The sequence below is a fragment of the Streptomyces sp. NPDC060028 genome, assembly GCF_042736725.1.
Taxonomy (GTDB): Bacteria; Actinomycetota; Actinomycetes; order Streptomycetales; family Streptomycetaceae; genus Streptomyces.
In genome coordinates, this window is record NZ_JBHWVJ010000042.1 from 1 (window position 1) to 55,190 (window position 55,190).

At 73.1% G+C, this 55,190-nt stretch carries 53 protein-coding genes (1 of these 53 running past the window's edge); 21 read left to right on the forward strand and 32 right to left on the reverse strand.

All coding sequences use genetic code 11. The features are described 5' to 3' along the window. Positions 1-120: 120 nt before the first annotated feature. Positions 121-1,446 carry a choice-of-anchor A family protein gene (locus ACFWBF_RS21405; protein ID WP_385604072.1) on the reverse strand — a complete coding sequence of 442 codons (1,326 nt, stop codon included), beginning with the start codon at positions 1,444-1,446 and terminating at the stop codon, positions 121-123. 276 nt (positions 1,447-1,722) lie between these two features. After that, positions 1,723-2,943 (reverse strand): MFS transporter, encoded by a 1,221-nt coding sequence (locus tag ACFWBF_RS21410; protein WP_385604075.1) that lies wholly within the window; start codon positions 2,941-2,943, stop codon positions 1,723-1,725. Between the two features lie 338 nt (positions 2,944-3,281). Here ACFWBF_RS21410 and ACFWBF_RS21415 point away from each other — a divergent pair, with 338 nt between their 5' ends. Continuing rightward, the gene (locus ACFWBF_RS21415) at positions 3,282-3,701 is read left to right on the forward strand and encodes a hypothetical protein (RefSeq protein ID WP_385604077.1); all 420 of its coding nucleotides are present in this window, start codon (positions 3,282-3,284) and stop codon (positions 3,699-3,701) included. A 73-nt stretch (positions 3,702-3,774) separates the two neighbouring features. Next, complete coding sequence (locus ACFWBF_RS21420; RefSeq protein WP_385604080.1) at positions 3,775-4,608, forward strand: MerR family transcriptional regulator; 834 nt, start codon at positions 3,775-3,777, stop codon at positions 4,606-4,608. 104 nt (positions 4,609-4,712) lie between these two features. Here ACFWBF_RS21420 and ACFWBF_RS21425 read toward each other — a convergent pair whose 3' ends face one another. Beyond that, positions 4,713-5,087, reverse strand: a complete 375-nt coding sequence (locus ACFWBF_RS21425) for a DUF4190 domain-containing protein (protein ID WP_385604083.1) — start codon at positions 5,085-5,087, stop codon at positions 4,713-4,715. A gap of 138 nt (positions 5,088-5,225) precedes the next feature. Here ACFWBF_RS21425 and ACFWBF_RS21430 point away from each other — a divergent pair, with 138 nt between their 5' ends. From ACFWBF_RS21430 to ACFWBF_RS21440, 3 genes are read left to right on the forward strand one after another with little or no spacing between them, the layout of a single operon-like run. Then, positions 5,226-6,494: a sensor histidine kinase gene (locus ACFWBF_RS21430; RefSeq protein WP_385604086.1), complete on the forward strand. Its 1,269-nt coding sequence runs from the start codon at positions 5,226-5,228 to the stop codon at positions 6,492-6,494. Further along, on the forward strand, positions 6,491-7,204 hold the full coding sequence (locus tag ACFWBF_RS21435; protein WP_385604089.1) for a response regulator: 714 nt from the start codon (positions 6,491-6,493) through the stop codon (positions 7,202-7,204). Before ACFWBF_RS21430 ends, ACFWBF_RS21435 begins: the two co-directional genes overlap by 4 nt. Positions 7,205-7,233: 29 nt before the next feature. Further along, the gene (locus tag ACFWBF_RS21440) at positions 7,234-7,779 is read left to right on the forward strand and encodes an adenylate kinase (protein ID WP_385604092.1); all 546 of its coding nucleotides are present in this window, start codon (positions 7,234-7,236) and stop codon (positions 7,777-7,779) included. Here the strand turns inward: ACFWBF_RS21440 and ACFWBF_RS21445 are convergent. Beyond that, complete coding sequence (locus ACFWBF_RS21445) at positions 7,746-8,048, reverse strand: hypothetical protein (RefSeq protein WP_385604094.1); 303 nt, start codon at positions 8,046-8,048, stop codon at positions 7,746-7,748. The two genes, ACFWBF_RS21440 and ACFWBF_RS21445, sit on opposite strands and share 34 nt — an antisense overlap. Positions 8,049-8,150: 102 nt before the next feature. Between ACFWBF_RS21445 and ACFWBF_RS21450 the strand changes: the two genes are divergently transcribed. Then, a complete protein-coding gene (locus ACFWBF_RS21450; protein ID WP_385604097.1) occupies positions 8,151-8,609 on the forward strand; it encodes a hypothetical protein in 459 nt (152 codons plus the stop codon). Positions 8,610-8,688: 79 nt separating this feature from the next. Further along, positions 8,689-9,060 (forward strand): S26 family signal peptidase, encoded by a 372-nt coding sequence (locus ACFWBF_RS21455; RefSeq protein WP_385604100.1) that lies wholly within the window; start codon positions 8,689-8,691, stop codon positions 9,058-9,060. Here ACFWBF_RS21455 and ACFWBF_RS21460 read toward each other — a convergent pair. Next, a complete protein-coding gene (locus ACFWBF_RS21460) occupies positions 9,057-10,055 on the reverse strand; it encodes a helix-turn-helix transcriptional regulator (RefSeq protein ID WP_385604103.1) in 999 nt (332 codons plus the stop codon). The two genes, ACFWBF_RS21455 and ACFWBF_RS21460, sit on opposite strands and share 4 nt — an antisense overlap. 124 nt (positions 10,056-10,179) lie before the next feature. On the opposite strand from ACFWBF_RS21460, the gene ACFWBF_RS21465 reads away from it, so the two are divergent. Beyond that, positions 10,180-10,602: a DUF3224 domain-containing protein gene (locus ACFWBF_RS21465; RefSeq protein ID WP_385604105.1), complete on the forward strand. Its 423-nt coding sequence runs from the start codon at positions 10,180-10,182 to the stop codon at positions 10,600-10,602. Positions 10,603-10,682: 80 nt separating this feature from the next. On the opposite strand, the gene ACFWBF_RS21470 is transcribed toward ACFWBF_RS21465, so the two are convergent. Next, the gene (locus tag ACFWBF_RS21470; RefSeq protein ID WP_385604108.1) at positions 10,683-13,421 is read right to left on the reverse strand and encodes a DNRLRE domain-containing protein; all 2,739 of its coding nucleotides are present in this window, start codon (positions 13,419-13,421) and stop codon (positions 10,683-10,685) included. 254 nt (positions 13,422-13,675) lie between these two features. Here ACFWBF_RS21470 and ACFWBF_RS21475 point away from each other — a divergent pair, with 254 nt between their 5' ends. The 5 genes from ACFWBF_RS21475 (at position 13,676) to ACFWBF_RS21495 (ending at position 15,992) form a co-directional block, all read left to right on the forward strand. Continuing rightward, on the forward strand, positions 13,676-14,101 hold the full coding sequence (locus ACFWBF_RS21475; RefSeq protein ID WP_385604111.1) for a hypothetical protein: 426 nt from the start codon (positions 13,676-13,678) through the stop codon (positions 14,099-14,101). After that, on the forward strand, positions 14,098-14,304 hold the full coding sequence (locus ACFWBF_RS21480) for a hypothetical protein (RefSeq protein WP_385604113.1): 207 nt from the start codon (positions 14,098-14,100) through the stop codon (positions 14,302-14,304). Before ACFWBF_RS21475 ends, ACFWBF_RS21480 begins: the two co-directional genes overlap by 4 nt. A gap of 182 nt (positions 14,305-14,486) precedes the next feature. Further along, positions 14,487-14,789: a hypothetical protein gene (locus ACFWBF_RS21485; protein ID WP_385604116.1), complete on the forward strand. Its 303-nt coding sequence runs from the start codon at positions 14,487-14,489 to the stop codon at positions 14,787-14,789. Between the two features lie 82 nt (positions 14,790-14,871). After that, positions 14,872-15,330: a Crp/Fnr family transcriptional regulator gene (locus ACFWBF_RS21490; protein ID WP_385604119.1), complete on the forward strand. Its 459-nt coding sequence runs from the start codon at positions 14,872-14,874 to the stop codon at positions 15,328-15,330. Positions 15,331-15,548: 218 nt separating this feature from the next. Beyond that, on the forward strand, positions 15,549-15,992 hold the full coding sequence (locus ACFWBF_RS21495; RefSeq protein WP_385604121.1) for a subtilase-type protease inhibitor: 444 nt from the start codon (positions 15,549-15,551) through the stop codon (positions 15,990-15,992). 81 nt (positions 15,993-16,073) lie between these two features. On the opposite strand, the gene ACFWBF_RS21500 is transcribed toward ACFWBF_RS21495, so the two are convergent. Beyond that, positions 16,074-16,955 (reverse strand): GNAT family N-acetyltransferase, encoded by an 882-nt coding sequence (locus ACFWBF_RS21500; RefSeq protein ID WP_385604124.1) that lies wholly within the window; start codon positions 16,953-16,955, stop codon positions 16,074-16,076. Between the two features lie 80 nt (positions 16,956-17,035). Beyond that, complete coding sequence (locus ACFWBF_RS21505) at positions 17,036-17,518, reverse strand: hypothetical protein (RefSeq protein ID WP_385604127.1); 483 nt, start codon at positions 17,516-17,518, stop codon at positions 17,036-17,038. Between the two features lie 153 nt (positions 17,519-17,671). Here ACFWBF_RS21505 and ACFWBF_RS21510 point away from each other — a divergent pair, with 153 nt between their 5' ends. Next, the gene (locus ACFWBF_RS21510; protein ID WP_385604130.1) at positions 17,672-18,406 is read left to right on the forward strand and encodes an NAD-dependent deacetylase; all 735 of its coding nucleotides are present in this window, start codon (positions 17,672-17,674) and stop codon (positions 18,404-18,406) included. A 157-nt stretch (positions 18,407-18,563) separates the two neighbouring features. On the opposite strand, the gene ACFWBF_RS21515 is transcribed toward ACFWBF_RS21510, so the two are convergent. The 9 genes from ACFWBF_RS21515 to ACFWBF_RS21555 all read right to left on the reverse strand — a co-directional run bounded on the left by ACFWBF_RS21515 (position 18,564) and on the right by ACFWBF_RS21555 (position 27,074). After that, a complete protein-coding gene (locus ACFWBF_RS21515; RefSeq protein WP_385604132.1) occupies positions 18,564-19,046 on the reverse strand; it encodes a VOC family protein in 483 nt (160 codons plus the stop codon). Positions 19,047-19,171: 125 nt separating this feature from the next. Continuing rightward, on the reverse strand, positions 19,172-22,732 hold the full coding sequence (locus ACFWBF_RS21520; protein ID WP_385604134.1) for a CDP-glycerol glycerophosphotransferase family protein: 3,561 nt from the start codon (positions 22,730-22,732) through the stop codon (positions 19,172-19,174). Between the two features lie 208 nt (positions 22,733-22,940). Then, positions 22,941-23,315, reverse strand: a complete 375-nt coding sequence (locus ACFWBF_RS21525) for a hypothetical protein (protein WP_385604137.1) — start codon at positions 23,313-23,315, stop codon at positions 22,941-22,943. A gap of 109 nt (positions 23,316-23,424) precedes the next feature. Beyond that, positions 23,425-23,844, reverse strand: coding sequence for a roadblock/LC7 domain-containing protein (locus ACFWBF_RS21530; RefSeq protein WP_385604140.1), 420 nt, complete (start codon positions 23,842-23,844; stop codon positions 23,425-23,427). 71 nt (positions 23,845-23,915) lie between these two features. Next, the gene (locus ACFWBF_RS21535) at positions 23,916-24,830 is read right to left on the reverse strand and encodes a transcriptional regulator (RefSeq protein ID WP_385604143.1); all 915 of its coding nucleotides are present in this window, start codon (positions 24,828-24,830) and stop codon (positions 23,916-23,918) included. Beyond that, positions 24,827-25,243: a hypothetical protein gene (locus tag ACFWBF_RS21540; RefSeq protein WP_385223527.1), complete on the reverse strand. Its 417-nt coding sequence runs from the start codon at positions 25,241-25,243 to the stop codon at positions 24,827-24,829. Before ACFWBF_RS21540 ends, ACFWBF_RS21535 begins: the two co-directional genes overlap by 4 nt. Positions 25,244-25,404: 161 nt before the next feature. Further along, positions 25,405-25,659, reverse strand: coding sequence for a helix-turn-helix domain-containing protein (locus ACFWBF_RS21545; protein ID WP_385604146.1), 255 nt, complete (start codon positions 25,657-25,659; stop codon positions 25,405-25,407). A gap of 182 nt (positions 25,660-25,841) precedes the next feature. After that, positions 25,842-26,456 (reverse strand): DUF6461 domain-containing protein, encoded by a 615-nt coding sequence (locus ACFWBF_RS21550; RefSeq protein WP_385604237.1) that lies wholly within the window; start codon positions 26,454-26,456, stop codon positions 25,842-25,844. A 54-nt stretch (positions 26,457-26,510) separates the two neighbouring features. Then, entirely contained in the window at positions 26,511-27,074 is a 564-nt protein-coding gene (locus ACFWBF_RS21555; protein WP_385604149.1) for a TetR/AcrR family transcriptional regulator, read from the reverse strand. Positions 27,075-27,204: 130 nt separating this feature from the next. Here ACFWBF_RS21555 and ACFWBF_RS21560 point away from each other — a divergent pair, with 130 nt between their 5' ends. Further along, complete coding sequence (locus ACFWBF_RS21560) at positions 27,205-28,473, forward strand: PucR family transcriptional regulator (RefSeq protein WP_385604151.1); 1,269 nt, start codon at positions 27,205-27,207, stop codon at positions 28,471-28,473. Here ACFWBF_RS21560 and ACFWBF_RS21565 read toward each other — a convergent pair. From ACFWBF_RS21565 to ACFWBF_RS21580, 4 genes are all read right to left on the reverse strand, one after another. Next, a complete protein-coding gene (locus tag ACFWBF_RS21565) occupies positions 28,364-30,331 on the reverse strand; it encodes an APC family permease (RefSeq protein WP_385604153.1) in 1,968 nt (655 codons plus the stop codon). The genes ACFWBF_RS21560 and ACFWBF_RS21565 overlap by 110 nt on opposite strands. 37 nt (positions 30,332-30,368) lie before the next feature. Further along, positions 30,369-31,877, reverse strand: a complete 1,509-nt coding sequence (locus ACFWBF_RS21570; RefSeq protein ID WP_385604156.1) for a helix-turn-helix domain-containing protein — start codon at positions 31,875-31,877, stop codon at positions 30,369-30,371. A gap of 196 nt (positions 31,878-32,073) precedes the next feature. After that, a complete protein-coding gene (locus tag ACFWBF_RS21575) occupies positions 32,074-32,529 on the reverse strand; it encodes a (2Fe-2S)-binding protein (protein WP_385604159.1) in 456 nt (151 codons plus the stop codon). 15 nt (positions 32,530-32,544) lie between these two features. Further along, on the reverse strand, positions 32,545-34,611 hold the full coding sequence (locus ACFWBF_RS21580; RefSeq protein WP_385604162.1) for a molybdopterin cofactor-binding domain-containing protein: 2,067 nt from the start codon (positions 34,609-34,611) through the stop codon (positions 32,545-32,547). A 644-nt stretch (positions 34,612-35,255) separates the two neighbouring features. On the opposite strand from ACFWBF_RS21580, the gene ACFWBF_RS21585 reads away from it, so the two are divergent. After that, positions 35,256-36,680: a PP2C family protein-serine/threonine phosphatase gene (locus ACFWBF_RS21585; protein WP_385604165.1), complete on the forward strand. Its 1,425-nt coding sequence runs from the start codon at positions 35,256-35,258 to the stop codon at positions 36,678-36,680. A gap of 119 nt (positions 36,681-36,799) precedes the next feature. Here ACFWBF_RS21585 and ACFWBF_RS21590 read toward each other — a convergent pair whose 3' ends face one another. Further along, on the reverse strand, positions 36,800-38,284 hold the full coding sequence (locus ACFWBF_RS21590; RefSeq protein WP_385604168.1) for a hypothetical protein: 1,485 nt from the start codon (positions 38,282-38,284) through the stop codon (positions 36,800-36,802). A gap of 230 nt (positions 38,285-38,514) precedes the next feature. Here ACFWBF_RS21590 and ACFWBF_RS21595 point away from each other — a divergent pair, with 230 nt between their 5' ends. Both ACFWBF_RS21595 and kstD read left to right on the forward strand, forming a co-directional pair. Beyond that, complete coding sequence (locus ACFWBF_RS21595) at positions 38,515-39,639, forward strand: aminoglycoside phosphotransferase family protein (RefSeq protein ID WP_385604170.1); 1,125 nt, start codon at positions 38,515-38,517, stop codon at positions 39,637-39,639. 195 nt (positions 39,640-39,834) lie between these two features. Next, positions 39,835-41,649: a 3-oxosteroid 1-dehydrogenase gene (gene kstD, locus ACFWBF_RS21600; protein WP_385604173.1), complete on the forward strand. Its 1,815-nt coding sequence runs from the start codon at positions 39,835-39,837 to the stop codon at positions 41,647-41,649. 17 nt (positions 41,650-41,666) lie between these two features. Here the strand turns inward: kstD and ACFWBF_RS21605 are convergent, their stop codons facing one another. From ACFWBF_RS21605 to ACFWBF_RS21650, 10 genes are all read right to left on the reverse strand, one after another. Further along, a complete protein-coding gene (locus tag ACFWBF_RS21605; RefSeq protein ID WP_385604176.1) occupies positions 41,667-42,167 on the reverse strand; it encodes a hypothetical protein in 501 nt (166 codons plus the stop codon). 70 nt (positions 42,168-42,237) lie between these two features. Then, complete coding sequence (locus tag ACFWBF_RS21610) at positions 42,238-42,552, reverse strand: hypothetical protein (protein WP_385604179.1); 315 nt, start codon at positions 42,550-42,552, stop codon at positions 42,238-42,240. Continuing rightward, entirely contained in the window at positions 42,530-42,823 is a 294-nt protein-coding gene (locus ACFWBF_RS21615) for a maleylpyruvate isomerase N-terminal domain-containing protein (protein WP_385604182.1), read from the reverse strand. Before ACFWBF_RS21615 ends, ACFWBF_RS21610 begins: the two co-directional genes overlap by 23 nt. 261 nt (positions 42,824-43,084) lie before the next feature. Further along, entirely contained in the window at positions 43,085-45,877 is a 2,793-nt protein-coding gene (locus ACFWBF_RS21620) for an ATP-binding protein (RefSeq protein ID WP_385604184.1), read from the reverse strand. Positions 45,878-46,102: 225 nt separating this feature from the next. Beyond that, complete coding sequence (locus tag ACFWBF_RS21625) at positions 46,103-46,576, reverse strand: hypothetical protein (RefSeq protein WP_385604186.1); 474 nt, start codon at positions 46,574-46,576, stop codon at positions 46,103-46,105. A 147-nt stretch (positions 46,577-46,723) separates the two neighbouring features. Next, complete coding sequence (locus ACFWBF_RS21630) at positions 46,724-46,951, reverse strand: DUF397 domain-containing protein (RefSeq protein WP_385604239.1); 228 nt, start codon at positions 46,949-46,951, stop codon at positions 46,724-46,726. Between the two features lie 153 nt (positions 46,952-47,104). Next, complete coding sequence (locus ACFWBF_RS21635) at positions 47,105-48,280, reverse strand: thiolase domain-containing protein (protein WP_385604189.1); 1,176 nt, start codon at positions 48,278-48,280, stop codon at positions 47,105-47,107. After that, positions 48,277-49,344 (reverse strand): thiolase domain-containing protein, encoded by a 1,068-nt coding sequence (locus tag ACFWBF_RS21640; RefSeq protein WP_385604192.1) that lies wholly within the window; start codon positions 49,342-49,344, stop codon positions 48,277-48,279. Before ACFWBF_RS21640 ends, ACFWBF_RS21635 begins: the two co-directional genes overlap by 4 nt. Next, on the reverse strand, positions 49,344-50,303 hold the full coding sequence (locus tag ACFWBF_RS21645; RefSeq protein ID WP_385604195.1) for a Zn-ribbon domain-containing OB-fold protein: 960 nt from the start codon (positions 50,301-50,303) through the stop codon (positions 49,344-49,346). The genes ACFWBF_RS21640 and ACFWBF_RS21645 overlap by 1 nt, the downstream gene beginning before the upstream one ends. Before the next feature lie 146 nt (positions 50,304-50,449). After that, positions 50,450-51,250 (reverse strand): crotonase/enoyl-CoA hydratase family protein, encoded by an 801-nt coding sequence (locus ACFWBF_RS21650; RefSeq protein ID WP_385604198.1) that lies wholly within the window; start codon positions 51,248-51,250, stop codon positions 50,450-50,452. Between the two features lie 187 nt (positions 51,251-51,437). On the opposite strand from ACFWBF_RS21650, the gene ACFWBF_RS21655 reads away from it, so the two are divergent. From ACFWBF_RS21655 to ACFWBF_RS21665, 3 genes are all read left to right on the forward strand, one after another. After that, positions 51,438-53,069 carry an acyl-CoA synthetase gene (locus ACFWBF_RS21655; protein WP_385604201.1) on the forward strand — a complete coding sequence of 544 codons (1,632 nt, stop codon included), beginning with the start codon at positions 51,438-51,440 and terminating at the stop codon, positions 53,067-53,069. A gap of 118 nt (positions 53,070-53,187) precedes the next feature. Next, complete coding sequence (gene paaK / locus ACFWBF_RS21660; RefSeq protein WP_385604204.1) at positions 53,188-54,486, forward strand: phenylacetate--CoA ligase PaaK; 1,299 nt, start codon at positions 53,188-53,190, stop codon at positions 54,484-54,486. A gap of 71 nt (positions 54,487-54,557) precedes the next feature. Next, on the forward strand, positions 54,558-55,190 hold the 5' portion of the coding sequence (locus tag ACFWBF_RS21665; RefSeq protein ID WP_385604207.1) for a YhjD/YihY/BrkB family envelope integrity protein. 222 nt of this gene lie beyond the right edge of the window; the window shows 633 of its 855 coding nt (coding positions 1-633); the start codon lies at positions 54,558-54,560; the stop codon falls past the right edge of the window.

The window sequence follows — 55,190 nt, forward strand, 5'->3', positions numbered from 1 at the left end:
GACGGTCCGGCTCCCGTCGGGGGGGGGGGCTGTGGGTGTTTCTTTTTCTCTGTCCTGGGTTCCCTCCTGGGGGGGGGGGGGGCGGCCGGGGGGGTGCGGCGCCGGCCCCCGTCCGACCGGTCAGGCCCTGCGCCGCCGGGCGACCAGGACCATGCCCGTACCGGCGGCCAGCACCACGGCGGCGCCGATGGCGAGCGGCAGGGCCACCCCGCCGGTCAGGGCCAGATCACCGCCCAGGCCACCGCTGCCGCGGCCGGTGACCGCGGGCGGGGCGCTGCCGGACGGGCTCGGGGCCGCGGAGCCGCCCCTGGTGCCCGGCTTCGACGGGGCGGGCGTACCCGGTGCGCCGTGCGGTCCGGAAGCCGAGGCGGTCGGGGTGGCGCCCGCCGGGGCGGAAGCGCCGGGCGAGGGGGTGGCTCCGGTGGGGACCGGGTCGGCCGGGAGGCAGCCGGTGAAGGGGTAGTGGTGTGTTTCGGCGCCCCCCTTGCCGGTCAGCGACTTGGCGATGACGGAGCCGTTGACCGGGCCGCCGTCGCCCAGGTCGAGTGCGGCGTTGGGCGCGAGGATGGTGCCCGGCCAGGCGTTGCCGCTCTTCTTCGTGACCTTCGTGGCGTCGGGGAAGTTCCACAGCAGTTTCGCGCGGATGTCACCGTCGGCCGCGCTGCTCAGGTTGTCGTCGAGCATCTCGCGCCTGCCCGCCTCGTCCCAGAGGAAGAAGCCGGTGGTTTCCGCCTTGTTCTGGTCGTAGGCGGCGCCCTTGGCGTTGACCACGGTCACCGCGCCGACGGGGACCTTGATCCGGATCTCCTTGGCCTTCTCCAGTTCGGCGGCGGGCAGGACGAAGCCGTTGAACTGCGCGTCGGTGCCCGTGAGCTGGAGGGTGGAGCCGTCCAGGTTCCATTGCGCGGAGGGCGACTGGGCCGCGGCGAGGGCCGTGGAGGCCCCTCGCAGGGCGCGGAACTCGGCGGTGAAGTCGATGGGCGAGGGACCCTTGGCCACCTTGCCGTTGTGGGCTTCGGCGAGGCCGGTGAGGGTGCCCGCGTAGATGCCGTTTCCGTTGATTACCCGTACGTCACCGGTGACATTGCCCGCCACGACCAGGGCGTTGGCGCCGGGGAGCGCATCGACCTGCCCGGAGCTCAGCTCCTGTCCGACGCTGAACCCACCCCGGAAGTCGGCGTTCCCTCCGACGGCCACCGCACCCTCGGCGTCGGGGGTGTGCTGGTCGTCCCCCTCGATGAACTCGCCGTACCGGCCCGCGACACCGAGCGCGCCCGCGCACACGGCGGGCTGCGGCTCCGCCGGCGTGGCGGAGGCCGGGGGCGCGGCGGCGATCGTGACGGCGCCGAGGATGCCGGCTGCGAGGGAGCCGCCGATCGCGGCCGCGGCGGCGTACGAAGAGCGGACGGATATGGACATGTTGGGCATCTCCGGAGTGCAGCTCATGCGGTGCAGTGGTGCTCGATCGGCGCACTCTTTCCCCCCTGGATGGCCCGAGTCAAGCCGGATGTCCGATCCGCCCCATCCGTCCGACCAGCAGGTATTCCGCTTCGTCCGGCACAGCGTCACACCCGGGCCGGGTCTCGCGCCGGGCGGATCCGCTGACCGTTCGCACAACGGACAGCCAACACCGGGCAGACGTACGGGCGGACGTACGGGCGACTGCACGAGCGGACGTACGAGCGGCCGTACGAGCCCGGCGCCACGGGCCCGGGGTGCCGCTCAGCGGTCGACGGCGGCCCCCGCCCGCGAGGTGACCACGACCGTGACGGCCGCCAGGCACATCAGGCAGGCGCCGGTGAGCGGGGCGGCCGGAGCCGAGAGCCCGTCGACCGCGAGGCCCCCGGCCAACGCGCCCGCGGCGATGGCCAGGTTGAACATGGCGACCATCAGCGAGGAGGCGGCCTCGGCGGCGTCCGGCGCGGCCTCGGTCATCCAGGTCTGCAGACTCACCGAGACCCCGCCGTAGACGAGCCCCCACACCAGCAGCAGGACCGTTCCGGCGACCACCCCCGGCAGGACGGCGATCAGGCCGAGCACCAGGGTCAGGCAGGTGCTGACCGCGAGCAGCGTGCGGCGCGCACCGCGCGTCCCCGCCAGGAAGTTACCGGCGACCCCGGCGACGCCGTACCCGAGCAGCAGGGTGCTGACGAACCCGGCGTCGATCCCCGACACGTCCTGGAGGATGGGCCGTACGAAGGTGTACGCGGCGAACTGGCCGGTCACCACGAGGAAGGTGACGGCCACCCCGGCCCGGACCCCGCGGTTCTCGCGCAGCAGCGCCGGCAGCCGGCGCAACGCGATGTGCCGGGTCGGCGGCAGCGGGGGCAGCAGCAGGAGCAGGGCGGCCAGCGTGGCGAGGCCGAGCCCCCCGACGGCCGCGAAGGCGGTGCGCCAGCTGCCGAGTTCGCCGAGCAGGGTTCCGGCGGGGACGCCCAGCACCGAGGCGGTGGGAACGCCCCCGAAGACGAGCGCGGTGGCCCGGCCGACGTGACGCTCGGGGACCAGCCGTACGGCGAGCCCGCCGGCGATCGCCCAGAAGCCGCCGACGCCGACCCCGACGAGCAGTCGGGCGGCCAGGAGCATCGCGAAGGAGGGGGCCAGGGCCGCGACGAGGTTGGCGCCGGCCATCAGGGCGATCAGCGCGCACAGCACGGTCCGCCGGTCGAGCCGGCCGGCGCCCACGGTGACGACCGGCGCGCAGACTCCCGCGACCAGCCCCGGCACGGTGACCATCAGGCCGGCGACCCCGTCGGACACCCCGAGATCGGCACCGACCGGGGTGAGCAGTCCGACGGGCAGCAGCTCCGAGGTGATCAGACAGAAGATGCCGAGCGCGACGGCACAGACGGCACCCCACCCCTTCCAAGTCGGGACGGGAGCCCGGGCCGGGGCGGGAGCCGGGGTGGTCGTGTCGGGTGCGGGCGCGGCGTCTGCGGTCATCGTTCGGTGCTCCGTACGGGTGGGACGGGCCGGCGGCCAGGGAGGTCAGGGCGTCCACGGGGGACCCGCGCGGCGCCGAACGGCAGCGCGGAGCGCCAAAGGTCGCGCCTCCTCCGGCAGCCGTACGGCCGTTCCCATCCCGCACCCTGTCCGGAAATCGCCGTCCGGTCCACCCCTGCGCCGCGGCACGTCTCCTCCGGCCCGCTGCGATCGCGCACCCCGCCCGATCGATTCGGCGGCCGCAGCCCAAGGGCCCGGCGCCCCTCGGGCCGCGCCGGCCTCACCCGGACGCGTGAGCCCGGGGCCCGGCCGGCCCGCCCGTACGGCATGGTGGACGGATGCAGTTACGCCGGGCCGTGCCCCTCTCCCTCGTCGCGCTCCTCGCCAGCGCGGGCTGCGTTTCCGTCGGCCCGCAGGCTCCCGCCGTCCCCGCACGCCGCCCCGTACCGCAGGCCGGTGCCACCGAGGTGCCCGCCCTGCGGGACGGATCGGCGCCGCTGCCCCTCGGCAAGCTCCCCGCGACGCCGGCCGACGCGGAGCCGGACCCGGACGCGCCCGCCACCCGGGCACCCCGGCCGCCCGCCGCCCGCCACGCGAAGCCGGCCGCGCCCCGGCGTGTGCACCCGCCCAAGACGCCGTCGGCCCGCCCCGGCCGGCAGCCGGCCCCGCCGCCGCGCGGGGACGAACTGTGCGCGGCGGCGGAGGGCGCCGTACCGCCGTCGATCGTGGACCTGTGCATCCGCCAGTTCGGCCGCTGACCTGTGGGAAGTCCCGTTCAGGGTGACGGGGCTTGACTCTCCCCCTGTGTCAGGGCCTGCACTGGAAGGCGTCATGTTCACCATCGGAGACTTCGCCAAACACGGCCGGGTGTCGGTCCGCATGCTGCGTCACTACGACGCCCTCGGACTGCTGCGCCCGGCGCGTGTCGACCCCGCCAGCGGCTACCGCTACTACGAGGCCGGGCAGCTCGCCCGCCTCAACCGTGTCATCGCGCTCAAGGAACTCGGCTTCAGCCTGGACCAGGTGGGGTCGATCCTCGACGAGCGGGTGGGCGCGGAAGAGCTGCGCGGCATGCTGCGGCTGCGGCGGGCGGAACTGGAGTCGGCCATGGCCGCCGCGGCGGCCCGGCTGACCCAGGTCGAGACGAGGCTCCGGATCATCGAGAGCGAGGGCACCATGCCTGCCGAAGACATCGTCGTGAAGAGCCTTCCGCCGGTCCGGCTCGCCGAGCTGACCGGCATCGCCGGGAGTTACGAGCCGCAGGACATCGGGCCGGTCATCGGGCCGCTGTACGACGAGCTGTGCCGCCGTATCGAGGCCGCCGGGGTGACCCCGACCGGACCGGGCATCGCCTACTACGAGGACGCGGCGGGAGCTGAGCCCGGGTCGATCCTCGTGCACGCCGGGCTGCCGGTCGCGGCCGCCGTACGGGCCGAGGCGCTCGGCGGCGAGGTACGGATCGTCGAGCTGCCCGGCGTCGAACGGGCCGCGACCGTCGTGCACCGGGGCTCGATGGACTCCGTACTGCCGACCGCGCAGGCCCTCGGGCAGTGGATCGACGGGAACGGGGAGCGCTCGGCCGGGTACGCCCGGGAGTTGACCCTGGCCTGCCCGGAGGACCGGGACCAGTGGGTGACGGAACTCCAGGAGCCGCTCGCCCCCTGAGGGGTCCCTGCTCCTGCTCCTCCGGTGTCAGCCCGAGGAGCAGGTCTTCGTCGGTTGCGCACGATGACGGTCCTCCTTGCCGACCGCCGACCGCCGACCGCCCGTCAGTTTCCGCTGAACTGCTGGTGAACGCACTGCTGGTATTGCCGGAGGCTGTCGGGCTGGTAGCACTCCTGCGTTTTGTCGGCGTACCGGACCATGAGGACGGCGGCCAGGATCGACACCACGATCGCGATGGCCGACGTCACCACGCCGGCGATCGCCTTGCCCCGGCCGACGCCGGTCCGCTTCGTCGTCGTCAGGGCGACGATGCCCAGGACCAGCCCGACGCCGCCGAGCAGGCCGCCGATGAAGACGATCGAGGTCAGCAGGCTGCTGACGCCCAGCACCATGGCGGCCCCGGCCAGGCCGTTCTTGCCGACCGGAGTCGGACTCGGCGCCGTGTGATGCGCCGACGTCCCCATCTCTTGCATGCTCATCAGCCGTCCTCTCGTCCACCGGTAAGGGCACGATCATGGTCCGCGGAGTCCCGGGTGCGCATCGCGGGAAGGCGGGAGAAGGTGCTCCCCCGATCGGGGGAGGCCTCCGATGAGCTGCTCGGTCATACTGGCCGGATCATGATCAGGGGAATCCGGCCGCTGCTCCGCGGCTCCACGTATTCGGGCATGTTGTTCGCCTCTTGCGGCGCGCTGGCGAGCCTGCCGCTGCTGCCTTTCGCTCTGCTGCCGGTGGTGGCGTGGCCGGCCGCCCCCTATGGAGTGCAGATCGTCCTGACCCTGCTGGTCTGGGCGGCGCTGATCGGGGTGGCCGGGCTGGCCCGCACCACGCGGCGGGGGCTGGTCCCGGTCGCCCGTCGACTGCTGGGGGTGGCGCTGCCGGATCCGGTGGCCGTACGCCGGCCCGCGAGCTCGCCCGCCGGCCCGTCGGGCGCTGACCGTTGGCGGACTCCGCTCTGGCTGCTGCTGCACGTGGCACTGGGGTGGACGGGGGCACTGGTCGGCGGTGTGCTGGTTCTCGCGGGCCTGACCCTGCCGGGCAGTTGGCTCGGCGCCGAGGCGGGGCTGAGCCTGTTCGGCTGGTCGGTGCGAGCCGAGGGTGGCTGGCAGAACTGGGTGGTGGCGCTCGGCTGCCTGCTGCTGGCGGCGATGGTGTGCGTAGCGGTGACGAGCGCCCTGCGGTGGCTGGCGCCGAGGCTGCTGGGGCCGTCATCCGCCGAGCGGCTCGCGCTGGCGGCCGAGCGGGAGCTGCGGCTGGCCGAACGCAACCGGCTGGCCCACGAGTTGCACGACTCGATCGGGCACACCCTGACCGCGACCACGATCCAGGCGGCGGTGGCGGGCGAAGTCCTCTCCGTCGACCCGGTGGCGGCGCGGGCCGCCCTGCGCAGCATCGAGGAGTCGGCCCGGGCCGCGCTGGAGGACCTGGACTACGTGCTGGGCGTGCTGCGCGAGGAGAAGGCGCAGACGGCTGCGACCCGGACCCTGGCCGACCTGCCTGAGCTGCTGGACCGGTTGCGGCACGCGGGCGCGGAGGTGCAACCGGAGCTGTCGGGCGAGCTGGCACAGGTCCAGGGGACGCTCTCCCGGGCGGCGTACCGGATCTTGCAGGAGGGGCTGACGAACGCGCTGCGGCACGGGGCGGGCGGTCCGATCGAGGTCCGTGCGGCGGTCGCGCCGGACGCACTGGAGCTCAGTGTGGTCAACCGGACCGGGACGGGCACGGGGATGGCGGCGGGCGCGGGCCCGGGCGCCTTCCCGACGTCCGGGCACGGCCTGCCCGGCCTGGCCGAGCGCGTGCGGCTGCTGCACGGCGAGATCGAGGCCGGCCCGGACGGGCCGCAGCACTGGCGGTTGGCGGTCCGGCTGCCGGTACGGGTGTCGGCATGACCGGCTCCGACACGAGCGGAGCCGGCGCCACCGGCGCCCCCGACGCCCCCGACGCCCCCGTCAGACTCCTGATCGCGGACGACGACGAGGTGACCCGCAGCGGTCTGCGCACGTTGCTCGCGGCGCGGCCGGGGATCGCGGTGGTCGGGGAGGCCGCCGACGGCTTCGAGGCGGTCGAGCAGGTGCGGCTGCTACGGCCGGACGTGGTCCTGATGGACGTGCGGATGCCGCGTTGCAACGGGATCGAGGCCACCCGGCAGCTCCTTTCCGAGTCGGCCGACCCGCCGAAGGTCGTGGTCATCACCACCTTCGAGAACGACGGTTACGTCACCGCCGCGCTCAGCGCCGGGGCCAGCGGGTTCGTGCTCAAGCGGCTTCCGGTCCAGCAGATCGCCGAGGCGGTGCGGGTGGTGGCGGCGGGCGAGGCGGTCCTCTTCCCGGCGGCACTGCGCCGGATGGTCGCCGCCCGCCCGCTGGGCTCCGCCGAGGCGTTGCCGAAGGCGGCGCTGACGGGGCGGGAGGAAGAGGTGCTGCGGTTGATGGCCACCGGCCTGCCCAACCCGGAGATCGCCGAGATGCTCACGGTGAGCCCGGAGACGGTGAAGACGCACGTCGGGCACGTGCTGACCAAACTCGGCGCGCAGAACCGGACCCACGCGGTGGTGATCGCGTACGAGTCCGGTCTGGTGGTGCCGGGATTCGCCGGCTGACGGCCGCCCGCCGGCCTTAGGATCCGCTGGTGCAGCGCGTACTGGTGGTCGGGATCAGCGGAGCCGGGAAGTCCACCCTGGCCCGGGCCTTGGGGCGGCGGTTGCGGCTGCCGTACCACGAGATGGACGCGCTGCACTTCACCGGCCCGGGGTGGGCCGTCAGCCCGACCTACGCCGAGGATGCGGCGCGGATCGCCGGGACCGACCGGTGGATCTTCGATTCCTTCGGCGCCCCGGCCGTCCGCGACCTGCTGTGGGAGCGAGCCGACACGGTGGTCTGGCTGGACCACCCGCGGCGCGTCGTCATGCGGCGGGTGCTGCTGCGCTCGCTGCGCCGGAGCCTGACCCGGGAACGGCTGTTCGGCGGGAACCGGGAGTCCTGGCGGGAGTGGCTGCGCCCCGACCACCCCGCGTGGTGGGCCTGGAGCCGGTACGGGTCCCGGCGCGCGGAGATCGGACGGCGCGCGGCGGACGCCCGCTTCGCACCGCTGACGGTGATCCGGCTGCGCTCCCCCGGGGCCGCCGAGGCGTGGCTGCGGGCTCAGGATGCGGAGGGCCGGCGTCCGCGGACGTGAGCACACCGACGGGCCGTACCGCGGCGGGCCGTGCGCAGCCGGCGCATGGTGTCGTGGCCGCGGCGGCGCCACTCGGCCCGGGGCAGCCCGGCGCGCTGGCCGCCGCCGGTGATCAGGGCGTTGACGGGGGCGTACGGGTCGGCGGCCATCGCCTTGGCGAGCAGGACGCCGACCACGAGCGGGACCAGGGCCACGGCCAGCGCCGAGCCGGCGGTCGTCACGTGCTGCATGCGCGGGCGGTGTGCGGTGCGCGCGGCGTCGGAAGTCATGCCCTCATTCGATCAGCGGGGGCGCGGCGGGGAATCGGGGCGGATACTCAGGCCGTTGCGCATGGAGTACTCAGACGCGGACGGGCAAGGGGGCGGTGGCAGGTGGCGACAGCAGCCGGGCAGGGCTTCGAACCGGCGACCGGCGACGGCCTCGAGCCGCCGGAGGCCGGGCGGGCGGCGCAGCTGCGCACGGCGTACGAGGGGCTGCTGCAGATCCGCCGCCTGGTCAACGCCGGGGCGGACACCGGGGTTCCCGCTCCGTGGGAGCTGCTGCGGATGCCGCGTGCGGTGGCCCTCGTACTGGAGGCGGCGGGCCTGCCACCGTCGGCGGTGGACGCGGAGGGCCGCCGTACGCGAACGGGCTACCGGGTGGCGGCGAGCGCGTCGGGGGGCGGCCGGGTCGAGGTCACCTGGCTCGGTCCGCCCGGCGGGGGCGCGGCCGGGGAGGAGCAGGAGCGCCTGACGGCCTGCGCGGCGGCGCTCGAACCGCTGGGCTGGGTCTGCCTCCTGTACCGCGGCCCCCGCCGCCGCCGCTTCCTGGAGGTCGAACCCCCGCCCTGACCACCCCACCGACCGCGCGCCGAGCTCCCCCGCGGAAAACCGGTACCCGTGGCCCGTAGCCGCCCGGCACACTCGCCCGATGGGCATGCTCGACGCACAGGCAGAACGGCTGGGCCGGGGCGAGACGGTGGAATTCCGGCCGACCGGCACCTCGATGGCACCACTCGTCAACAGCCGCCAACGGGTCCGGGTCGCCCCGGCCGACCCGGCGCTCCTCGAACCGGGGGACATCGTCCTGGCCAGGGTCGCCGGAACGGTGTACCTGCACTTGGTCTCCGCGGTGGACCGCCCGCGCCGACGGGTGCAGATCAGCAACAACCGGGGCCACGTCAACGGCTGGACCGGCCACGACCGCGTCTTCGGGATCTGCGTGGCCGTGGACGACACCCCCCGCCCGGGCGCGGCCGGCAAGCTCCGCGCCGCCAAGGCGGACTCCCCCGGCCCCGGCTAGACCGGGCCGGGCCGGACCGCCCGGGTGCGGTACCGCTCGGCCAGGACCTCGACCGCCTCCGCGAGGGCGCCGCGCAGTTCCGGCGGGCCGAGGACCTCCGCCTCCGTGCCCAGGCGGAGCAGGTCCGAGACCGCCACGGCCTGGGACTCGACGGGGAGTTCCACCCGTACCCAGCCCTGCGCGTCCGGCGCGCCGGCGCCCGCGAGGGCCCGGACGCCCGACGCCCCGAACTGCATCGGCAGCAGGCGCAGGGCGCGCGGGGAGAGGCGTACGACGGCGGTCTGCCGGTGGAGCGCCGCCTCCAGCCGCCGGGCGGACTCCTCCCAGTACGCGGCGAGCGCGAAACCGTCGGGCCGTTCGAAGCCCTCCGCGAGGGTGTCCACGCCCAGGAACCGCCCCACCCGGTACGTACGGACCGGCTGCTCGGCGGCGGCCGGCCGTGCCACGAGGTACCAGATGCCGCCCTTGAGGACGAGGCCGAGCGGGCACAGCTCCCGGTGCACCTCGCCGTCCCAGCGGCGGTAGTGGGCGCGGAGCATGCGCTGGTCCCACACGGCCCGGGCTATCCGCGCGAGGTGCGGGACGGGGTCGGCCTCCCGGAACCACGCGGTGGCGTCCAGGTGGAAGCGGTCCTGGAGCCGCCGGGCGCGGCCGGCGAGTTCCGCGGGCAGCGCGGCCTGGAGCTTGAGCTGGGCGGCCGCCAGGTCGGCGCCGAGGCCGAGGTCCTCGGCGGGACCGGGGGCGCCGGCGAGGAAGAGCGAGCCGGCCTGCGCGTCGGTGAGGCCGGTGAGCCGGGTGCGGTAGCCGTCCATCAGCCGGTACCCGCCGGCCGGTCCGCGGTCCGCGTGGACGGGCACGCCTGAGACGCCGAGGGCTTCGATGTCCCGGTAGACGGTGCGGACGGACACCTCCAGCTCGGCGGCGAGCTCGGGGGCGGTCATCCGGCCGCGGTTCTGCAGCAGCAGGAGCAGGGAGAGGAGCCGGTCGGCGCGCATGGCGACATTGTCGGGGACGTCCGCCGATACCTGACAACAGGTGTCAGGTATCCCGGACAGGGTGTTCCCAGGCGGGGCGGACGACCACCTTGCCCGACCTTGCCGCGAACCAGGAGGCCCCACCATGTCCAACCCGACGCACCCCACCACCCCGGCGAACGGCCGCTTCACGTACAGCAACTGGGAGGAGCACCCGGTCAGCCCGGCCGAGTCCTTCCCGCGCCTGGCCCGCGCCACGGTCACGAACGCCTTCACCGGGGTCGTCACGGCCCCTGCGACGACCTGCGACTACACGATCACCTACACCGCGGAGAGTGTCGGCGGCTTCGCGGGGATGGAGCTGCTGTCCGGCAGCATCGACGGCCACAAGGGCACCTTCGCCCTGGAGGAGCGCGGCACTTTCGACGCCACCGGCACCGACTGCCGCTTCGAGGTGGTGCCCGGTTCCGGTACCGGAGACCTGACGGGACTCTCAGGATCCGGTTCTTTCCGGACCCGCCACGGTGAATCCTCCGTCGCGTACACGTTCACGTACGACCTGAGCTGAGCTGGGCTGACCTGTGCCGAGCCGGGCGGGCAGGGGCGCGGACCATTGCGGCCCGCGCCCCCGTGTCGCCGGGTCCGGCCCTACGGTGCGCCGAAGGTCAGCGTCAGTTGCGGCGTGCCCTCGTTGGCCTGGGCCTCCGAGGACCACAGCCACAGGGCGTCCGTACCGGTGCTGCTCAGGGCCAGGCCGTAGCTGCCGCCGAGCGCCGCCGCGACCGTGCCCGTGGTCAGCCCGGCGGTGTGTACCGCCGAGCCGTCGGGGATCGCGGCGAAGCTGCCGAGTGCCGGGCCGCCGAGTCCCGGGCGGTTGTTGTACGTCGTACCGGCCTCGGTCCACGGCCCGGTGACCGGGACCACCGAGACCGTGTCCGTCGTACCGGCGCCGCTCATCGTGCTGGTCTTCACGCTGAGCGTGGCCGCCTTGAGCACCGTGCCCGCGGGTGCGGCGGGCAGGTTGAAGCGCAGGTAGCTCGCGTACAGCGAGGTGCCGCGCACCGCCAGCGAGCCGGAGGTGCCGTAGTTGGTGTCGGGGGCGCCCGCGTTGGCGTACGTGTCCTCCGCGGCGGTCACCTGGACGACCGAGTCGGCCGGGGCGGAGGCCAGGGTGTGGTGGTTCTGGACCTGGGCCGCGCTCAGGACGGTCGGGTAGACGGCGGTCTCGTCGAGCTGGCCCGCCCAGTACTCGCTGGTCGGGCGGTCCGGCCAGCCGCCGAGGCTGTCTCCGCCGGCGTGCCAGTAGCCGGCGAAGTTCTCGTGGGTGGTGACGCCGAGGGTGCCCTTCTGGGCGCCGTCCACGTACAGGGTCATGCCGCCGGGGCCCTGGGTGGCGACGACGTGGTGCCACTTGTTGTCGTTGTAGCGGTCGGAGCCGCCGGTGGTGATGGTGCGGGTGGCCCCGGTGTAGACGCCGTAGACCAGTCGGCCGTCGTTGGTCATGTAGATGTGCTTGTCGTACTGATTGCTGCCGCGTGACTGGTTGTTGCCGAAGCCGAAGAGCTTTCCGCCCCGGGTGGTGTTCGTCTTGAACCAGGTCTCGATGCTGTAGGCGCTGCCCACGTTCTGCCGCTCGTCCCCGTAGACCTGGGTGTCCGTGCCGTTGAAGCCGATCGCCGTGCTCGCACCGGTGACCGCGGCGGGCGTCTGGCGCAGGGCGGGGGCGCCCAGGTGCACGCCGCTCTGGTTGCCGCCGGCCGAGGAGTCCGCGGCGAAGGGCAGCGCCGACTCGTCGTAGCGCCAGAAGAGCTGGGCGCCGTCAGCGCGCACCGCGTTCGGGTACGCGTCCACCGAGGTCGGTACCGTCACGCTCGCCGTGCCCGACAGGGCGCTGGCGTTGCCGGCCGCGTCCGTCGCCGTCACCCGGTACGTGTACGACTGGCCCGGCGAGACGGTGGTGTCGGTCCACGAGGCCTGCGGACGCCGGAAGAACAGCGAGTTCGCGGTGACGGTGGCGATCGGCGTGGCCGAGCCGTTGCGGTAGATCTTGTACGTCAGGGCGCTGTCGTCCAGGTCGAGGCCGGTGCGCCAGCGCACCTGCACCTCGCCCGGCTTGAAGCTGACGGCGCTCGCGACGGGGACGGAGGGCGCGCCCGTGTCGCCGGTGGACGCGAACCGCGTCAGGCTCTGCTGCGCCGCCCCGTTGACGGTGGTGAACTCGCCTCCGACCCACAGGTACTGCACCCCGCCCTTGGAACCGACCGTCATCACGCGCGGGCCGATGCCCTCGCCGATTCCGTCGTTGGTGTCGGGGGCCCAGCCGAGCTTGTTGGTGCCCGACGTCGGCTCGGCGAGCAGGTGGTGGCGCTGGCCGTCCGGGTACTCGCCGACGCTGGAGCAGTCGTGCGCGTGCGAGGCGCTGTAGAGCACGTTCTGGTACGGGAGTACGGCCTGCGTCGCGCCGAGGCAGGTGTCGCGCCACCGCTGGTTGAAGTCACTGAGGTTGAGCGCGATGCGGCCGTCGAAGACGCCGCCGCCCGTGCCCTCGTTGGCGGTGTAGAAGCCGGTCGCGTCGGTCGCGATGTCCTTGACCACCGAGTTGGTCTCGATGAATCCCGGGTAGGCCTTGGTGAGTGCGCCGCTCGTCGCGTTCACGACGGCCAGGGCGTGGGTGCCCGTGCCGTTGACGGTGAAGAAGTCGCCGCCGAGCACGACGTTGGCGCCGTCCGGGGTGACCTCGATGGCGCGGCCCGGCTCGTCGGCGTTGGCCACGAAGGGCTTGAGCGCCCCGTCGGTGGCGTCGACGGCGGCGAACCTCTCGCGCTGCCGGCCAGCGACACTGAGGAAGTCGCCGGCCGCGTAGACGGTGTCGTCGGTGACGGCGAGGGCCCGGACCGTGGCCGCGAAGGCGGGGCGAAAGCCCTGCTTCACGGTGCAGGTGGCCACGTCGATCGCGACGAGGCTGGAGACCGGGGTGCCGTTGACGGCGCCGAAGTAGCCTCCCGCGTACAGGGTCTTCTCGTCCGGCGAGAGGGTGAGCGCCCGGACCGTGGCGGTGCCGCCGCCGACGGTGAAGGACAGCTCGCAGGAGGTCGGGGCGCCGGTCGCGGCATCGAGCGCCACGAAGTTCACCGCCGGCCGCTCGCTGCCGCCGGCGCCCTCGGGAGGACGTACCGCGGAGAAGGTGCCGCCCGCGAACACCTGGCCGCCGGCCTCGGCGAGTGCCCAGACGACGCCGTTGGGCTGCCAGGTCGACAGTGGGTCGGCGGTGAAGGCCACGGGCGGGGTGACGGCCGCCGCCTGCGGGACGAGGCCGAGGCCGATGACGGTGCCGGTTCCGGCCAAGGACAGGGCGAGAGCGGCCGCCAGCCCTCTGGATCTACGCATGAACCCCCCAGTTCGATGTGCGCTGTGCGGTGTGGCCGAAAATCGGCGTACAGCCGTCCACGGCCCGTGTACTGGCGCACCCTAGGACGGATCGCCGTGCCGTTCATCGCACTTGACGTATCGGATGCCAAATTGGACCGGCCGGGGGCGACGGACGGCGGCGTTGTCAGTGGGGGTGGCTAGTGTCGTTACGTGGCTGATCCACACGGCTGATCAACACGGCTGATCCACACGAGGGACTCTCAGGGGGAGACATGAAGTACGCACGCGCGGCTGCGATGGCGGCCGCGTCCGTGGCCATGACCGCGGCGCTGGCGGGGGGCTGGGGCGTCGCACAGGCGGCGGACGACACGGCGCTGGTGCCGCATCCCGGGCCGGACGGGGTGGTCTGGGTGCCCGAACAGACCGGTTCGGGCGGCGTGGTCAGCTCGGGGCTGAACAGCCGGCTGGACACGCGGATCACCGTGGCCTGCCAGGGTGGCGGGAGCATCGAGGTGACCTTCGAGGCCCACAACCTCCCGGAGTACACCCCGGTCACCTTCGCACTCGGCTGCCCGACCGACACCCCGGCGGAGCGCACCGTCGAGCTCGGCGCCGGCCTGTCCGGCTCCTTCGGGGTCCAGGTGTCCGCCACGGACCCGGGCATACGCTGGGGCCTGGCCGTGGCGCAGCCCGAATGACCGCGCCGCTGTCCCTGACCTTCACCGCGTGGCGCGAGGGTCCGCCCAAGCGGTACGTGACGCTGGCGGAGCTGCTCGTGCGGATGGGCGACTTCGGGATGGACCTGACCTGGCGGGTCCGGCTCTACGACGAGGGGATCCACCCGGAGCTGGAGCGCGCCGCGGCAGGGGACCGCATCGGGACGCTCACGCGGGACGAATAACCCCGCCCCACGCCCCCGGCGGGCGGCGCCGCCGCGCTCTGGTTACCGACGGGTCGGCTAGGGCGGAACGCGGCGCGGTCGCCGGGTTACCGGGGGTCACCCTGCGGAAACCGCCCCGGGCGGGGGCCCGCCCCTCTACCGTGCGTGGGGGGGGCGGGCACGGCACTGGAGGGCGGGGCGCCATGAACGAGGATGAAGACCTGCGGCTGGCGCGGATCACGCCGGAGATTTCGCGCCGCACCCTGGTCATGCTGCGCGGTCTCGCCGGCCTGGAGCCGCCGGAGCGGGTGCCCGTGGACGCGATGGCCGTCGCCGACGGGATCCTCGCCGAGCACGGCACCGACGGGCTGCGCGTGCTGGCGATGACCCTGGCGGCTTGGGCGACGGCGCAGATCGAGAACGTGGCCGAGCTGAGCCGGCGCAGCCACGAGGCCGTCTTGGACGCCATGGAACTGGCCTGCCTGGAGGCCGGCGCCGAAGAGTGAAATCGGCGCGGCCCGCCACGCACGGGTTCACCCCGGCGTCGGCGACACTGGGGATAGCGGGGGGTCCTGAGCGGAGGCCGTCGTGAGCACACCTTCCCCCATCCGGATCGCAGCCGCCTTGTCCACCGATCACCGTGGACGCCTCATGTCCCACGCCCGCGAGGTCAATTTCCCCGAGGGCGCACGGATCTTCGACGAAGGCGCCCGGGCCGAGTCCTTCTGGATCGTCCGCTCCGGCACGGTGACGCTGGAGATCCCCATGGCCGGCCGCCGGCCGGCCGCCATCGAGAGCCTGGGCCCCGGCGAGCTGGTCGGGTGGTCCTGGCTGTTCCCGCCGTACGTGTGGCAGTTGGCGGCCGAGGCGATGACCCCGGTCCGCGCGTACCAGTTCGACGGCCCGACCGTACGGATGCTCATGGATGCCGACCCCGTCTTCGGGTCGGCCATCGGCAACTGGGTCGGACGCGTCCTCGCACTGCGCCTCCAGCAGACCCGCACCCGCCTCGTCGATCTGTACGCCCCTCGGGCGGCGACCGGCTGACGGGGGCCGCCTGACGGGGGCCGGACCCTTCCCAACCGGGGGTCTTCGGCCGTTTCGGCGAGGTGCTCCCCCACTGGTCAGCGCCCTCGCACCGCTGCGGTCTGCGGTCATTCGCTCACGATCGGTGACGTGAAATCGGGGTACGAACGGGCGTTCCGGTTCCGAATGGGCAAGACTCGCGTCCGTTATCCGAAACAACCACACAAGGAGTGTTCGAAATGCGGTCCATCGCAAGGGGTCTGGGACTCACGTCCGCCGCCATGGGGCTCACCGCCCTCACCGCGCTCGCGGGATCCGGGGTGGCCGGCGCCGCGCCCTCCGGCACGGACTCCCTCTACGCGCCTTCCGCGCTCATACTGAGCGTCACCGACGGGGCGGACGCCGACACGGGCACGGTGATGCGCGCGGTCACCCTGGTCTGCGCGCCCCGCCCGGGCGGTACGCACCCGTCCCCGGCCACCGCGTGCGCCGAATTACGGGCGAACGGGCCCGAGTTGGACGCGCTGGCGCAGCCGCGCTCCGACGCGGCGTGTACCAAGGAGTGGGACCCGGTCACCGTGGTGGCCGACGGGGTGTGGCAGGGCCGCCGACTGAGCTACACGTACACCTTCGCCAACCCGTGCGGCATGCGGAACAGCACCGGCACGCTGTTCGGGATCTGAACGGCTGCCTGAGCCGCCGAACGGGCCGGGCGGCGCCGTGCGACCGCCGTCCGGCCCTCGGGGCCTCCGGGTCCCCGCGGGTCAGCCCAGTTCGAGACTGGTGACCCCGTACAGGCCGGCCAGGTCCAGCTCCGGAGCCGGGCCGGTGTACATCCGGGCTGCCTCGAAGGTCGGGGTCAGCCCCAGGTCGGCGCACAGGGCAGTGGCCCGCGGATTGACGTCGGGCACGTCCACGGCGACCAGCCCGCCCGGCGCGAGCCGCGCGAGCCGCCGCAGCAGGACGGCCGCGATCCGCGGGGTCGCGGCGTAGAGCGGGCCGATCCGGGAGGCCGCGCTGCACGGCCGGATCACGCCCAGCCCCTCGATCCGCCCGTCCCGTACGGCGGCCAGGGCGGTCCGCCCCGGCAGGCCGACCCATGCGGCCAGGAAGGCGTCGCGCGACTCGGGGAAGAACCTCCGGTCGTAGGCGGCGAGTTGCCCGAAGGGCAGCGAGGCGGCGTCCACGACCTCGACGCCGTCGCCCGCCTCGGCGCCGGTGGCGGTACCGGCGCCCGCCACACCGTCCACGCCCTGCGGAACACCCTCGTGGCGGACGTTGTTCCAGGCCGAACGGAAGCCGGACTTGCGGTAGTTTCCCTGTTGCTCGACCACCCCGTCCAGCCCCACGAGCCGGCCGTCGAGCCGCTCCATCCCCGCGTTCCACAGCCGGATCCCGTAGCCCCGGCCCCGGACGGCGGGGCGGGCGATGTAGAACCCGATGAACCCGAAACCGGCGCCGTACCGCACCGCGGAGATGCAGGCCACCGGTTCGCCGTCGAGCCGGCCGACGAGGAAGCCTGCCGGGTCGGCCACCGTGAAGGCGAACCGGTCGCAATCCCCGGGGTTCCAGCCCTCCTCGTCGGCCCAGGCGCGGATCAGTCCCATGTCGGCGGCGCTCGCGCCGGTGATCTCGAATCCCGTCATGTCCGGTGTTGTAGCAGATGCGGCAGAGCCCGCGCAGCGGCGCCTGATCAGCCGTCAGCGGGCCCGCGCCCAGCGGGCTTTCAGGGCGCGCAGATCACGTCGTCGAGCTCGATGGGTTTCGAGTCGAGGCGCACGTACGCCGTGAAGGTCCGCGTGTCGTCCGAGCCCCAGTGGGTGGTGACGGTGGCCGAGCCGATGCCCGCGTACTCCTGGACGGTGACCGGGCCGATGTCGATGCGCTGCGGCTCGTTCTGGGCGCAGAGCAGGACGTCGTACTCCGGGGTGCGGACCTGCTTCTCCTGGAGCTGCGCCGAGACGTGGCGGCCGCGCTTGTGCCCGGAGGGGCCGTGCTGACCGTAGAAGGCGGTCAGGAACCGGCTGATCTGCGGGGCGGTGTGATGAGCGGGAGCGGGATGGGCGGGAGCGGGGTGGGCGACGGCGTGGACGGGCGTCGCGAGCAGCAGTGCGAACAGGGTCGGCACCAGGACGCCAAGGCCGTACGGCATGAGCTTCATGTCCGGTTTGTAGCCGCCCGTCCGGCCCGCCATGGGAGCTCGGCGCATAGATCACTCCTGTGGGCGTCGGGATTCACCGCAGAAACGACCCATCCGCCGCGAATGGACGATCCGGGCCCTTCGCCGTCCTGCGGACGCGGACGCGGCCGCGGCCGCGTAATGCGGTCGCGGACGCGCGCACCCCTTCCTTAGGGTCGCCGTATGGGAAAGCCGCTTGTCGCAGTGTTCAGTGGGGCCGGGATGTCCACCGATTCCGGGATTCCGGACTACCGGGGGCCGCAGGGGCTGTGGCGGCGCGAGCCGGACGCCGAGAAGCTCGTGACGTACGAGTACTACATGGCCGATCCGCAGATCCGCCGGCGCTCCTGGCTGATGCGGGCCGAGATCGGCGCGCTCGGGGCGCAGCCGAACGCCGCGCACCGGGCCGTGGCCGAGCTGGAGGCCGCCGGGGTCCCGGTGCGGGTGATCACGCAGAACGTGGACGGGCTGCACCAGCTCGCCGGGATGCCCCCTCGCAAGGTGTTCGAGCTGCACGGCACCGCCCGGGCCGTGGTCTGCACGCGCTGCCACGCCCGGTCGGAGATGGACGCGGCGCTGGCCCGGGTGGCCGCCGGGGAGCCGGATCCCGCCTGCCTGGCGTGCGGCGGGATCCTCAAGGCGGCGACCGTGATGTTCGGCGAGCGGCTCGACCCGCAGGTGCTGGCGCAGGCCGTGGCCGTCGCGAAGGGCTGCGAGGTGTTCATCGCCGTCGGGTCGACGCTCCAGGTGCAGCCCGCGGCCTCGCTGGCCGGGATGGCCTCGGAGGCGGGGGCCCGCCTGATCATCGTGAACGCCGAGGAGACCCCGTACGACTCCCTCGCGGACGAGCTGGTCCGTGAGCCGATCGGTACGGCGCTCCCGGCCCTGCTGGCCCGGATCGCGCGGGCAGCCGCCTAGTGCTGTGGCCGGAAAGGTTTGCCGGGTCGCGGTGTCCGGTGCGGTGCATCGCAAGGCGGAGGACCGCGTCTCGTACTGGACGTACTTGCGCGGTCCGACAACACGGCGAGGTACCGTGCCGGGCGCCGCGACGCGGTGAACCTTTCCGGTCACAGCACTAGGATCCGTCGGCCGCCCGTCGCATCGCCGCCACGTCCAGCTTCTTCATCGTGTACATGGCCTCGGTCGCGCGGGCGGCCCGCTGCGGGTCGGGGTCCGAGACCAGGTCGAGGGCTTCGGTGGGCACGACCTGCCAGGACAGCCCGAACTTGTCCTTGAGCCAGCCGCAGTTGGATTCCTGGCCGCCGTTCTTGGTGAGCGCCTCCCAGTAGTGGTCCGCCTCCGCCTGGTCGGCGCAGTGGATCTGGAAGGAGACGGCTTCGGTGAAGGGGAACTGCGGGCCGCCGTTGAGGCCGATGAACTTCTGTCCGTTGATCTCGAACTCGACGACCATCACCTCGCCGGCCTGGCCGGGGTTCGCCTCGCCGTAGCGGCCGGTCCGGCCGAGCTTGCCGTCCTTGAAGACGGACAGGTAGAAGTCGGCGGCGGCTTCCGCGTTGCCGTCGAACCACAGGCACGTGGTGAAGGGCTGGCTGGTCATGGTTGCCTCCAGGGTCTGGGGGTGTGCGTGGAAACCGTCTCGCACATACAGACCGGCCCCGGCACCGAAATTCATCGGTGGGCCCGGGACCGGTTCGTGTCCATCCTGGAATGCACCCGTTGGGGCTACATCTCGAGCATCCGGTCGACGACCTGCTCGGCCGCGCGGCCGTCGGCGAGGTCGCAGAACTCCTCGCGGAACGCCGCCCGCGCCTGCGCGTACTGCGCCCCGACCTCGTCCGCGTTCCGTACGGCCTCGATCAGGCTCGCCGAGTCCGCGAGCAGCGGGCCGGGCGCCTTCTCCTCCAGGTCGAAGTTGAAGCCGCGCAGAGTGTCGCGGTAGTGCTCCAGGTCGTACGTGAAGAGCAGGATCGGCCGGTCGGTGAGGGCGAAGTCGAAGATCGCGGAGGAGTAGTCCGAGATCAGGACGTCGGCGACCAGCAGCAGGTCGGCGGCGTCGGGCCAGCGGGAGACGTCGATGACGAAACCGTCGCGGACGCCGTCGCGGACCTGCTCGCTGACGTGGTGGTGGCCGCGGACCAGCAGGACGTGGTCCTCGCCCAGCTCGCGGCGGGCCTCCTCCAGGTCGATCCGCAGGTCGAGCTTGTAGCCGCCGGACCAGCCCTCGCAGTTCTCGCGCCACGTGGGCATGTAGAGGACGACCTTCTTGCCCTCGGGCAGACCGAGCCTGCGCCGGACCTCCGCGATCCGCTGCGCGTCGGGCCGTACGAGCGCGTCGGTGCGCGGGCTGCCGACCTCGATGACCTCACCGTCGTAGCCGAGGGCGCGCTTGAGGAGCGGCGTGGCGTACGAGCTCGGCGAGGCGAGCAGGGACCACTGGGCGCTGTCGTGCGCCAGCCCCTCCAGGATCTCCGGGCTCGTGTAGTAGTCGTGCACGAAGTCGTGCCCGATCTGCTTGATCGGCGTGCCGTGCCAGGTCTGTACGACGGTCTGTCCGGCGCGGCGCCGGAAGCGCATCGGGACGTTGTCGTTGGTCACGAAGTAGCGGGCGCGGGCCAGCACCTCCCAGGACTCCACGCTGCCGTACTGCACGGCGCGGGCGGTCGCCGGGACCTCGGCGCGGCCGTCGCGAACCAGCCAGACGTGCTCCAGCTTCTCGCCGCGGCGCAGCAGTTCCTCGTGGATGGCGCGGGGCGAGTCGCCGGCGCCGGTCCCCTGGAAGGTGTCGTATACGACCATGTCCTTGACCGGCAGGGCGCGCTGCGCCGGGTAGGTCTCGAACCGGGCCTCGCGCTGGGCGAAGTTGGAGCGGTCGTGCATGCTGAGCAGCGGGTCGGCGACCAGCACCATGCGGTCGTAGAAGCGGGTCTCGACCCGCATCCGGCGGCCCCGCGTGGTGAGGGCGTGGGGTCCCGAGCAGAGCAGGCCGGGGGCCATCTGCACGGGGGCGCCGCGGTCGACGCCGAGCAGGCCGGCGGTGGTGCCGCCCTGGGCGACGGGGCGCAGGGTGGGCCACCAGCGGCCCTCGGGGAGGGTGGTGAGGCCCGCGTACGCCTCGGGGAGCACGGGCGCGAAGGTGGACGTGAAGCCGTCGCCGTCGCGGGTGACGGGGTAGCTGAACTCCACCCCGTGCGCGTTGTGCAGGACGAGCTCGTACGGCTCGTCGGTGGGCGCGAGGAACCGGCCCCGCAGGGTGAGGGTGCCGTCCGCGGCGGTGACCTCGTCGACCAGCGGCGGCGAGGGCTGCACGGACAGGGTGAGGTGTCCGGTGTTGCCGCGCTTGGCGAAGAGGGAACGGCCCGTGTCTTCGCCGGGCAGGGGCAGGACCAGGCCGTTGAAGCCGCCGCGCTCGTCGTGGGCGAGGCGGTGTTCGGTGCCGTCGGCGCCGAGCACGGACAGGCTCCACGGCTCCGGGATCCATTCGCCGGGCTCGCACGCGGCATCGGGTACGGCGGCCAGCTCGGCCAGCGGCACGCGGGCGGTGAACGGGATCCGGCCCGCGACGGCCTTGGCGGTCTCCAGCGGGAAGGTGAGGACCTTGCCGGTGCTGACGTGGACGGCCTGCAGGGTCTCGGCGCCGCTGATCTCGGCGGCGAGTTCGCCGGACACCTCGACGGAGTCGTCACCGGCCGGCCGGACGTCCAGGGCGCGGGCGCGGACGATCTCCACCTGGATGGTGAGGGAGCCGGCGACGGTCGGGGTGATCCGGACGTTCGGGGCCACCCAGTGCGAGGGCGGGTTCTGGGCGGTGTCGTGCTCGCCGCCCCTGAGGCGGGCGCGGTGCAGGCCTCCGGCGCCGGTGACGGCGACGGACGTGGTCCATATGCCCTCGCGCCACGTGCCGCCCGACTGGAAGATCGAGGGATCGACGGCGGCGGTGAAACCGGCCCAGCGGGCGTGCCGCAGGGCGAGGTGCGGGGACATCACGCTGGCCGTCGCGGAGGCGACCGTACGGGCGCTGACGACGGAACGGCGGCGCTTGCCCCCCTCGCGGAAGACGAGCATCTTGCGCGAGCCGAGGCGGCTCTCCGCGCCGAGGTGGCCGGGGAGGGCGTAGCCGCGCAGGAGCAGCTTGCCGTCGACCCAGGCCGCCTGCTCCAGGCGGCTGACGATCCGGCGCTCGCGCGGGCCGAGGGTGAGGATCTTCGCGGGGACCGGCGGGCGGCCCTGCAGGAAGGGGTAGTCGGCCTGCGGGCGGGCGAGTCCCTTGACCGGCACGCTGTAGTGGTAGTCGCGCTGGTGCTCCTGGAGGGCGATGAAGTCCTCGACGCGGCCTTCGCCGGCCAGGTACGCCTTGAGGCGGTCGGCGACGGTCAGGTCGTTCCAGGGGCCGGTGCCGATCTCCCGGACGAGCCGGCCGACCTCCTTGACGAAGGCGGCGCGGAAGTCCGGGCCGCCCTCACCGACGTACTTGTAGATGAGCGGGAGTTCCTCGCTCAGCACGTTGTAGTCGTACTCGCGCAGGTAGCGGGCGTACTTGGCGCCCTGCTTGGCCTTGAGGGACTCGCGGACCAGGCGTACGGAGGTCACGCGGTCGATGAGGGAGACCGGGTCGGTGGAGCGCTGGGTGATGGAGCGCTCGCCGGTCTCGCGGACGCGCCAGTGGTAGACGCAGTCGCTGATGATGTCGACGCTGGAGGCGAAGTAGTGCGAGGGGATGCTGACCGGTGCGTCCTCGTAGAGGATGCCTTCCGGGTACTGGAAGCCGTGCTCGTCCCAGAAGGTGCGCCGGTAGACCTTGTTCCACGCGGTGCGGTCGGTGACCAGCGCCGGGAACTTCGAGATGTGGGTCTTCAGCTGGGTCTTGGCGAAGGCCGCCCGGTGGCCCCAGGACTGCTGCATGCCGACGGAGCGGAAGCGCTTCACGTTGCCCGCGGCGAAGTCCGATCCCGTCTCGTCGAGGGCGTCGATGAGCTTCTGGTAGGCGTAGTCCGGCATCGTGTCGTCGCTGTCGACGAAGGCCAGGTACTCGCTGTCCTTGTGGGCGTGACGGGCGCCCACGTTGCGGGCGGCTCCGAGGCCCGCGTTCTCCTGCATCACGACCCGGAAGCGCTTGTCCCGCGCGGCGAAGGCCTTGCCTATGACGGCACTGGCGTCCGTGGACCCGTCGTCCACGAGAATGACCTCGAAGTCGTCGAAGGTCTGAGCTGCGATGGATTCCAGGCACTCGTCGAGGTAGAGCTCGACGTTGTAGACGGGGACGACGATGCTCAGGCGCGGGGGCATGGGTGGCGGATTCTCCAGCGTTTTATGCTTTATCGATGATCACTTGTTCACAGCATCTTACTCTGTAACAGAATCATAAACTCGCCTTATTTCGGACATATAGGCGGTTCTCGCCGGTGCGGACGGCAAAGAATTCAGCCGCCCGCCACCTCGACGATGCGGTCCGACGCTATGGACCCCGGTCCCCGGCCGGGGACCGGCCTTCGGATCAGATCTCCAGGTCGGCCTCGATCTTGGCCAGTTGGTGCCGCGCCATCGCCAGATTGGCCCTCTTCTTGTCGAGCGCGAGGTAGAGGAAGAAGCCCGCGGCCCCGCGGCCCTTCAGCAGCCGGATCAGGTGGTACTGATTGCCGAGGGTGATCAGGATGTCCTCGATGTCGTCGTTGAGGCCGAGCATCTCCATCGTGCGGACCTTGGCGCGCACCACGTCCGTGTTGCCCGCGGCGGCGACCGTGAGGTCGAGCTCCTTGCCGCCGCCGACGGTCCCGAGGGCCATGCCGCTGCCGTAGTCGACCAGGGCGGCGCCGATCGCGCCGTCGATGGTGGTGGTGGCTTCCTTGAGCGCGGTCTCCACGTTGGCCATGAGTGACTCCTTCTTTCCTGGTGTTGCTGTCCTGTTTATGGTGTTCGCAGTGGTTTGGGGTTTACGTGCGGACGATCGGTGCCGATGCGGTGAGCGGTCGGGTACGGGCTCAGCCCTGCGGGGCCGCGGAGGTACGCCGCCCGAGGGTGAGGTCTATGAGCTCGGATATCCGCAGGCTGGAGCGCCGGGCCTCCAGGTGCAGGCGGCCGACGTTGACGCGGGGCTCCGCGATCAGCGTGAGGACGGCCGCTTCGCCCGCCGCGTAGGTGGCGACGTAGCCGAGCTCGCCGCGCACCAGCAGTTCGCGGAAACCGCCCTGCCCGGTGCTGTCGCTGAGCCGCTGCGCCACTCCGAGGGCGGCCGCGGTGAGGGCGGCGACCGACTCGGCCTCGGCGGCGGCGCTGTCCTGCGCGAGCACCAGCCCGTCGGCGCTCGCGGCGAGGGCGCCCGTCAGCTGGGGGACGCGGGCCCGCAGCCGCCGGAGCTCGGCGAGTATCTCGGCCTCCGCTTCGGCGGGCACCGTACTCATGTCGGCCTTTCTCCTTTCGGGCTGCCTCCGCTCGGAGCGGTCGGCGCGCAGGGCCGGTCGCAGCGGGAGCCTCACAGGCTTGCCTCCAGTGCGTCGCGTAACCGGCGGAGCAGCGCCACGTCCGGGGATTGGGTCTGGGTCATCCAGTCGGGCAGTGGTGTTTCGGCGGGCGCCGCGGCCGGCTCGTGCGGGGTCTCGACGAGCCCCGCCGCCGCGAGGCGCCGTACGTCGAGCAGGGTGTGGAAGGCCGGCCGGCCCAGCACCCACGCGAGGTCCGCCGGTGTCCGTACGCCGTCCGCCCGCCCGAGCAGGATCCGCTGTCGGGCGGTCACCGTCTGGCCGGGGGCGGCGGCCCGGGGCACCACCGGGGCGGTGTCCAGCAGCGGGTACGGCCAGACGGCGTCGAGCAGTTCCCGGCGGCGCCTGGTCTCGCGCTCGACGGCGGCCGCCGGCACCGAGCGGACGGAGCCGATCCAGTGGGTGGCACCGCGGCGGAACCGGGAGGGGCCGCTGCCCGGGGAGAGTGCGAAGAAGGCGGCGTCGAAGATCGCGGCGAGATGGCAGATCTCCAGCTCGCCGCCGGCCATGCCGCCGCTGTCGACGAGGAAGCGGGCGACCTGGCGCCGGGCGCCGGCCTGATCGACGGCCTCCCGCCAGCGCTCGGGGGCGAGGCCGCCGCCGGTGGTCAGCAGGACGTCGAGGCCCGGGGTGGCCGGGCTCTCCGCGTGTACGACGCGCCCGTCCTCCAGGAAGAGGGTGCCGCGGTCGCGGAGCAGGGCTCCGGTGGCGCGCTCGGCGGCGAGCCGGGTGAGGAGGGGGGAGACGGCGACGGCACCGGGGCCGGGTCCGGTTCGGCGGTCGGGTCCCGTTCGGCGGTCAGCGCCGGTTCCGCGATCGAATCCGGTTCCGCGGTCAGGGCCGGTTCCGCGATCGAATCCGGTTCCGCGGTCAGGTCCGGCGCCGCGGTCGGGTCCGGCGCCGATCATCTGAGCACCAGCCCTTCGGCCAGCGTGCGGAGTCTGTGCCGGGCCAGGGCGAGGTTGCCGTCCGCGCGGTCGAGCCACAGGTGCAGGAAGACGCTGCTGTCGAAGCTCGTCTCGACGAAGCGGAGCACGTGGTAGCCGGTGCGGGTGGTGACGATCAGGTCCTCGACGGGCAGCCCCGCCCCGGCTCCCGCCGCCCCGTCACCGCTCGCCGGCCCCTCCGCCGGGGCGAAGGACTCGTACTCGGCGGCCGCCCGGGCCAGCTCGGCGGTCTCGGCGGCGGTGGTCTCGTGGTCGCCCACAGGCGAGTCCCCCGCGGTGCCGAGGGCCAGTCCGCTGCTCCAGTCGACGAGCGCGGCCCCCCGCGCCCCTGGCAGGGCCATGGCTTCGAGCAGGCATTCGTCGATCCCGGGCACGCAGGCTCCCCTCCCGGCCGGACCGTGCGTGGTGCACAGTCGTACGGCGCGACAGGAGGGAACTTACTCAAGTTCCGCAGTGCGAAAGGGCGTTCTGGCATTTTCCGCTGGAACATGCGCGGTAGCACGTGACAGCTTGGCCGGAACCCGTCGGAATTTGATCACGAAGCGAGCGGAAGATCGTCCGCGAGCCGGAACGCACCGCCCTCCCGCTGGACGTATCCCTCATGGCTGAGGGTGCGGAGCAGGTGGTAGACGGTGGGCAAGGGGATGCCGGTGATCCGGGAGAGCCGCTTGGCCGTCGCACCGCCCTCCGCGTACATCGCCTCCACGAGGCGCAGCGCCCGCTGCACGGAGCCGATCAGGGTGGGGTTGGTGTCCTTGTGGGTGTGGTCCTGACTGTGGTCGCTGCCCATGAGTGGTCCCCCTGCTCAAGTACGAAGCCTGGCAAACCCATCAAAGTCGCTCACCCGCCGCAAAACCAAGCTGACTCGCGTAAACCTGAGCATAAGATCACCGCACGCCGCTCCGGTGACCCCATCCGCCGGGGGGGGCGGGCACCGCGTGGACGACTCGCGCCCGCCCACGCATACGGGTGTTACCGGGTGCAGGTCACGAACGCCGGGAGCGGGGTCTCCTCGATGAGGTGGCGCGGCAGGCGGAGGCCGAAGCGGTGTTCGAGGACGCCGAGGGTGCGGCGGTCGCGGTCCTCGTCCGGTTCGTCGTCGTCGGGGCGGGCGTGGGCACCGTCCGGAGCGAGGATCTTGGCCGCGACCAGCTCCGGCAGGAGGAAGTCCGGCTGGTGGCCGCCGCGCCAGCACTCCTCGCCGAAGCCGAAGCAGCAGACGAGTTCGCCGTTGCGGGCGTACGCGAACTGCTTGGGCGGATGGTCCGGTTGCGGGTCGAGGTGGACGGCCTCGACGCCCGAGCGGGAGACGTCGGCCAGCCGTTCCGCCCCGGCCGGCATGCCGTGTTCGACGGCGAAGGACCAGCCGCCCCAGCTGCCCACGCGGGCCACGCCGTCTCCGTCCACCGTCTCGGTGACCATGCTCCACGCGTCCATCGCGCCCAGCGGCCCGGGGCGGATGCCGGGTATCGCGCCGAGCCGCGCCGCGAGTTCGTCGGGGCCTATGCCCCGGGCGAAGGTCAGGCTGACGTACCAGCCGTCCCAGTCCGCCAGCCATTGGATGCCGCCCCCGGCGATGTCCGCCATCTCCACGGTCCCCTCCCGTGCAATCGTGCCGGTACTCCCCCTCCGGCACGATAGTCAGTCGGCGGGGCGCTCCGGGAGGAGGCGCTCGACCATCGCTTCAATGAGCCCCTCCACCGGGTGGGGCTCCAGCAGGGCGGGCGCCGTCAGGTCGTCCACGATCAGCCCCAGCATCGCCAGGTAGATCAGCACCACGCCCTGCCGGTCCCCGGGCAGCCCGTTCTCCAGGTGCCAGGCGATGTTCGCCTCCAGCTCGGCTCCCTGGAACCCGGACAGCTCCGCCTGGAGTTCGGGTCGGCGAGTGGCTTCCAGGCGCAGCTCCAGCATGGCGATGTGCACGCTGCGCTCGCGCCGCATGCGCCGCACGAGCTGGCCGAGGAGCACCTTGGTGTCCAGCGGGCCGGCCAGGTCGGCCGGATCGGGGACGAGCCGTTCGCGGGTGCGGTGCAGGATCTGTACGAGCAGCTGGGCGCGGTTGGCGAAGTAGTTGGAGGAGGTGCCGGTCGGCACTCCCGCGTCGGCGTCCACCGCGCGCAGCGTCAGCCCCCGCGAGCCCTCGCGTGCCAGTACTTCGATGGCGGCGTCGAGCAGCGCGGCGCGGCGCTCCGGATTCTGGCGCATGGGCGGGTTCCTGACGGTGTGGACTGCACGACATCGTGAGCACTGCACGTGCAGTGCTTCGGACACGCTAGCGGAAGCGGAACGCCTCCGCCCTCCCCACCGCGCCCTCCCCCGTGCCACCCTGCCCGTCATGGAGCGGATCGTCGAGGAGATACGCGAGGACCTGTCCCGCCGGATCGCCCTGACGGCGGACCGGCTCGCCGACCGGACGCTGGCCGAGGATGCCGCGTACGCCGCCCTGCTCGGCCGGGCCGAGCTGCGCGAGCGGTTCCACATGACCCTGAGCCAGGTCGTCGAGGCTCTGGCACGGGGCCCGCGCTGCCTGCCTCCCGGGCTCGCCGACGCCCGCGCCACCGGCTCGCTGCGCGCCGGGCAGGGGCTGCCGCTGGCTTCGCTGCTGCGCGCCTACCGGCTCGGCGGCAGACTGCTGTGGCAGACCCTGACCGAGGCCGTCGCCGCCCACGATCCGGCGGCGCTGCCCGGGCTGCTGCCGGGCGCGGCCGCGCTGTGGGACGTACTGGACCAGCTGACGGACGCGGCCGCCGAGTCGTACCGCCGGGCCGAGGCCGTGCACCGGGACGCCGAGCGGGAGCGCCGCGCGGCCCTGCTCGACGCGCTGCTCGACGGCTCCGCCACGGACGCGGCGGACGCGGCGGCCCGGCTCGGGCTGCCGGAGCGCGGCCGCTTCGCGGTCGTGGTCCTGGGCCCCGGCGACCACGGGCCGGGCGACGCAGGCACTTCGCCCGGCGCCCCTTGCGACGCCCCGCGCATCCTCTGGCGGATCCGCGCCGACGGGGAGAGCGGCCTGGTGGAGCTGGGCCACCATCCGCTGGAATCAGTACGGGAGCTGCTCGCGCCCCTCGGCGTACGCGCCGGCGTGAGCCCCGTGGTCCGGACGCCGCCGGAACTGGCCCCGGCGCGCCGGCTGGCCGTACTGGCCCTGCGCAGCGCCCCCGCGCCCGACGGGCCTGCCACCGTCCTGCTGGACGAGCGGCTGCCGGCCGCCCTGGTCGCGGCCGAGGCCGAACTCGCGGGCCGGCTGCGCCAGGTGGTGCTGGGTCCGGTGCTGGCCCTGCCGGCGGCGGAGCGTCTGGTGCTGCTGACCACCCTTGGCACCTGGCTGGCCTGCCACGGCTCGACGACGTACGCCGCCCAGCGGCTGTACTGCCACCGCAACACCGTCTCCAACCGGCTGCGCCGCCTGGAGCACCTCACCGGCCGCACGCTCTCCGACCCCGTGCACGTGGTGGAGCTGGCGCTGGCCCACACCGCGGTCGTCCAGCAGCGGGCTAGTGCTCCGCAGCCGCCGCCCCGGAGGCCGCCACAGGCTCCCCCGGCTCCCCGGCCCGCGCCGACTCCAGCAGGTACGGGACGTCGATCACCGCGACTCCCGGGGTGAACAGCAGCCTCGCCTTCAGCCGGAACGCGTTCTGGTTGTGCAGGGGCTGCTCCCACCAGTGGCCCACCACGTACTCCGGGATGACCACCGACAGCATGTCCGTGCCCTCGGCGGCCGCCTGCTCCTGGACGTACGCGAGCACCGGCCCGACCACCTCGCGGTACGGGGAGTGCAGCACCTTCAGCGCGACCCCCGGGTCGTGTTCCGCCCAGGCCTCGCGCAGCCGCTCCGCGTCCGCCTCGTCGGCGGCGACCGAGAGGGCGGTCAGCGTGTCCGGCCGCAGGCCCTGCGCGTAGCCGAGGGCCTTGAGCGTGGGCGCGTGGACGGAGGAGACGAGGACGACGACGTGGTGGCGGGAGGGCTTGCGCGGTTTGACCCCGGGCGCGACGGCCACCTGCCGGGAGACGGCGTCGTAGTGCCGGCGGACGCCCTTCATGCCGAGGAACAGCAGTGGCATCGCGATCACGACCAGCCAGGCGCCGTGCGTGAACTTGGTGATCAGGACGATGACCAGGACCACGGAGGTCATGATCGCGCCGACGGCGTTGATGGCGCGCCTGTGGTGGATGTGGATCCGCTCGGCGGCCGGGGTGTCGGGCGAGTCGAGTTCCTGCTTCCAGTGCCGGACCATGCCCGCCTGGGAGAGGGTGAAGGAGACGAAGACGCCGATGATGTAGAGCTGGATGAGGCGGGTCAGCTCCGCGTCGAAGGCGACGATGAGGGCGATGGCGGCGAGCGCCAGCAGCACGACGCCGTTGGAGTAGACGAGCCGGTCGCCGCGGTTGAAGAGTTGGCGCGGCGCGAACCGGTCCTTGGCCAGGATCGAGGCGAGCATCGGGAAGCCGTTGAAGGCGGTGTTCGCGGCGAGTACGAGCACGCTCGCGGTGACGGCCTGGAGCAGGTAGAAGAGGAAGTGCCAGCTGCCGAAGGTGGCGCGGCCGATCTGCGCGAGGGCGGTGGAGGTGGGCGTACCGGGGGGCAGGCCCAGCTCGGTCGGGCTCGCGGCCACGTGCACCTCGTAGACCATGGCGAGGATGGTGATCCCGCTGAACATGGTGACCGCCAGGGCGCCCATCACGGCCAGTGTGGTCGCCGCGTTCCTGCTCTTGGGCTTCTGGAAGGCGGGTACGCCGTTGCTGATGGCCTCGACGCCGGTCAGCGCCGTGCAGCCGGAGGCGAAGGCGCGCAGCGCGAGCAGCACCAGCGCGAGTCCGGTGTAGGTTCCGGCCGCGGTGATCGGCAGGTCGGCGGACTCGGAGCGGATGGAGTCCCCGGTCGCCATGCGGACGGCGGCGACGGCGAACATCAGGTAGATGACGAGGACGAAGCCGTAGGTAGGGATCGCGAAGAGCCGCCCCGACTCCCGTACGCCGCGCAGGTTCACCAGGGTGAGCAGCACCACGAAGCCCACCGACATGCCGACTGCGTGGTCCGTGAGGGCGGGGATGGCGGAGGTGATGGCGGCGACGCCGGAGACCACGGAGACGGCGACGGTCATGACGTAGTCGACGAGCAGTGCGCTCGCGGCGGTCAGCGCGGCAGTCTCGCCGAGGTTCTTGGAGCTGACGATGTAGGCGCCGCCGCCGCCGGGATAGGCGTGGCAGGTCTGCCGGTACGAGGCGACGACCACCACCAGCAGGAAGACGATGGCGGCGGCCGCGTACCAGGCGAGGTGCAGGAGCGCGACGCCGCCGAGAGCCAGGATCAGCAGGATCTCCTCGGTGGCGTAGGCCACGGAGGAGAGCGGGTCGCTGCAGAAGATCGGGAGCGCGAGCCGTTTGGGCAACAGGGTCTCGCCCAGCCGGGCGGTGTCGAGCGGTTCACCTACCAGCACGCGTTTCAGATTGATGCGCCTCATTCAGGCATGATCGTCCATTTTGTCGCGAATCCAGGGCCTATGCCGCCTGTGTCACTCCGCCGAGTTCCTCGGCCCGGTGGGCCAGCCACAGGTCGTGGCGGGCGCTCGGCGACTGCAGGAGCGAGCGCTCCAGCAAGGCCTCGATCCGGCTCAGCCGCTTGCGGGTCCCGGGCACCGAGATGCCGAGGGCGGCGGCCGTCGGGGCCAGGTGCGCGTCGTGCTCCAGCCAGGCCCGTACGGTCTCGCGCGCACCCGGCGGCGCGTCCGGCCCGGCCAGCGGCGCCAGATGGGCGCGGGCCCACGCCACGAGCGCGGGATCGCGCAGTACGCCGTCCAGCGCGCCCGCGGCCGCCGGCCCGGCGGCTCCCGGCTCGCCCGGGGTCAGGCGCAGCGCGAGCGAGAGGGTCGCCTGGTCGGCCAGGCGCCCGAGGTCGAGGCCGAGGACCGTTTCGACCAGGCGGAGCCGGGTGGCCAGGGTGTTGCGGTGGATCTTCAACAGCCGGGTGGCGTGCGAGGTGAAGTTCAGCCAGGCGTGGGCGGTGGCCCGAAGCTCCTGCGGGCCGGGGTCCTGGGGCCGCCGGGGCTCGTACGCGTACAGGGGCGCGAGCAGCGCCTCGGCCCAGCCGGCCCCGGCCTCGTGCGCGGCCAGCTCCAGTTCGGGGGCCGCCCCGAAGCGGGCGTGGCGGCGGCAGCGGCCGCGCGCGACGGCCAGCGCGTGGAAGGCCTGGGTGTAGGCACCGGGCGCCTGACGCAGGCAGCTCTCCGCGCTGACCCCCACCACGCAGTCGGGGGCCACCCCCACCAGCGCCTCGGCGAGGGGATCGTGTCCGGCCGAGGTCGCGACCAGATCGGTCGGCACCAGCACGATGAGGTGGCGGACGTAGACCGGGCACCGCACGATCCAGGCCCGCCCGCCCGTCAGCTCCTCGAACAGCCGGGTGACCGCGGCCCGCTGTCCGGTCCGGCACTCGACGACGTACATCCGCATCGGGTCGGGCAGCGAGGGCCCGAGCGTCTCGGCGATCTGCCGGGCGGTGGAGAGCCGGCCGTTCATCATCAGGTGCAGCACGGCCTCGCGGGCCCGCGATTCGGCGAGCCCCGCCCGCGCCTCGCGCCGCCCGGCCTCCTCCGCGCCCAGCACCAGGGCCAGCGGTACGGCGGCGTCCGCGAGCAGCGCGGGCACCCCCGGGTGGTGCGGCAGTTCCACCACGGCGGCCAGCGCGCGGCCCCCGTCCAGCGCGAACAGCAGCGCGGCCGAGCCGGTGTCCCGCAGCACGGCCGACCGTGCGCCGCGGGCCGACAGTTCGGCGGCCGCGCGCACCGCGAGCTCCGGACCCCGCGGCTGCGCGGTGTCGAGCACCGCGGTCCAGCCGCCGATCCGGGCGGCGAGCCACTCCAGCAGCGCCGCCGAACCACCGGTGTGGGCGAGGCGGTGCAGCCGGAGGATGTCGTCGGACCGGGACCAGGGCGCGGACGCGGGCGGCGGGGTGGGGCTGTGCGGAATGGGATGTTCCCTTCGGCGCGGGGCAGCGCCGCATTCAACCACCCGCCGCACACTGTGCGCTGTGAAACCCGTCTCGCCGGCTCACTGGGCAGGGCGAATCCTGCCAACAGGCTGTCGGGTGCGTAGGTTTGACCCTGAGCGGCGGGGCCCCGGCGCCGGCCGTTTCGACGGAGCACGGGGGAAGTACCGGGACCCTGCCGCCTTGCCCACGCGCCGCCGCGACGCCCCCGACCGCGGCTCACATCTTGGCGGCGGCGCTGCGGATGGCCTCACGGATGCGGAAGTAGGTCCCGCAGCGGCAGATGTTGGCGATGGCGTCGATGTCCGCGTCGGTGGGCTCGCTGGTCCGCTTGAGCAGGGCGACGGCGGCCATGATCTGGCCGGGCTGGCAGAAACCGCACTGGGAGACGTCCTGTTCGAGCCAGGCTTCCTGCACCGGGTGCAGATCGTCCCCGTTCGCCAGGCCTTCGATGGTGGTCACCGACTTCCCGGCGCACGCGGAGACGGGCACCACGCACGGGCGGACGTCCGTGCCGTCGAGGTGGCTGGTGCAGGCTTTGCAGACGTCCACCCCGCAGCCGTACTTGGGGCCGGTGACGCCCAGCATGTCGCGGAGCACCCACAGCAGGGGCAGGTTGTCGGGCGCGTCCACGGTGACGCTCTGCCCGTTGACGGTGAAGGTGTGCGAGGGCACGGCGAACTCCAGCGGTTAGCGCGGGTAGGGGGTGAAGTCGACGTCGAAGTCGAGGGGGAAGCTGCGCGGCTTGGATCCGGTGGCCCGGGCCCAGGCGTTGGCGATGGCGCCCACGGCGGCGGGGAGCCCCAGTTCGCCCGCGCCGCCCGGCTCGGTGCCGGTGGCCGGGAGCACGAAGACCTTGACCTCGCGCGGGGTGTCCCGCTGCTTCGCCCAGTGGAACTGGCTGTAACTGCCTTCCAGCGGCAGCCCCTTGTCCAGGTGCAGCCCGGCCCGCAGGGTGGTGGAGATGGCGTCGGTCAGGCCGCCGATCATCTGGGCCTCCAGTCCGCGCGGGTTGACGGGCAGGCCGACGTCCACCGCGATGACCGCCTTCGTGACGCGGACGTGCTCCGGGTCCCGGGTGTCGATCTCGACCAGGCAGGCGGTGCGGGACTTGTACTCCTCGTGGAAGGCGATGCCCTGCGCGCAGCCGGCCGGCAGGGTCCGACCCCACTCCCCCTCCGTGGCCACCTTGTCGAGCACCGCCCGCTGCGCGTTGGTCTTCAGGAAGGCCCGCCGGAAGGCATACGGGTCCTTGCCGGTCCGCGCCGCGAGCTCGTCGACCACGATCTCCTCGGCGCCCCGGGTGTTGGCGGAGTACACGGAGCGCCAGGAGCCGGTGGGGATGCCGGTCGGCACCTCGGAGAGCAGCTGGGTGGTGAGCCCGAAGTTGTACGGGGACTTGATGGTGGTGAGGAACAGCGTCTGGGCGAGGGTGGCGTTGCCGATGCCGAGCGGGAGACTCGCGGCGGTGGCGGTGATGATCTCGCCGAGCCCGTGCCGGAAGTCGGTCTCGGCGGCGGCGACCCGGTGCTCGAAGCTCAGCACCTCGCCGAGCGCGTAGGTGGCGCGGATCTTGTGGTGGGTGGCGGGGCGCATCCGGCCGTGCCGGGTGTCGTCCACACGGGTCCACATCAGCCGGACCGGGCGGCGGCAGGCCTTGGAGACGCGGGCGGCCTCCAGGGCGGCGTCGAAGAAGAGCCGCCGCCCGAAGGAGCCGCCGGCCTGGACCACGTGCACGGTGACCTTGTCGAGGGGCAGCCCGAGATCGGCGGCGATGGTCTCCCGGGCCACGATCGGGGACTTGAGCCCGGACCAGATCTCGGCGCGGTCCTCGCGTACGTCGGCGACCGCCGAGTTGGTCTCCATCGGGGCGTGGCTGACGAAGGCGAAGTCGAACTCGGCGTCCACGTACGGGGTGAGCAGCGGCGGCACCAGCAGCGGCGGGGTCGCGGCGCGCAGCTTCGTACGGATCTCGGCGTCGGAGAGCCGGTCCGCGGGGCCGGGGCCCCAGGTGACCTGGAGGGCCGCCTTCGCGTCGAGGGCCTGGCCGAAGGTCTCGGCGACGACGGCGACCCCGGTCGGGATGGTGACCACGTGCAGGACGCCGGGCATGGCGCGGACCGCGGCGAGGTTCTCGACGGAGCGGACGCTGCCGCCGAGCGAGGGCGGGCGGCGCACCACGCAGGGCTTGGCCCCGGGGACGTCGAGGTCGAGGGTGTAGCGCTGGGCGCCGGTGACCATGGCGCGGGCGTCGATCCTGCTGGTCGGCTTGCCGACGAGGGCGTGCTTCGCCGGCTGTTTGGGGGTGGCGCCGAGGACGACGAGCGCCGGGTCGGCGGCGGCCGCGGCGAGGGAGCCGTAGTCCGCGGTGCGGCCGTCGGGGGCGCGGACGGCTCCGCCGGCGGTGGTCAGGGCGCCCGCCGAGAGGCCCCAGCGACGGGCGGCGGCCGCGACCAGGCGGGCCCGGGCGGTGGCGGCGGTCTGCCGGACCGGACCGTAGAGGGAGCGTATGGAGTTGGAGGAGCCGGTGAGCTGGTTGAACAGCAACTCGGGTCGGGCGTCGTCGAGTTCCACGCGTACGCGATCGAGCGGGGCGTCCAGCTCCTCCGCGACGAGCATCGCGACGGCCGTGGTGAGGCCCTGGCCGACCTCCTCGCGGGGCAGCCGGAAGCGGATGGTGCCGTCGGCCTCGACGGCGAGCGCGAGCAGGGCGGAGGTGGGCGCGCCCGCCAGGATGAACAGGTCGCCCAGGTCCACCAGGTCGGCGATGGCGGGCAGGGTCGGGATCGCGGCGTGGGCGGCCTGGGGGGGCGAGGGCGTCGGCCCCGGCCCGGGTGACGAGGGCGAGGGTCGGCGCCGCGACGAGGTAGGTGAGGAAGGAGCGGCGGCTCTGCCCGGTCATGTCTGTGTGTCCCCACCCTGCGCGGGTCCGCCCGCGCGGACCTCCCCCAACCAGTTACCGACACGTAGGGTAGCCATCGGCGCGTGGTCTTTGGAAGGCGGTGGCGGAGTCCTTCGTTCGGGGGGCTTCGGAACCGTCGTGTTGATCCGGCTCTCACGCAAGTGGAAGGGGACACACGTCTCGTACACCTCGGCCGTACGAGCGAGCGCCCGCCACCCCGGGGCCGGTTTCCGGCCGTGCGTGCGTATGGCTCCCGGGCGGCGCCGGGAGGGTTTCCACAAGCGTGTCGAGCCCCGGCGCGACAAGGGGCGTGCGGGGCGTGTCGGCCTGGCCGGAAACATTCGTACGGCCGGGGAGGGCCGGGAGGCCTTTGACATATGCCCGGAGCAAGGACGCTACGGATGTTGCCAAACGCCTTACAGGCCCTCGCTGCCTGTGCAACAGTCGTTACCGGTCCTTCCTTCAGACTTGGCCGTGCCGCGCCTGTATCGGAGTTCTCATGCCGTCCCACCTGTTCGCGGACCGTCCCGCGCAGCCGCCCGAGCCGGGGTCGGTGGACGCGCTGATCTCCCAGACCCGCAGACTCCGGGGAGAAGTGGACGCGGTCCGCCGCGACACCGTCGTGGACGACGACGACGCCCAGGGCCGCTGGCAGCGCGCACTGTGCGATCTCGCCGTCCACCACCTCGACGACCTGGGCGAGCACCTCGGCCAGCTCAAGGAGGGCCTGCCGCCGGCGCCCGAGACCGTCGAACTCCCGCAGGCCGCGCCCGAGTCCGGCGCCGAGGCACAGCAGACGCGGGTCGGCAGCGCCGAGTGGAACCTGCTGACCGACGAGGTCAGCTGGTCCGACGAGCTCTTCCAGATCTTCGGGCGCTCCCCGGAGGCGGGCGCGCTCCCCCTCGACGAACTGGGGTCGACCCTCTTCTCCGAAGACCAGCCGCTGCTGACCGCGATGGTCACCGCGTGTCTGGTGGACGGCAAGCCGATAGACGGCGAGTTCCGCATCGTCCGGGCCGACGGCCGGGTCCGGACGCTGCACATGAGGGGCGAGCCGGTACTCGACTCCGACGGCTGCACGGCCTCCATGTGGGCCGTACTGCGGGACGTGAGTGAGCTGCGCCGGAGCCAGCGGGCGGTGCGCGAGTCCCGTGACTCGCTGCAGCGCCGGCGGGAGATCGCGCAGACCGAGCGCCGGCTGGCGGTCGAGCTGCAGGAAGCCGTGCTCCCCCCGTGGCGCGGCTCCCTGCGGTTCCCGCACGACAGCAGCGGCGCGCTGGACGTGGCCGCGCACTACCTGCCCTCCGCGACCAGCGCGCTGATCGGCGGGGACTGGTACGACGCACTCCACCTCCCCGACGGACAGTCGATGCTGACGGTCGGCGACCTGACGGGCCACGGGGTGACCGCCACCTCCGGGATGGCGATGATGCTCGGCGCCCTGCGCGGGATGGCCATGGCCGGCATCGAGCCCGGCCCGCTGATGGGCTGGCTCAACCAGCTGCTGGAGACCTCCGTACAGCCGGCCCTGGGGTCGGCTGTTTGCTGTCGCTACGATCCCGCGCGCCGGGTTCTGTCCTGGGCGCAGGCGGGCCACCCGGCCCCGCTCCTCTTCCGCCGCGGCACCGGCAGGTCGCTGCTGCCTCCGGAGGGCGTGCTGCTGGGGGCGACCTCCGGGGCAACGTACGGGCAGGCCGAGGAACGGCTCGAGGTGGGCGACGTGCTCGTGCTGCACACGGACGGACTGACCCCGCGCAGCATCGAGTTCAGCCGGGCGGACGGGACCGAGCGGCTGCTGGCGCTCGCGCCGCGGTTCTCGGCGGCGCGGTCGGCGCAGGAGTGCGTGCGCCTGGTGATCGGGGAGTTCGGCGAGGGAGAGCGTGAGGACGACGCCTGCGTGCTGGTGGCCCGGATCGGCGCATAGGACCCGGCTCGCGGCTGCCGCTGCCGCTGCCGCCGTTCGGTACTTCTGGGGCCGCGCCGGAAGGCGCGGCCTTGCTCGTCTCCGTGCGGTTGCCGATGCGGACCCGTACGAGCCGTCCCCTATACGGGGCGCGGCGCCGCCGGGCCGGTCGGGAGGACCACCTTGATCTCCTCGCGCAGGTCCTCGACGCGCGCGCAGCCCGCGTACTGGCCGGTGAGCCGGTACATCTCGCGCAGCCGGTCCCATGTCCGGTGCGAGGAGGTCTCGTTCATCGACACCAGGGCGAGGCGGGCGTAGCGGTCGGCCTGCTCGGGATCATCCGCGATGAAGCAGGCCGACGCCATCGAGATGTAGTCGAAGATCTGCGAGCGCTGGTGCCCGTTCGCGCGCAGCCTCAGGGCCTCCTTCGCGTGCCTCTGGGCGATCGGCGCGGCCGAGGCGTCGTGGTCGGCGAGGGTACGGAAGGCCAGCGCCTGCATGCCGTGCAGGTCGGCCTCGTCGAAGTGCTGCATCCAGGACGGCGGCGGCACGTCCCCCTTGTCCGACACGAACAGGTCCTCCGCCTCCCCCAGGGTCCGGCGCATGGCCTGGCCCTTGCCCAGCGCGGCCTGCGCCCAGGCTTCGATGGTGTGCAGCATGGCGCGGGTCCGGGGCAGGGTCTGCTCGCCGGAGCCGGACCTCGCCAGCTTCATCAGGTCCAGGGCCTCGTGCGGTTTGCCCAGGTGGACCATCTGGCGGGCGGCCCGGGAGAGCGCCTCCCCGGCGCGCGGCCGGTCGCCGCCCTCGCGGGCCGCGTGCGCGGCGATGACGAAGTACTTCTGCGCCGTCGGCTCCAGGCCGACGTCGTGGGACATCCAGCCGGCCAGCACCGCGAGGTTGGCCGCCACCCCCCACAGCCTGCTCTGGAGGTGGTCGGGGTGGTGGTACGCCAGCATGCCGCCGACCTCGTTGAGCTGCCCGACCACGGCTTTGCGCTGGAGTCCGCCGCCTCTGGAGGCGTCCCAGGCGCGGAAGACCTCCACCGAGTGCTCCAGCGCTTCGATCTCCTGGGAGCCGATCGGCGCTGCCTCGTAGCGGTCGTAGGCGGCGGGGTCGGCCTGGAAGGAATCGCCGAAGCGCCGGGCCTCGCCGGTGGGGGTGGGGTCGGTGTGGAGCCAGTCGTACATGGCATTGCTGAGGGCTGAGCCGGCGGTGAGCGCGGCGCCCGCGCCCATCAGGCCGCGACGGTTGAGCATGAGGTCCATTCCCGTGAATTCGGTGAGGACCGCGGCTGTGCGTTCGGGCGCCCAGGGCATTCCGTCGGGGTTCTCCTTCGCCCCGTCCGGCTGCCTTTTGGAGGTGCGCCGCTGCCGTACGAACCCGAGGTCCTCGATGGTCACGACACGACCGAGCCGCTCGGTGAACAGTGCTGCCAGTACCGTGGGCACCGGTTCGCGCGGGGTCTCCCCCATGTCGATCCAGCGCCGCACCCGCGAGGTGTCGGTGGCCAGTTGGTGGTGGCCCATGGAGGCCGCCTGCCGGTTGACCATCCTCGCCAGTTCGCCCTTCGACCAGCCGGCCAGGCCGAACAAGTCGTTCAGACGGGTGTTTGGTCCTTTGCTCACGTCAAGCCCCCAGGTTCTCGGCTGAGTTGACAGTAGCCCCCCGTCAGATGCCGAGCGACTATTCGCCAGGGTTCGCCAGGGTCCGCTCGATGGTCCGCCACCCACGGCCGGGTGTCAGGTAGGAATGCGCCTCCCCGACCCGGTCACCGGCGGAACTCCCCAGGGTGAAGCACGGGATCCGGCGGGGCGGCGTACGCAACTCGTCGGCGCACGAAGGGATCCGTAAAGCCATGTACGCAGCAACGACCTCCGTGTCCGCCCCGGTCCGGCCGCACCGCACGCTTCAGGCGGGCGGCGGCGCCTACCTCGAACCCGGCCGCCCCGCGGCAGCGGCGCCGGGCGCCGTACGGGCGCGGCGGATGCCGGGTACCGGAACGCAGCCGCCCAGCGGAAGAATCGACCTGTCGGGGCCGCAGGGGGCGCAGTTGCGCACCGCGCTCGCCTCGGTACAGCGGATCTGCCCGGAGTTCGCGCCCGTCCAGGTGCTGCGGCGCAGCGGCCGCTCGGTGCTGTTGGTGGGAACGACCGGGCGGATGACCGCCGTCGCGAAGGTTTTACTGGACCACTCGCCCGAGTGGCGCGAGCGGTACCGGCACGAAATAGCTACGTACCGGGCGTTCGTCCGGCACCGCCCGCCGGTCCGGGTGCCGCGGCTGATCGCCGCCGACCCCGAGAACTGCACGCTGGTGGTCGAGCGGATGGCGGGCCGGGTCGCGGCGCTGCAGCGGCACCCTGTGGAGGCCCCGCCGCGGGCCGATCTGCGGGCGGCGCTGGGCGCGGTGCGCCAGGTGAACGGCTGGCGGCCGGCGGAGGAGCTGTTCGGGCGGCCGCTGAACTACGGTCGGCGGATCGCCCGGGACTACGAGCTGGGGCTGCTGACCGACCGGGACCTCGGTGACCTGCAGAAGCTGCTGCACGGTGTGAAGCTGTCCGGCACCCCGTGGCAGTTCAACCACGGCGACGCGCTGCTGTCGAACCTGCTGCTGTCCCCGGCCGGGCCGGTGCTGCTCGACTGGGAGCACGCCGGGTGGTACCTGCCGGGCTACGACCTGGCCACCCTGTGGACGGTACTGGGAGATGCCCCGGCCGCCCGTGCGCAGATCAGCCGCCTGGCCCAGGCGGCCGGGCCGGCCGCACGGGACGCCTTCCTGGTCAACCTGATGCTGGTGCTGACCCGGGAGATCCGGATGTCCGAGACGGCGGTGCAGCGTTCGATGCTGGCGACCGCCCCGACCCAGCCGCTGCCGTCGGGCGCGCTGTCCTCCGGTGAGGAGCAGCGGCTGCTGCTGCGCCGCCTGCACGACGACGCGGGCATGGCCCGTAGAGCGGTACGCGCGGCCGTGGGCACGCGCTGACTCCGGCAGGCGAAATCCCGTGGTTCCCGCACCTGGTGCGTGGGCCACGGGATTTCTTGCGTCGGGGCCGGGGCGGCGGGCGCGTTCACAACCGGTGCGTATGCCTTGACTTCACATGATCCCCCGAACACCTTTTCTGACTCGGCATCAGAACACCGGCCATCCCCTTTCCTCCCTCTCCGCTGGAGCCTGCCCATGACCGCGAGCCCCGCCTCCACTGCCGGATCCGCCCCGCACCCCGACGGCGACGACCTCAGCGAACTCCCCTCCCGGCGGACGGTCCTCGCCGGGGCGGGGGCCGGGGTGCTGGCCGCCACCGTCCTGCCGTCCGCCGTCGCGCGCGCCGCCGACGGAGCCCCGCTCGGCGAGTACGACGTCGTCGTGGTGGGTTCCGGGGCCTCCGGGATGACCGCCGCGCTCACTGCCGCCAAGCGGGGCCTGAGCGTGCTCGTGGTCGAGAAGGCCCCGACCTTCGGCGGATCGGCCGCCCGCTCGGGCGCCGGGATCTGGCTGCCGAACAACTCGGTGATCCTGGCCGCGGGGGTGCCCGACACCCCCGCGAAGGCGGCGACGTACCTCTCGGCCGTCGTGGGCCCCGGCGTACCGGCGGACCGGCAGGCGGCCTTCCTCGCCAACGGGCCGCGGATGCTGGACTTGGTGATGGCCGGCAGTCCGCTGCGGTTCCGGTTCATGGACGGGTACAGCGACTACTACCCGAACCTGCCCGGCGGGCTGCCGGGCGGCCGCTCCATCGAGCCGGACCAGATCGACGGCAACATCCTCGGCGCCGAACTCGCCCGCCTGAACCCGGCGTACATGCCGGTGCCGGCCGGGATGGTGGTGTTCAGCCAGGACTACAAGTGGCTCAACCTCGCGGCCGTCAACGCCAAGGGGCTCGCGGTGTCCACCGAATGCCTGGCCCGCGGCACGCAGGCCGCACTGTGCGGGCAGAAACCGCTGACGATGGGCCAGGCCCTGGCGGCGGGGCTGCGTGCCGGGCTGATGCGGGCCGGGGTTCCGGTGTGGCTGAACAGCCCGCTCGTGGACCTGGTCCAGGAGGGCGGCGCGGTCACGGGCGTCGTGGTGGAGAAGCAGGGCGTACGGGGTGTCGTACGGGCCCGCAAGGGTGTCGTCATCGGTTCGGGCGGCTTCGAGCACAACGCCGAGATGCGGGCCCAGTACCAGCAGCAGCCGATCGGCACCCAGTGGTCGGTGGGCGCGAAGGAGAACACGGGGGACGGCATCCGGGCCGGCCAACGCGCGGGTGCGGCGGTGGCGTTGATGGAGGACGCGTGGTGGGGTCCGTCGATCCCGCTGCCGGGAGAGCCGTACTTCTGCCTGGCCGAGCGGACCCTGCCCGGCGGCCTGATCGTCAACGGTGCGGGCGCGCGGTTCGTCAACGAGGCCGCACCGTACAGCGATGTGGTGCACGTGATGTACGAGAAGGACCGGGGCTCGGCCGGCTCGCACATCCCGGCCTGGCTGATCGTGGATCAGAACTACCGCAACAAGTACCTGTTCAAGGACATCCTGCCGACGATCGTCTTCCCCGACTCCTGGTACGAGGCGGGCGCGGCGAAGAAGGCGTGGACCTGGGACGCGCTGGCGGGCCAGATCGGGGTGCCGGCGGGCGCCCTGCGGGCGACGCTGGGCCGGTTCAACGCGCAGGCCTGGAACGGCACCGACCCCGACTTCCACCGGGGCGACACGGCGTACGACCACTACTACACGGACCCGGGGGTGGCGCCGAACTCGTGCCTGGCCCCGATCTGGGCGCCGCCGTTCTACGCGTTCAAGATCGTGCCGGGTGACCTGGGCACGAAGGGCGGCATCGTGACGGACGCGCGGGCCCGGGCGCTGCGGGCCGACGGCTCGGTGATCCGGGGCCTGTGGGCGGCGGGCAACGCGAGCGCGGCGGTGATGGGCCACAGCTACGCGGGGGCCGGATCGACGATCGGCCCCGCGATGACGTTCGGCTACGTGGCGGCGAACGACATCGCGGACGCGTGACGTGTCGGGAGTGAGGTTCAGCCCTGCTGGAAGAGCTCGGCGGGCAGCGGCTTCAGCAGCGCGTACAGATCATCGGTGATCGGCCGGTCCCAGCTGGCGATGGTGACGAGCACGTTGTCGCTGCGGTCGAACTGGACGCAGGAGATCCGGGACTCGGACAGCTTGACCTTCCGGACGATGAGGAGGTTGTCGCCCTGCATGACGGGGCAGTCCTCGCCGCCGGTGACCTCGACGTCCTCGTCGTTCTCGAGGGCGTCGAGGAGCTGGGCCACCTCGAAGGGCACCTGGCCCTCGGAGAGGTCGCGGGCCGGGGAGCCCTCGGGGAGGTTGCCGATGATCATCGCGGGGCCGCGTCCGCCGAACAGGTCGTAGCGGAGGAAGACACCCTGACAGCTGCCGTCGGGCGCGGGCAGCAGCCCGGCCCCGAGATTGCCCGGCCAGTCCCCCGGGTCCATGGCCAGGACGTCGAAGTCCGGGCCGGCGGGTGTGGCGGCGCGGTGGCGGCGGAGGAAGGACATGCCGCCATGGTACGTGGCCCCCCGCCATTACCGGCCCCTGACCCCTCGCAACCGGCCGGTGGGCGTGCGACTAGACGGGCGGGACGAGGGTGAACCAGTGGGGCAGGAGGGACGCGTCGCCCCGGACCCTCAGGGCCGTCGGCGGGATGCGGTGCCAGAGGAACAGGCACAGGTCCGAGGCGGTGCCCGCGGCCTCCACGGACCTCGGGGAGGCCGGACGGGGGTCACGGTCGGGACCGGGGTCACGGTCGCGGTCGCGGTCACGGTCGGGGTCACGGTCGCGGTCGGGGTCGCGGTCGGGGTCGGGGTCGGGGTCGGGGTCGGGGTCGGGGTCGGGGTCGGGATCACGGTCGGGGTCGGGATCACGGTCGGGGTCCGCCCGCACCGCATCCGGGGTGAACACCACCGTCCAGGACCCGGGGCCGTCCGTCCGCCGGAGGTGGTACCGCTCCCCCGAGCCCGCCGGGGCCGAGGCCCACGCACGCCGCGCCGGGGCGGCGGTGCACCGCCAGCTCGATCAGCTGCATCCGCAGCCAGAAACCGGAGGTCTGCTCCGCCGACCAGGTCCACACCGGTGCCTGTGGCCCCAGCTCACCCAGCAGCCCCGCCAGATCGCGGGCGCCCTCCGCGAACCAGTCGGTGAGCGTCCGCGGCACCGGCCCGAGGTTCGGCGCCCGGTCCGGCATCGGCCAGGCCGCCCGCTGCGCCGGGTCGGCCGGGAGCCCGTACAGGGTTGCGCCACGAGGTCGCCGACCGACCACCCCGGGCAGGACGGCACGAGCGGCGCCGGCCCGCCCGCGGCTTCGGCGAGCGCCCGCTGGATCGCCTTCTCGAACGCCACCGTCTCGGTCCGGAAGCGGGCGAGCCGCGCCATGTGGTCCATGCGGGTCAGCGTGCCCCCGGCTCGCTGCGGTCTATCACCTTGGGCTACGGGCGAACGCCTCCAGCGCCTCGGGGAGGCCGGTGCGGTCCGTGCCGAGTTTGCGGCAGATCGAGGACAGCTCCGGGCCGGACACCGCCGCGTCGCCGTCGGCCGCCTGCCGCGCCAGGCCCGCCTCCTGTGCCGTGAGCCCGTCCTGCCAGGTGCTCCCGCACGGTACGCCGCCGCCCAGCGAGAGCAGGGCGTCCACCGCGCTGCGCTCCAGGCCGTCGGCCCCGCAGTCGCGCGCCGTCACTGCTGCCCGCGTGAGCAGATCCGTGTCACCCAGCTCGGTGCCCAGCGCGGCCAGGGCGAGCGCGAGCTCGTACCCCGCGGGTGAGGCGGACAGCAGGGACACCGCCTCCGTCAGCAGCGCCACCCGGTCTCGCGGGGGCGCGACCTCCGCCGCGACCCGTAGCGCCTGGCCGATGCCCGAGGGGGCGCCGAAGGCCCGCGCCCGCCGGACCGCGTCGGCGGCCAGGGTGCGCGCCCGCACCGGGTCGTCGGCCGCCAGTGCCCGCGCCTGGTGCAGCTGCCACGGGCACCAGGACGGGTTCTGGATCCCGCGACGGGTCAACCGGCGCTCGACGGAGTCGAGTTCGGCGACGGCGGCCTTCGTCTGCCCGCGCGCCAGGAGCAGTTCGGCGTACACGGTCTGCGAATCGGGGAAGACGACGGCCGCCGGGAAGGGTTCCTGGTACTCGTGTTCCCGCGCCAGTTCCCACGCCTCGTCCACCCGGCCCCGCGCGAGCAAGGTGGTGACCAGGATGGCTATGGCGTACCAGTGCACCGGTGTACGCCGCCCGACGCGCTCGGCGAGCCGCAGGCCCGCCCGGGCCAGCTCCTCGGCCTCCACCAGGCGCCCGCGCCGGTAGCGGATGTACGCGCGCAGGCTGTACGCGAAGGACAGGTGCGCCCCGCGCCAGCCCTGCCGCTCGAACTCGGCGGTGCCCGCCTCGAACAGCTCCTCGGCCCGGCCGGGCCGGTCAGCGTACACGTGCACCATCGCGGTCAGTACGGGGACCTCGAAGCCCCGGTCCTCGTACGCCCAGCCGAACTCGGCGGCGAGCGCCCGGCGGGCGTGGTGCAGGACCACGTCCACCGGCTCCCCGCGCAGGCAGGCGTCCCAGGCGCGCAGCCCGATGACGTACCGCTCGGTCAGGTCGCGCCCGGTCAGCCGGTCGGCGAGCCTGGCCAGCCGCCGCGAGCGCGCCGGGGAGTCGGGCTCGGCGGCGTTGAAGGCGTCCCACATGAACTGCTCGGACTGGAGCCGGAGTCGGGCGCGCACGTCCTGGGTGTGCGGGATCTCCCGGGCGAGCGCTTCCGAGGCCTCGGCGAGGCGGTCGCTGTGCGCGAGCACCTGCGCGAGGCGGATCACGATGCCCTGGCGCAGGGCGGGGTCGTCGAAGGGTTCGGCGAGCGCGGCCCGCAGGTGGTTCACGGTGTTGGCGGGCTCGGTGAGCAGGGAGGCGCAGCCGAGCTCGTACAGCACGGCGGCGCGTTCGCCGAAGTCCGGTGGTTCGCGCAGGGCGCGGGCGAGTTGGCGGCGGGCGGCGTCGGGGGCGCCGGCGCGCAGGTTCTCGGCGGCGGCCTCGCGCAGGGTCCGTACCACCCAGGGGTCGCTTTCGGGGTGGGTCTCCAGCAGGTGCCGGGCGGCCGCGGAGGGGCCGAGTCCGGCGTCGATGACGGCAGCGGCGGCGTTTCCGTGCAGGGCGACCCGCAGGGCGTCGGGGATGGCCCGGTGGATGCCGGTGGCGATGAGGGGGTGTACGAACTCCAGGCCGTCCTGGGCCGGTTCACCGGGTCCGGACAGGATGCGGGCGTCGCGCAGCCGTGCGGTGGCGACGACCGCCTCCTCGGCGGTGAGCCCCGCGACCCGGGCGGCGAGGTCCTGCGGGATGGCGGTGCCGAGCACGGCGCAGGCCCAGGCGAGGCGGACGGTGGAGGGGCCCAGGCTGTGGAGGCGGGCGACGAGGCCGCTGCCGCGCTGGGCGGCGGCGAGGTCGCGCAGCAGCGGGGCGCTGGCCGAGGTGGGCGCGAGCCCCTTGTCCCGTACTTTCGCGGTGAGTTCGACGGTTTCGAAGGGGTTGCCGGTGGTGACGGCCCAGGCCTCCCGGCAGAAGGCGGCGTCGGCGTGCTCGCCGACGGCCTCGCGGACCAGGGTGCGGACGGCGTCCTCGGTGAGCGGCGCCAGGCTCAGCGGGCGGTGTCCGGCGCGGCCGGGCAGCGTACGGAAGGCCTCGGCGTGCGCGGGCAGTTCGTCGGGGCGGTAGGCGACGACGAGGAGCAGCGGGAGGTGTTCGGCGCGCGGGGCGAAGGCGGCGAGCCAGCCGAGGGATTCGGGGTCGGCCCAGTGGGCGTCGTCGAGGACGAGGGCGACGGGGGCGCGCTGCACGATGAGGTGGGTCAGGACCCAGTCGAGTCCGTCGCGCAGGCCCTGGGGGTCGGGCGGGGCGCCCTGTTCGGGGGCGCACAGGCCGAGGGCGGGGCCGACGATGGAGTACCAGCTGCCGAGGACGGCGCGCAGTTCCTCGTCGGTGGCGCCGGCCAGTTGGGGCTGGATGAGCTGGCGGGCGACGTGGAAGGGCTGGTTCTGCTCCTGTTCGCCGCCGCGGGCGGCGAGGACGGTGCAGGCCTTGGCGTGGGAGCGGCGGCGGACTTCGGCGAGGAGGGTGGTCTTGCCGAGGCCGGCCGGCCCGGAGAAGGCCAGCAGGGCTCCGTCGGCGTCGGGACCGGTGAGCTGTTCCAGGGCCTCGTCCACGGTGGCGAGTTCCGACTCGCGTTCCAACATCGCGCGCCGTATGCGGGTCCGGCGGTCCGTCATGGCTGGTACCCCCCAGGCCGGTTCGGGGGATCAGCGTACGCCCGCGCACTGCGCGGGGCAGCCCGCTGCGGGAAAGAATCCGATCTTCTTCTTGCGGGCACCGCGGCGCGGGTACAGGGCTGCGCGCCCGCATCCGCTCCACCGACAGCGGCCACCGGGCCGCGATGACCAGCCGCACCCGGCGGCCCCGGCTCAGCCGTCGTCGTAGAGCCGCCGGTGCCACCAGGCGTACGGGTTGCCGCTCCAGTCCGCCCAGTGCGCGGCCCGCGGATCCGGGTCGGGAAGGGTCCGGCGGCGGAACTCCGCGTCCAGCCGGGCCAGTACGCCGCCCAGGGCGACCCGGGCGCCGGGCGGCAGGGCCCGGTACGCGTCGGCCAGCTCGTCCCGGACCACGGCCACGTCGTCGCGCGCGCAGCCGGGGCAGGCCGGGCACTCCGAGGCGACCGGTCGCAGCCGGTCGCCGGGGCGGTCCAGGAAGGCCCGGTACGCCACCAGCAGGCTCAGGAGGTCGGCCGCGCCCTCGTGGGCCAGCGCCCAGTGGGCTTCCGCGCTCGCGGCGGGCGAGAGCCGGTCCAGCGGGGGCAGCTCGCGCGCCCAGGCGGGCGCGCGGCGCCCCTCGTACGTCCCTCGTTCGGCGCGCAGGGCGCCGGGCCGACTACGCGGCATCGCCCTTTCGGCGGATGATCGTCATGCGGGCCATTGTGACGGGGCGGCTTGCGAACCGCAACGGCTTTCCCCGGTACGGCCCCGGACCGCGCCGCCCCGCCGCCCTGCCGTCCCGCCCGCTCCGCCGCGGGACCGGCCCGGCCCCGTCTACGTCAGGTCGAACTCCCCGCCCCGCGCGTTCAGGACGAACTTGCGCCACTCGTCCGGCGCGAAGATCAGCGAAGGGCTTTCGGGGCGCTCGCTGTTGCGCATCGCGATGAACCCCTCGACGAAGGCGATCTGGACGTCGCCCCCTCCTCGGCTGCTGGACTGCCAGTCCGCCTCGCTGAGATCGAGATCCGGCTTGCCCCAGCCGGCCAGGGCCTGCGAAGTCATGCTCTCGGCCACGTGCGTGCTCCTCCCGGTACGTCGTCCCGGGGCAAGGTTAACCATCGCAAGGGGTGCCGCACAGGCCACGGTGAGTCACTCGTGGTCGGTTCGGCACCCTTGCGCGGAAGCGGACTTCCGGTCAGAGGCGGCTTCGTCCGCTCAGGAAACCGGTTGCTCCGCGCCCACCAGCCACATCGAGAAGAACTGCGCACCGCCTCCGTACGCGTGGCCCATGGCCCGGCGGGCGTCCGGCACCTGGTGCTCGCCCGCCTGGCCCCGGACCTGCAGCGCCGCCTCAGCGAACCGGATCATGCCGGAGGCGCCGATCGGGTTGGTGGACAGGACTCCGCCCGACGGGTTCACCGGGAGGTCCCCTTCCAGTTCGGTGACCCCGGCCTCGGTGAGTTTCCAGCCCTCGCCCTCCTCCGCGAAGCCGAGGTTCTCCAGCCACATGGGCTCGTACCAGGAGAACGGGACGTACATCTCGACCGCGTCGATCTCCCGGCGCGGGTCGGTGATCCCCGCCTGCCGGTAGACGTCGGCCGCGCAGTCCTTGCCGGCCTGCGGGGACACGAAGTCCTTGCCCGCGAACAGCGTCGGCTCGCTGCGCATCGCCCCGCCGTGGACCCAGGCCGGCGGCTTCGGCGAACGGGTCGCGCCCGCCCGGTCCGTGAGGATCATCGCGCAGGCGCCGTCGGAGGACGGGCAGGTCTCGGAGTACCTGATCGGGTCCCACAGCATCGGCGAGGCCTGGACCTTCTCCAGGGTGATGTCGTGCTCGTGCAGGTGCGCGTACGGGTTCTTCAGCGCGTTGCGGCGGTCCTTGTAGGCCACGAGCGAGCCGACCGTGTCGGGCGCGCCGGTACGCCGCATGTAGGCCCGTACGTGCGGGGCGAAGAAGCCTCCCGCGCCCGCCAGCAGCGGCTGCTGGAAGGGGACGGGAAGCGACAGGCCCCACATCGCGTTGGACTCGGACTGCTTCTCGAACGCGAGCGTGAGGACCGTACGGTGGACGCGCGCCGCCACCAGGTTGGAGGCGACGAGCGCCGTGGATCCGCCCACCGAACCGGCCGTGTGGACACGGAGCATGGGCTTGCCGACCGCCCCGAGGGCGTCCGCCAGGTACAGCTCCGGCATCATCACGCCCTCGAAGAAGTCGGGAGCCTTGCCGATGACGACCGCGTCGATGTCCGCCCACGTCAGCTCGGCGTCCGCGAGGGCGCGCGCGGCGGCCTCGCGGACCAGTCCGGCGATGGAGACGTCGTGCCGGGCGGCGACGTGCTTGGTCTGGCCGATCCCGACGATCGCGACCGGCTCCTTGCCCGACGTGCTCATACGGGGTCCCCTTCCAGGACGGCGACCAGGTTCTGCTGGAGGCAGGGGCCGGAGGTGGCGTGCGCGACGGCCCGGTGGGACTCGCCGCGGTGGATCCGGGCGGCCGCCTCACCGATCCGGATCAGGCCCGCGGCCATGACCGGATTGGCGGCGAGGGCGCCGCCCGAGGGGTTGACGGCCACGTCCTCGCCGAGCCCGAGGGCCTTGCGGAGCACGACCTCCTGGGAGGAGAACGGCGCGTGCAGTTCCGCCGTGTCCACCGGTGCTTCGAACACCCCGGCCTGCTCGGCGGCGATGCGCGTCGACGGGGAGTCGGTGAGGTCGCGCAGACCCAGTCCGTGCGCCTCGATGCGGTGGTCGATGCCGGTGATCCAGGCGGGCCGTTCGCACAGCCGCCGCGCCACGTCGCCCGCGGCGAGGATCACGGCGGCCGCGCCGTCGCCGATGGGCGGGCAGTCCCCGGTGCGCAGCGGCCGGACCTGGTACCCGCCCTGGGGGACGGCGCCGCTGAGCTGGGCGTGCGGGTTGGCCTCGGCGGCGGCCCGGCTGCGGGCGCCGATGGCGGCGAGGGCGGGCTCGTCGGTCTCCCCCGCGTCGATGAGCGCCTGCGCCTGGAGGGCGGCGAGGGCCACCGCGTCGGGCCAGAGCGGGGCGAGGTAGTACGGGTCGAGCTGCCGGGTCAGCACGTCCCGTACCGATCCGGGCGAGGACTTCCCGTACGAGTAGACGAGCGCGGTGTCGGCCTCGCCGGTCTGTATCTTGACCCAGGCCTCGTAGAGGGCCCAGGCGCCGTCCATCTCGACGTGGGACTCGGAGATCGGCGGCCAGGCGCCGACCCCGTCGAGGGTCATGGTGAAGGAGAAGGCCCGGCCGGCCAGGTAGTCGCTGGAGCCGGAGCAGGTGAAGCCGATCTCGGTGGCCTTCAGGCCGGTCTGCGCCAGGACCTGGTGCAGGACGGGCATGACCATCTCGACTTCGCTGAGCTCGTCGGTACGGCGCAGGTGGTCGCTCTGCGCGAACGCGACGACGGCCACCTCGCGTACGTGCCTGCTCGTCCTGGGCATCAGATGAGCTCCTTGTACACGTCGTAGTCCGCGTCCGGTTCGCCGGTGGGGCGGTAGTGGTCGGGGTAGCGGCCGCCCTCGCTCCACACGGGCTCGACGCGCAGACCCATGCGGACCTGGTCGTACGGGATGCCCCCGATCCGGCCGTGGAGGGCGAGGCCGGCGCCGTCGAGGGCGATGTGGGCGTAGACGTAAGGGACTTCGATGTCGAGGTTGCGTGCCTTGATGTTGACGATGCAGTAGGTGGTGACGGTGCCGGCCGGGCCGACCTCGACGTGGTCGGTGGTGGCGACCCCGCAGGTGGGGCAGGCGCCGCGCGGGGGGACGTACACCTTGTGGCAGGAGGGGCAGCGCTCGCCGACGGTCTTGCGCTCGGACAGGGCGTTGATGTAGGCGGTCTGGGCGCGGCCGGGGCTGTACGTGTAGTCGAGGCGGGCCTCGGCGACGATGCCGGTGACGGGCTCGGCGAAGGCGCCGTCGTGCGGGGCGGGTGCTCCGGCGGCCGGGCCCTCGTACGGCTCGAAGCAGGCGATGTCGGTGATCGCGCCGGACCGGTCCGCGGCCCAGCGGATCCGTACGCGCATGCCGGTGCGCACGGAGTCGGGGCCGGGGGCGTCGAGGGCGTGCAGGAGGGCGGTGTCGGCGCCGTCGAGCTTGACCAGCGCCCAGGCGAAGGGGGTGTCCAGGGGCTGGTTCGGGCGCGGAGTGTCGTTCCAGGCCCAGGTGGTGACGGTCCCGGTCGCTCCGACCTCGACGAGCTCGCGGATCTCCTCGGCGGTGACGGGGTCGTACTCGACGGGCGGAACCATCACCGCCCCGTCGCAGGTCCGCACCCCGAGGACGACGCGCTCGCGCAACCCGGTGAGGAAGGCGGACTGAACCGGTCCGAGCGACCGGGTGAAGGGAAACTCGACGACGAGCGGCGCACGAAGCACCTCGGGCGGCGACGCGGCGGTCATGGGCGACTCTCCGATGATCGGGAACGGCACGTTTTCAACGCGGGGCCACGTTCAGCCCCGCCGGGCACATCCGGCCTCGCCGGCGTTTGAGGCGCGGGGTCCGGGGCAGGGTCCGGGGCGGAGCCCCGGCGGCGGAGCCGCGCCGGCTACTCCCGGCGGTACACCGCGGGCCGCTTCTCCGCGAAGGCCCGCGCGCCTTCCTTGGCGTCGGCGGTGTCGAAGACCGGCCACCCCCGGATCAGTTCGGCGGCCAGCCCCTCCGTCTCCGTCAGCTCGGCTGCCTCGTACACCGAGGCCTTGACGGCCTCCACCGCCAACGGCCCGCACGCGTTGACCCGCTCCGCGATCTCCAGCGCCGCCTCCAGGGCCGTCCCGTCCGGCACCACCCGCCCCACGAGACCGATCCGCGCCGCCTCCTCGGCCGAGTACGGCCGCCCGGTCAGCAGCATCTCCAGCGCGTGCGTGCGCGGGACCTGCCGCGGCAGCCGCACCGTGGAGCCGCCGATGGGGAACAGGCCCCGTTTGACCTCGAAGAGGCCGAAGGTCGCCCCCGCGGCCGCGACCCGGATGTCGGTGCCCTGCAGGATCTCCGTCCCGCCGGCCACGCAGTACCCCTCCACCGCCGCGATCACCGGCTTGCGCGGCCGGTGGTGGCGGAGCATCGCCTTCCAGTGCAGGTCGGGGTCGGCCTTGAGCCGGTCCCGGTACTGGTCGCCCGCCATGCCCTTGCCGGCCAGCGCCTTCAGGTCCATGCCGGCGCAGAAGTCGCCGCCCGCGCCGGTCAGGACCACCGAGCGGATCCCGTCGTCGGCGTCCGCTTCCAGCCACCCGTCGTACAGTCCCACCAGCAGCGGCAGCGAGAGCGCGTTCTTCGCCTCGGGCCTGTTCATGGTGAGCACCAGCGTCGCGCCGTGGCGTTCCACGGTCAGGTGTTCCGTCCCACCCATTGCCGTCCTCCCGTCTCAAGACCTAGAACAGGTTGCAGTAGGTGCGGGTGCAGTTCAATAGTTTTCTGACACCCAGTCAGATTTATTGGACGGCGCCCTTCCCACTTGGGATCGGCGGCGCTCTAATGACCGCCGAGCAGAGCAGCCATGGGCCCAGCCATGGGAACTTCCAGGGTCAGGAGGACCGGTGGAGTACAACCTTGCCGACCTGTTCGAGTCGGTCGTGGACGTGGTTCCGGACCGCGAGGCCCTCGTGTACGTGGACCACCCCGGGACCGGCGCCGAGCACCGCCTCACGTACGCGGAGCTGGACGCGGCGGCGAACCGCATCGCGCACCACCTGCTCGACAGCGGGCTGAAGGCCGGCGAGCACCTGGGCCTGCACCTCTACAACGGCACCGAGTACCTGCAGACGGTGCTGGCCTGCCTGAAGGCCCGCCTGGTGCCGGTGAACGTGAACTACCGGTACGTGGAGGAGGAGCTGGTCTACCTCTACAACGACGCCGACCTCGCGGCGCTGGTCTTCGAGGGCGAGTTCACGGAGCGGGTGGCGGCCGCGCTGCCGCAGACGACGCGGCTGCGGCACCTGATCCGGGTCGGGTCCGCCCCCGAGGGCGCGCCGGAGCCCTCGATCGCACCGATCGCGTACGCCGACGCGGAGGCGGCCGGATCGCCGGAGCGGGGCTTCCCGCCCCGTTCGCCCGACGACCTGTTCATCATCTACACGGGCGGTACGACCGGCATGCCCAAGGGCGTGATGTGGCGTGCCGAGGACCTGTTCTTCGCGGGCCTCTTCGGCGGCGAACCGTCGGGCGAGCCGGTCAAGCGGCCCGAGGAGCTGGCCGAGCGGGTCGCGGCGCGCGGCGCCGGGCTCACCTTCTTCCCGGCTCCCCCGCTGATGCACGGCACGTCCACGCTGACCTCGTTCATCGCCTTCAACTACGGCCAGCGGGTGGTCATCCACCGCAAGTACGCGCCGGAAGAGGTGCTGCGCACGATCGAGAAGGAGAAGGTGTCGAGCGTGTCGCTGGTCGGCGACGCGATGCTGCGCCCGCTCATCGACGCCCTGAACGGCCCGCTCAAGGGGGCGGACCTGTCGTCCCTGTTCAGCGTCTCCTCGTCCGGGGCGATCATGTCGGAGACCGTACGGGCCGAGTTCCAGCGGCTCGTGCCGCATGTGATGCTCCTGAACAACTTCGGGTCCTCCGAGTCCGGATCCAACGGCAGGGCGACCAACGACTCCAGCCCGGAGAAGGGCTTCCGTCTGGAGGTCAACGACCGTACGCAGGTGGTCGACCCGGTGACGCACGAGCCGGTGCCGGTGGGCGAACCGGGACGGCTCGCGCAGCGCGGCCACGTCCCGCTCGGCTACTACAACGACCCGGCCAAGACCGCCGAGACCTTCTTCCAGAAGGGAGCGGAGCGCTGGGTACTGCTCGGCGACATGGCGACCGTGGACGAACAGGGCATCGTCACGGTGCTGGGGCGCGGCTCGCAGTGCATCAACACGGGCGGGGAGAAGGTGTATCCGGAGGAGGTCGAGCAGGCGCTGAAGTCCCACCCGGACGTGTACGACGCCCTGGTGGCCGGGGTCCCGGACGCGACCTGGGGCAACCACGTGGCCGCGGTGGTCCAGATCCGGGCGGGCGCGCCGGAACCGACCCTGGACGAGATCCAGATCCACTGCCGCACCAAGCTGGCGGGCTACAAGATCCCGCGCCAGCTGGTCGTCACCCCCGCCATCCAACGCTCCCCGAGCGGCAAGGCGGACTACCGCTGGGCGAAAACGGTGGCGGCGGAGGCGGACGCGAGCCGCTGACCTCCGCCGCGAACACATCGAGGAGGATCGGCCGATCACTCGTTCGAGTCATTGATTTACCCGCCGGGGTCCGGCAATCTACCGAATGATCGGTCGGTTTCCTGAGTGGGGTGACGGCATGAGTGCGTACGCGGATGTCCAGGACGACGGCGAGCGGCTGAGCGCCGACGAGCTGGCCGCCCTCCAGTTGACGCGGCTGCGCGCGACCCTGCGCCGCGCGTACGAGCACGTGCCCTTCTACCGGCACGCCTTCGACAAGGCCGGACTGCACCCCGACGACTGCCGCTCCCTCGCCGACCTCGCCCTGTTCCCCTTCACGACCAAGGCGGATCTGCGCGACCAGTACCCCTTCGGAATGTTCGCCGTGCCCCGCTCCGAGGTGCGGCGCATCCACGCCTCCAGCGGCACCACCGGCCGGCCGACCGTCGTCGGGTACTCCGAGGCCGATCTGTCCGTGTGGGCCGATGTCGTCGCCCGGTCGATCCGCGCCGCCGGCGGCAGACCGGGCCAGATCGTGCACATCGCCTACGGGTACGGCCTGTTCACCGGCGGCCTGGGCGCGCACTACGGCGCGGAGCGCCTCGGCTGTACGGTCGTGCCCGCGTCGGGCGGGATGACCGACCGCCAGGTCCGGCTGATCCAGGACTTCCGGCCGGAGGTGATCATGGTGACCCCTTCCTACATGCTGACCCTGCTGGACGAGATGGAACGCCAGGGCATCGACCCCCGCTCCACGTCCCTGCGTACGGGGATCTTCGGCGCGGAGCCGTGGACCGAGGAGATGCGCCGGGAGATCGAGGAGCGGCTCGGCATCGACGCGGTGGACATCTACGGCCTGTCCGAGGTCATCGGCCCCGGCGTGGCGCAGGAATTCGCCGCGACCAAGGACGGGCTGCACATCTGGGAGGACCACTTCCTGCCCGAGGTGGTGGATCCGCTGACCGGCGCGGTACTGCCGCAGGGCGAGCCCGGGGAGCTGGTGTTCACCTCGCTGACCAAGGAGGCCATGCCCGTCATCCGCTACCGCACCCGTGATCTGACCCGGCTGCTGCCCGGCACGGCCCGGCCGGCCTTCCGCCGGATGGAGAAGATCACGGGCCGCAGCGACGACATGATCATCCTGCGGGGGGTGAACCTCTATCCGACGCAGATCGAGGAAGTGCTCCTGCGGACCCCGGGACTGGCTCCGCACTTCCAGCTGCGGCTGACCCGGGAAGGCCGGATGGACGCCCTGACCGTACGGGTGGAGGCGCGCCGGGAGTGCGATGCGGACCGGCGCGAGGCCGCGGCGGCCGCCGTGGTGCGGGCGGTCAAGGAGGGGATCGGGGTGTCCGTCCGGGTGGAGGTGGTGGATCCGGAGACCTTGGAGCGCTCGGTGGGCAAGATCAAACGGCTGGTGGACCTCCGGGCGAGCTGAAACCACCCCTTCGGGCCTACTTCGGTGTGCCTCCCGGGAGCCGGCGGGCCCGTCCGGGTAGGTGATGAGGCGTGACCTCGATCATCCGGCGCATCCACGACCGGCTCCAGGGCTCCCCCGCCGGGCTGGCCTGGAGCCGTGGCCGGGAGATGGAGCTGATGCACCGGGCGATGGGCTTCGCCGCCCTCGGCTTCCTCACCCTGGTGCCGCTGCTGCTGGTCGTGGCGGCCGCAGCGCCCGGCAGCGGTTCGGGCTTCGGCCGGTGGCTCGGGCAGGCGCTCGGGGTGTCGCACTCCTCGCGGGAACGCGTCGAGGTGCTGTTCGGCGCCGCCGATCTCGCGCTCGAACGGACCACGGCCTTCGGCCTGGCCGCCCTGGCCGTCTTCGGTCTGACCTTCGGCTCCGCGGTGCAGACCGGGTACGAGAAGGTGTGGGACCTCCCGACGGCCCGCTGGCACACCATGTGGCGGCACGTCGTCTGGCTCGCCCTGCTGGTCTGCTACCTCGCGCTGCTCGTCGTCATCCCCTCCCCGTCGGACGACGCGGTCGGCACGGTGCTGGGCACCACCGGCGACGTCATCGGCACCTGCCTGTTCTTCTGGACCTCCCAGCGCCTGCTCCTCGGCGGCCGGGTCCGCTGGCGCGCCCTGCTCCCGGGGGCGGCCGCCACCAGCGTCGGCCTGCTGGGCCTGCGGATCTTCTCG

What these genes read in the sequence shown, in the direction of transcription:
- ACFWBF_RS21595 (WP_385604170.1), top strand. Translation starts at nt 38,515, where the DNA reads ATGTACGCAGCAACGACCTCCGTGTCCGCCCCGGTCCGGCCGCACCGC.
- ACFWBF_RS21435 (WP_385604089.1), top strand. Translation starts at nt 6,491, where the DNA reads ATGACCGGCTCCGACACGAGCGGAGCCGGCGCCACCGGCGCCCCCGAC.
- ACFWBF_RS21640 (WP_385604192.1), bottom strand. Translation starts at nt 49,344, where the DNA reads ATGCCCAGGACGAGCAGGCACGTACGCGAGGTGGCCGTCGTCGCGTTC.
- ACFWBF_RS21535 (WP_385604143.1), bottom strand. Translation starts at nt 24,830, where the DNA reads ATGATCGGCGCCGGACCCGACCGCGGCGCCGGACCTGACCGCGGAACC.
- ACFWBF_RS21585 (WP_385604165.1), top strand. Translation starts at nt 35,256, where the DNA reads ATGCCGTCCCACCTGTTCGCGGACCGTCCCGCGCAGCCGCCCGAGCCG.
- ACFWBF_RS21495 (WP_385604121.1), top strand. Translation starts at nt 15,549, where the DNA reads ATGCGGTCCATCGCAAGGGGTCTGGGACTCACGTCCGCCGCCATGGGG.
- ACFWBF_RS21455 (WP_385604100.1), top strand. Translation starts at nt 8,689, where the DNA reads ATGGGCATGCTCGACGCACAGGCAGAACGGCTGGGCCGGGGCGAGACG.
- ACFWBF_RS21430 (WP_385604086.1), top strand. Translation starts at nt 5,226, where the DNA reads ATGATCAGGGGAATCCGGCCGCTGCTCCGCGGCTCCACGTATTCGGGC.
- ACFWBF_RS21650 (WP_385604198.1), bottom strand. Translation starts at nt 51,250, where the DNA reads ATGGGTGGGACGGAACACCTGACCGTGGAACGCCACGGCGCGACGCTG.
- ACFWBF_RS21630 (WP_385604239.1), bottom strand. Translation starts at nt 46,951, where the DNA reads ATGACTTCGCAGGCCCTGGCCGGCTGGGGCAAGCCGGATCTCGATCTC.
- paaK (WP_385604204.1), top strand. Translation starts at nt 53,188, where the DNA reads ATGAGTGCGTACGCGGATGTCCAGGACGACGGCGAGCGGCTGAGCGCC.
- ACFWBF_RS21635 (WP_385604189.1), bottom strand. Translation starts at nt 48,280, where the DNA reads ATGAGCACGTCGGGCAAGGAGCCGGTCGCGATCGTCGGGATCGGCCAG.
- ACFWBF_RS21550 (WP_385604237.1), bottom strand. Translation starts at nt 26,456, where the DNA reads ATGGCGGACATCGCCGGGGGCGGCATCCAATGGCTGGCGGACTGGGAC.
- ACFWBF_RS21565 (WP_385604153.1), bottom strand. Translation starts at nt 30,331, where the DNA reads ATGAGGCGCATCAATCTGAAACGCGTGCTGGTAGGTGAACCGCTCGAC.
- ACFWBF_RS21480 (WP_385604113.1), top strand. Translation starts at nt 14,098, where the DNA reads ATGACCGCGCCGCTGTCCCTGACCTTCACCGCGTGGCGCGAGGGTCCG.
- ACFWBF_RS21475 (WP_385604111.1), top strand. Translation starts at nt 13,676, where the DNA reads ATGAAGTACGCACGCGCGGCTGCGATGGCGGCCGCGTCCGTGGCCATG.
- kstD (WP_385604173.1), top strand. Translation starts at nt 39,835, where the DNA reads ATGACCGCGAGCCCCGCCTCCACTGCCGGATCCGCCCCGCACCCCGAC.
- ACFWBF_RS21410 (WP_385604075.1), bottom strand. Translation starts at nt 2,943, where the DNA reads ATGACCGCAGACGCCGCGCCCGCACCCGACACGACCACCCCGGCTCCC.
- ACFWBF_RS21500 (WP_385604124.1), bottom strand. Translation starts at nt 16,955, where the DNA reads ATGACGGGATTCGAGATCACCGGCGCGAGCGCCGCCGACATGGGACTG.
- ACFWBF_RS21525 (WP_385604137.1), bottom strand. Translation starts at nt 23,315, where the DNA reads ATGGCCAACGTGGAGACCGCGCTCAAGGAAGCCACCACCACCATCGAC.
- ACFWBF_RS21555 (WP_385604149.1), bottom strand. Translation starts at nt 27,074, where the DNA reads ATGCGCCAGAATCCGGAGCGCCGCGCCGCGCTGCTCGACGCCGCCATC.
- ACFWBF_RS21620 (WP_385604184.1), bottom strand. Translation starts at nt 45,877, where the DNA reads ATGTTGGAACGCGAGTCGGAACTCGCCACCGTGGACGAGGCCCTGGAA.
- ACFWBF_RS21560 (WP_385604151.1), top strand. Translation starts at nt 27,205, where the DNA reads ATGGAGCGGATCGTCGAGGAGATACGCGAGGACCTGTCCCGCCGGATC.
- ACFWBF_RS21510 (WP_385604130.1), top strand. Translation starts at nt 17,672, where the DNA reads ATGGGAAAGCCGCTTGTCGCAGTGTTCAGTGGGGCCGGGATGTCCACC.
- ACFWBF_RS21645 (WP_385604195.1), bottom strand. Translation starts at nt 50,303, where the DNA reads ATGACCGCCGCGTCGCCGCCCGAGGTGCTTCGTGCGCCGCTCGTCGTC.
- ACFWBF_RS21515 (WP_385604132.1), bottom strand. Translation starts at nt 19,046, where the DNA reads ATGACCAGCCAGCCCTTCACCACGTGCCTGTGGTTCGACGGCAACGCG.
- ACFWBF_RS21545 (WP_385604146.1), bottom strand. Translation starts at nt 25,659, where the DNA reads ATGGGCAGCGACCACAGTCAGGACCACACCCACAAGGACACCAACCCC.
- ACFWBF_RS21460 (WP_385604103.1), bottom strand. Translation starts at nt 10,055, where the DNA reads ATGCGCGCCGACCGGCTCCTCTCCCTGCTCCTGCTGCTGCAGAACCGC.
- ACFWBF_RS21485 (WP_385604116.1), top strand. Translation starts at nt 14,487, where the DNA reads ATGAACGAGGATGAAGACCTGCGGCTGGCGCGGATCACGCCGGAGATT.
- ACFWBF_RS21505 (WP_385604127.1), bottom strand. Translation starts at nt 17,518, where the DNA reads ATGCGCCGAGCTCCCATGGCGGGCCGGACGGGCGGCTACAAACCGGAC.
- ACFWBF_RS21530 (WP_385604140.1), bottom strand. Translation starts at nt 23,844, where the DNA reads ATGAGTACGGTGCCCGCCGAAGCGGAGGCCGAGATACTCGCCGAGCTC.
- ACFWBF_RS21465 (WP_385604105.1), top strand. Translation starts at nt 10,180, where the DNA reads ATGTCCAACCCGACGCACCCCACCACCCCGGCGAACGGCCGCTTCACG.
- ACFWBF_RS21520 (WP_385604134.1), bottom strand. Translation starts at nt 22,732, where the DNA reads ATGCCCCCGCGCCTGAGCATCGTCGTCCCCGTCTACAACGTCGAGCTC.
- ACFWBF_RS21470 (WP_385604108.1), bottom strand. Translation starts at nt 13,421, where the DNA reads ATGCGTAGATCCAGAGGGCTGGCGGCCGCTCTCGCCCTGTCCTTGGCC.
- ACFWBF_RS21405 (WP_385604072.1), bottom strand. Translation starts at nt 1,446, where the DNA reads ATGAGCTGCACTCCGGAGATGCCCAACATGTCCATATCCGTCCGCTCT.
- ACFWBF_RS21420 (WP_385604080.1), top strand. Translation starts at nt 3,775, where the DNA reads ATGTTCACCATCGGAGACTTCGCCAAACACGGCCGGGTGTCGGTCCGC.
- ACFWBF_RS21625 (WP_385604186.1), bottom strand. Translation starts at nt 46,576, where the DNA reads ATGCCGCGTAGTCGGCCCGGCGCCCTGCGCGCCGAACGAGGGACGTAC.
- ACFWBF_RS21425 (WP_385604083.1), bottom strand. Translation starts at nt 5,087, where the DNA reads ATGAGCATGCAAGAGATGGGGACGTCGGCGCATCACACGGCGCCGAGT.
- ACFWBF_RS21445 (WP_385604094.1), bottom strand. Translation starts at nt 8,048, where the DNA reads ATGACTTCCGACGCCGCGCGCACCGCACACCGCCCGCGCATGCAGCAC.
- ACFWBF_RS21415 (WP_385604077.1), top strand. Translation starts at nt 3,282, where the DNA reads ATGCAGTTACGCCGGGCCGTGCCCCTCTCCCTCGTCGCGCTCCTCGCC.
- ACFWBF_RS21605 (WP_385604176.1), bottom strand. Translation starts at nt 42,167, where the DNA reads ATGTCCTTCCTCCGCCGCCACCGCGCCGCCACACCCGCCGGCCCGGAC.